Origin of the sequence: Agrobacterium vacciniicorymbosi (assembly GCF_040427045.1) — a bacterium.
Lineage (GTDB): Bacteria > Pseudomonadota > Alphaproteobacteria > Rhizobiales > Rhizobiaceae > Agrobacterium.
The window spans coordinates 1-57,178 of sequence record NZ_JBETMF010000005.1 but is presented as its reverse complement, the minus strand read 5'-3'; the positions used below and the strand labels follow the sequence as shown (position 1 = coordinate 57,178).

Here is a 57,178-nt window from a genome sequence, read left to right as displayed (position 1 = left end):
ATTTGTGGTCATCGACCACGGCGGGGCCTCTGAACGTTCTTGCCAATAGATGATAGCGCAAAAACCGGTCGAATACTGAGGACAGGGTTGCCATCAACGTTACGGAATTGCAGGCGGAAACGATGGCTTGATGGAATTCCCAATCATATCGCACCCAATCAATCGTGCGTGAGACATCGCCCGTTAGAAGTTTGCGTTCTGCGGCGCTAAGCTTGTGATGAGCGGCGACGATGCGGCCTTCCCATTCAAGGTCGCCCTCCGTAAACGCCAAGCCGATGGCGTGTGTTTCCAAGACAATGCGCAGGTCTGCCAGTTCTTCGAGTTCTTTTCGCGATACGGGACTGACTTCAAAACCGCGCTGACCCTCCGCGACAACGAGATTTTCCATGGCCAGACGGCTCAGAATCTCCCGCAGCGAGGAGATGCTGATTTGATAATGTTCCTTGGCCTGTTCCAGCTTGATCTTGGAACCGGGTGGTAAATGGCCCGAAACGATGTCCTGGCGGATTTGCCGAAAGACGATGTCACCAACGGTCTCGGCTGGGGGCTGGCTGTGTTTCAGCATAAGGTTTCCTGCTCTTTCTCGCAGCGTTTTTCAGCCGAGCTTGCCACACGCCAAGGCGTGTTCCATGCCGCCTTGAATGTGCATCGTCAGGACGTTTTTCGCGGTCTTTTCGTCGCGTGCCAATGCGGCATCCAGTAGTTGCCGGTGTTCTGCGGAAGCGACGTCCCCGCGGTAGGACTGCGTCACCATTTGATAGCGCAGATATTTGTCGAAGACGTTGGAATGGGTTTCCATTAGCAGATTGGAGCCACAGGCAGAGATCAGCGACTGGTGGAATTCCCTGTCATATCGCTTCCAATCCTCTGCACTGTCCTCGTCGTTCGAGGTCGTCACGTCTTCCATGCGCGTCAGTTTGTAATGCGCAGAGACAACCCGTGCTTCCCATTCCGTGTCGCCATCGGCAATGGATTGAGACAGGGCATGGGTTTCCAGCAGCAATCTCAGGGCTGCAATTTCCTGGAGATCGTTTGCCGATACGGGCGCGACCTCGAAACCTCGCTGACCTTCAGCCAACACAAATCCGTCGGCAGAAAGACGGTTTAGTATTTCTCTGAGTGTGCTGATGCTTGTGCCATAAGCGTCTTTGAGATTGTCCAGCTTCAATTTCTGGCCGGGATGTAATCTATCAAAGATGATGTCCGAACGTATCCGTCGATAGCTGCTCTCCGCAACGGTCTCATTCGGCAAAGTTTGGAGCATTCATGCGACTCTCTGAGATTTCGTTTAATGTCAGATATATCGATGATTGGATAACAATCAAGATGATCAGCGCGAACTGAGGCTGGCCTTTGAGCTTGTCGCTTAGTGCGCAGCATAAAGCCGCAGGACGATTATCCTGCGGCTTCTATTTGTCTGAGGTGGAGATCAAGCTCGTCAGACGGCCTTGTCCATCTTGTAGTCCGTATTCGCTGCTTCCTCGGGCTTGTGCTGGATCAGCGGACGGTTGCCCGAGAGCTTGCGCACAAGCACATAGAACACCGGCGTCATGAAGATACCGAAGATGGTCACGCCGATCATGCCGGAGAACACCGCGATACCCATGGCCGAGCGCATTTCGGCACCGGCACCGGTGGAGATTACCAGTGGCACCACGCCCATGATGAAGGCGAGCGATGTCATCAGGATTGGCCGCAGGCGAAGGCGGCTTGCCTCGATGGCGGCGGCAACGGGAGAGCGGCCTTCGAACTCCAGTTCCCTGGCGAATTCCACGATCAGGATCGCGTTCTTTGCCGATAGTCCCACAAGGACGATGAGGCCGATCTGGGTGAAGATGTTGTTGTCGCCTCCTGTCAGCCAGACACCGGTCATGGCAGCCAGAACACCCATCGGCACGATCATGATGATGGCGAGCGGCAGGGTGAGGCTTTCATATTGCGCAGCCAGCACCAGATAAACCAGCAGCAGAGCCAGCGGGAAGACGAGCAGGCCCGAGCTTCCGGCCAGGATTTGCTGATAGGTCAAATCCGTCCATTCGAAGGAGATGCCGGATGGCAGGGTTTCGGCAGCAATCCGTTCGATAGCAGCTTGCGCCTCGCCCGATGAAAAGCCCGGAGCCGGACCACCATTGATATCGGCGGCCAGGAAGCCATTGTATCGGGTCGTGCGTTCCGGTCCTGTCGTGGCATCCACCTTCAGCAGAGCCGAGAGCGGTATCATCTGGCCGTTGGACGAGCGCACTTTCAACTGACCGATATCTTCCGCATGGGCGCGGAATTTCGCATCTGCCTGCACCCGAACACTATAGGTGCGGCCAAAGGCGTTGAAGTCGTTCACGTAAAGCGAGCCGAGATAAATTTGCAGCGTTTCGAAGACGTCGGTGACCGAAACACCGAGCTGTTCCGCCTTTGCGCGATCAAGATCGGCATAGAGCTGCGGCACATTGATCTGGAAGCTGGAGAACAGCCCTGCCAGTTCCGGTGCCTGATAGGCCTTGGCAAGGAACGCCTTGGTCACTTCGTCCAGCGATTGATAGCCGAAGCCAGCGCGGTCCTCGATCTGCATCTTGAAGCCGCCCGTCGTGCCGAGGCCGTTGACCGGTGGCGGCGGGAACATCGCAATGAAGGCATCCTGAACCGCACCGAATTTCTGGTTGAGCGCCATGGCAATGGCACCGCCGGAGAGTTCAGGTGTCGTCCGCTCTTCGAAAGGGCTGAGGCCAACGAAGACGACACCGGCGTTGGAACTGTTGGTGAAGCCGTTGATGGACAGGCCCGGGAAGGCAATCGCATGCTCGACGCCCGGCTGCTTCATGGCGATCTCGCTCATACGCTTGATGACATCTTCGGTGCGATCAAGACTGGCGGCATCCGGCAATTGCGCAAAGCCGATCAGATATTGCTTGTCCTGTGCAGGCACGAAACCACCGGGCACCGCACTGAACATGCCGTAGGTCGCACCGGCGAGAACCACATAGACGAACATCACGATGCTCTTGCGGTTCAGCAACCCACCCACGCTCTTGCCATAACCATTCGAGCCTGCACCGAAGGCACGGTTGAAGCCGCGGAAGAACTTGCCGAACACCTTGTCCATACCACGCGTCAGCCAATCCTTCGGTGCGTCATGGCCTTTCAGCAGCAGCGCTGCCAATGCTGGAGACAGGGTCAGCGAGTTGATCGCCGAGATGACCGTCGAGATGGCAATCGTCAGCGCGAACTGCCGGTAGAACTGGCCCGACAGGCCGGAGATGAAGGCAAGCGGTACGAACACGGCGACCAGCACCAGCGCAATAGCGATGATCGGGCCGGACACTTCCTTCATGGCGCGGTAGGTCGCGTCACGTGGAGACAGGCCGTTCTCGATGTTTCGTTCGACGTTTTCAACCACCACGATGGCATCGTCCACGACGATACCGATGGCCAGCACAAGCCCGAAGAGACTGAGCGCATTGATCGAGAAGCCGAAAACATACATCACCGCGAACGTGCCGATGATGGATACGGGAACGGCAATGAGCGGAATGATCGAGGCACGCCATGTCTGGAGGAAGAGGATGACGACGATGACGACGAGCGCAATGGCTTCCAGCAGGGTGTCGATGACCTTGTCGATGGAGGCACGAACGAACTGCGTGGTATCGTAGACAATCTCGTATTTCACGCCGTCCGGCATTGCCTTTTGAAGGTCCTGCATGGTGGCAGCAACCTGGTCGGAAATGGTGATGGCGTTGGAGCCAGGAGCCTGGAAGACGGGAATGGCAACGGCAGACTCGCCATCCAGCAGAGAACGCAGCGCATAATCTGCCGCACCGAGTTCGACGCGAGCAACGTCACGCAGGCGGGTGATTTCGCCATTCGTGCCGCTCTTTACAATGATATTGCCGAATTCTTCCGGCGTGGAAAGACGACCCTGCGCATTGACGTTGAGCTGAAGGTCGATGCCGTTGAGGCTTGGCGAAGCACCGATGGTACCAGCGGCGGCCTGCACGTTCTGCTCGCGAATGGCGTTGCTGATATCGGCGGCAGCCAGATTGTGTTCGGCAGCCTTTTGCGGATCGATCCAGACGCGCATGGAATAGTCGCCAGCGCCGAATATCTGCACCTGCCCCACACCTTCGATACGGGCCAGACGGTCCTTGATATTGAGGACGGCGTAGTTGCGCAGATAGGTCAGGTCGTACTTGTTGCCGGGCGAGACCAGATGCACGACCATCATCAGGTCGGGCGAGCTTTTGACGGTGGAAACACCTAGGCTTCTGACTTCTGCAGGCAGACGTGGCTCGGCCTGCGAGACACGGTTCTGCACCAGCTGCTGCGCCTTGTCCGGGTCGGTCCCGAGCTTGAATGTCACCGTCAGCGTCATGACGCCATCCGATGTCGCCTGGCTGGACATGTAGAGCATGTCCTCGACGCCGTTGATCTGTTCTTCTAGCGGTGTGGCTACAGTTTCGGCGATAACCTTGGGGTTCGCGCCGGGATAGGTGGCGCGAACGACGATGGACGGTGGCACGACTTCCGGATATTCGGAAATCGGTAGGGCGCGCATGCCGATAAGGCCTGCGACGACAATAAGAACCGATAGCACGCCAGCGAAAACCGGCCGGTCCACAAAAAATCTGGAGATGTTCATAGCAAAGGCCCTCTCGCCTCCGGGTGGAATTTGGATGCAGAAAACCGCTCCGGTGACATCGGGCCACCGGCGGATCGCTTTTCTGTTGGATTATGCTGGCGGGCCTTCAGCGGCCCGCCATGAATGGTTACTGCGAGGTCGCGACCTTTTCTTCGGTCTGCGGGGCAACGACTGCGCCAGGGCGAATACGCTGAAGACCGTTGACGACGATCTTGTCTCCGGCGGCAAGGCCGCTTTCGACAACGCGCAGGCCATCAGCCGCTGGGCCGGGCTTTATCTGGCGATAATTCACCTTGTTCTCGCCATCCACCACAAAGACGAATTTCTTGTCCTGATCCGTGCCGATGGCACGGTCGGTGATGACGATGCGGTTTTCCGACTTTGGCTCGCCCATGCGGACACGCACGAACTGGCCGGGGATCAAATGTCCATCCGCATTGGCGAATACGGCCCGCACTCCGATGGTGCCGCTTGCGCTATCGACCTGATTGTCGATGAGGTGCAAGGTGCCCTTGATCGGCGTGCCTTCATCAGCCAGCGTACCGACTTCGACCGGAATCTGCTCCAGAGCCTGAAGCGCACCGTCCGAGACGGGAAGCTGCGAAAGAGCCTTTGCGACCATTTCTTCGCTGGCATTGAAGCTGGCATAGATCGGATCGACAGAGACGAGGGTGGTCAGTGCGGGCGATGAAGAGCCCGCAGCAACGAGGTTGCCAACGGTGATATCAAGTTTGCCGACGCGGCCGGAGACAGGTGCGCGCAGTTCCGTATAGCTCAGATCAAGCTGCGCGGTGGTCAGCGCTGCGCGTGCTGCCCGCAACTGTGCTTCGGCATCGGCGACATTGCTCTGGCGCTGGTCCAGATCGCTTTGCGAAATGGTGCGGTTGTCAGATAAACGACGGCCACGCTCCAGTTCGGTTCTGGCAAGGCCCACCTTGGCTTCGGCAGAGGCAACCTGCGCTTCTGCACCGGCAACGGTTGCCTGATAAGGTGCGGGGTCGATGGTGAAGAGAGCGTCGCCTGCCTTCACCAAAGCACCTTCACGAAAGTGAACGGCTTGGATTTGGCCAGCCACGCGTGAGCGAATCTGGACCCGCTCGACGGCTTCCAGACGACCGGAAAATTGTTCCCAATGGGTGACGTCACGGCTTTCGACAACGGCAACCGTCACAGGGATGGCTGGCGTTTCCGCCGGGCCGGATGCGGCTACCGCACCGGTGGTCATTGGAAATTCGAATAGGAATGCCGCCGCTGCAACGGACACAGCAAGGCCTATACCGGCGCCCGCCAGGGCCCGGCGCTTGTTCTTCAGCGTCATGGGTATCTCCTTGGCTCCATCCGGAGCCGATCAGTTACTGTAAATAAATGCTAATGCTTCAGGTCTTGAACGAAATCCGCAAACTCGGTGCAAACAGCGGAAAGCCATTTGCCACCTTCACCGCGATAAAGCCCTGTCCAGCCGGAACCGACAGGGAAAACATGCTGCCGAACCTGAACTCCCGCCTCACTCAAACGACCGGCGTAATTCACGGTCTCGTCGCGCAGAGGGTCGTCCTCGGCTGTAAATATCAGCGCCGGTGCCACGCGGTTCAGCCGCGTACAGTGGCAGGGTGCCGCGTAGGGGTGGGCAAATCCGCAGGCCTTGGCCAGGTAATGGCTCCAGCCTTCCGCCCAGCGCTGCCGCATGCCAATCTTGTCGGCGTCCCGAAAAGACGTCGTCGCCATCAGCGGGTCTATCATCGGCGAGAGCAAAATCTGCCCCGCCAGCTTTCCCGGCATCCGATCCCTTGCTTTGAGCGCAAGACCGGCCGCAACATTTCCGCCCGCCTCTTCACCCGCCACAAACAACAGCGATTTCGCGCCGCCATATTGCTTGCGATGGTTGCTCAGGCAATCCAGCGCATCGAATGCACAATCGATCACCGCTGGAAACTCGTTGCAGGACGTCGTGCTGTAATCAGCCTCAATGACCACGGCACCGTTATCGGCAAGCGCTCTAGCAACCGGTAATTCCGGACACTGACCGCCTTTTTCCAAGAACGAGCCGCCCCGCAGATAAAGCACCAGCGGCGGCGTCCGGTTTTCACCAGCACCCTTGTAAACACGAACGGACAGAGGCGGCTGTGCCGCTCCGTTGCTCTCAATCGTGTGCCACTGCGTGTTCATCTTGTTTCCTTCGGAGGCCGTTAAAGGCGGCCTCTTGCAGCAATTTCTAAAACAGATATTATTGTTCGGGAGAAAATGCACAAGCATGCAAATTTGGAAACACTATTCCAAAATAACGGATAATCGATCAAAGGGCAATGTGTCATGGACCAGCTGTCAGCAATGCGTGTTTTCGCACGCGTGGTGGAAACAGGAAATTTCAGCCGCGCGGCCAGCGCGTTGAACATGCCAAAGACCACCGTTACCAATATGGTGCAGGGCCTTGAAGCGCATTTGCGCACCACGCTTTTGAACCGCACGACCCGCCGCGTCATGGTTACGACGGATGGGGCACTCTATTATGAACGGGCCATACAAATTCTGTCTGAAATAGACGAGTTGGATGGTAGCCTCTCCAACGCCAATGTGCAGCCATCAGGCCGTTTGCGGGTGGAGATGGCGGGTGCATTTGCCGATAATATCATCATTCCCAATCTGTGCGATTTCTACCAGCGTTATCCGCTCATTCGTCTTGATCTCGGTGTCGGCGATAGATTGGTGGACTACATTGCCGAGAACGTCGATTGCGCCTTGCGTGTCGGCACGCCGCGAGACCAGTCGCTTATTGCGCGCAAGGTTTCCGAACTCGATTTCGTCACATGCGCCGCACCTTCCTATATCGAGCGCTTCGGCATGCCGCAGCAACCGGAAGATCTGGAGGGCGACCATTTCAGCGTCGGCTATCTCAACGCCACGTCAGGTCAAATCATGACCATGGCTTTTGACGACGGCACACGGTCGGTGGAGATCAATGCCCGCTACATCGTCTCCGCCAATGACAGCCGCACCTATCAGAATGCCGTTCTGGCCGGCATGGGCATCGGGCAACTCGTGCCGTTTACGATCAGGGATGAACTGGCCAAAGGGAATCTCGTTCGCATTTTGCCTGAATGGAAGCAGGAGCCGATGCCGGTTTATATCGTTTATCCGCAAACACGACACGTAACGAACAAGGTTCGTGTCTTTGTCGATTGGATCGCAAAGCTGCTGCACAAAAGCGCGTTGGGATCGCTTGACGATCCTGCGCTGTCAAGCCGTTTGCAGGCAAGTCTGGTGGAATAAAAAAGCATTGGAACGTTGGCCTGCCAATGCCGTTTCCTTGACACACAAAGGAGACGACGCATGACCAACACCGATGACGATATCAGCAAGGTATGGCAACTCGCAGACAAGATTGGCTTCTGCATGCTGACGACGCAGACTGGCAGCGATCTGCGGGCACGGCCCATGTCTGCCTATGCTGAGCAGCTGGAAAATGCCTTTTATTTTCTGACAGATGTGGCAAGCCACAAGGACGAAGAAATTTCCAAAGCGCCAAATGTCTGCCTGGCATTTGCGGATTCCAAGGGGCAGAAATACGTCTCCATTTCCGGTGCTGCTGAGGTCCAGAATGACCGCGAGAAAATTCGTGAATTGTGGGCAACGCCCGCAAAGGCCTGGTGGGATGACGCGGATGACCCATCCATTCGTATCCTCAAGGTAACGCCAAATTTCGCGGAATATTGGGATAGCCCCGGCACCGTCATCAGCTACATCAAGATGGCGGCAGCTGCTGTCAGCAAGACCCGGCCCGACATGGGTGAGAATGCCAAAGTCGATATGTAATTAAAGAAGCATGCCGCGACTGATTCTAGTTGCGGCATGCCAAATTTATTTATGTTTCAATAGTTCTGATCACATCAGATCATGATCTCGCCGCCGGTGACTGGAACGACCGCACCGGTCATGTAGCTTCCCAGTTCAGACGCAAGCAGCACATAAGCGCCAGCCAGTTCTGCCGGTTGGCCAGCGCGACCGATCAAGGTTTTCTCACCAAACTTCGCAGCTTTTTCCGCCGGCATTGTCGATGGAATGAGAGGGGTCCAGATTGGACCGGGCGCGACTGCGTTTACCCTGATGCCCTTATCTGCCACCATCTCAGCAAGTCCGGCGGTAAAGTTGGAAATCGCGCCCTTTGTCGAAGCATAGGCTAGCAGCGCCGGAGATGGCTGACGGGACTGGATCGATGTCGTGTTGATGATGGCGCTTCCGGATTTCATATGCGGCACGGCGGCTTTTGACAGGAAAAACGGCGCATAGATATTGGTGCGGAACGTCTCATCCCATTCTTCAGCGGTGATGTCCTCGATAGAGTCGTAGGTCCGCTGAAACGCCGCATTGTTGACCAGTATGTCAATTTTCCCAAGCTTCTGGACGGTTTGCGTGACGAGCGATCTGCAGTGATCTTCCGACTTGATATCGCCGGGCATCAGAATGGCCTTTCGTCCAGCCTCTTCAACCCATTTCGCCGTGTCCTTGGCATCTTCATCCTCATTGAGATAGGAAATTGCGATGTCGGCACCTTCCCGTGCAAAGGCGATGGCGACAGCTTTGCCGATACCGGAATCGGCACCGGTGATGAGCGCGACTTTGCCTGTAAGCTTGCCGTCTCCGCGGTAGGAGCGTTCACCATGATCAGGCACAGGCTGCATTTTTGCCGTCAGCCCCGGTGGCTCCTGCTGCTGTTCAGAAAAGGGCGGCATAGGACGGCTAATATCGGACATGAAACTTCCAATCGTGTGGTTGGGGGGATGACGTGCTCCCCGGTCTAACCAGCGATGGAGGGATGAGTTCCGTGCGCATCGCCTTCCGATTGCGCACGCCTCCCGTATTGCTTCAGTTGGAAGGCGCTGGAGGGTTTGTGAAAACCAGCTCCATGCGGTCGGCCAGAAAGCGGGTTACGATGCTCTGGATGGGCCTGTCTTCCAGATCGACATCAATGGCCTGACTGACGAGGACTATGCTGTCAGGCGCACAATTGAGCAGTTCCACATCGCGTGTAGACACCCGTTCAGCCGTCAGCCGTGTTTCCTTACGTCGATAATCCGCCAAGCCTTCGCGCTCCAGCGCCTTGGTGATGGAGCCACTCTCCGCATAGGCGGAAATAATGCCGGGGAAGCGTTCGGCTGAAAACAGGGAGACAGAGCGGGACATAGGCGCACCGGCAGCCACCGCCAGATGCTCGACCCGGTGCAGGGGGGCGCCTGCGCCGCACAGAAGAAGCTTTGCCTGGCCGGCATCCGCTGCGATGACTTCCGCATGGATAAGCCGTCCAGACGGTTCGAGCGACTGGCGCATCATGTTTTCGGAGAAACGCGCTCTGGTGCCAATGGGATAGACAACACGCGGTTGGACCGCGTTGACAAAGGTACCGCGCCCCCGCTCAGCGCGCAGAAGCCCCTCGGTCGAAAGAACGGCGATGGCGCGCCTTACCGTGTGTCTGTTGACACCGAATTGTGCCGCAAGTTCTGTTTCAGGTGGCAATTGCTCGCCGATCCGCCCTTCGGACACCGCGCTGCGAATGCCGTCCGCGACCCGGCGCCAGCGCGATATGCCATCATCATTTGTATTCATTTCAAGCCTAACGTCCCATTGTCATTCCTTCGTCATCATTAAGGGTGTATAAAACAAATAAGAATGGTTGTCTATACAAATAGACAAAGTTGACGAATGAAGATGGCGACCCAACGATGAGCAGTTTTGATCGAAAGCAGGCGCTGGATATTCTGGCTGGCGCACCAGCGGATGTTCTTTTGCAGTGTTATGAGCTGATGGCATCCGATATGCCCGCAGCGACCCCTGTGCGCGGACCGGAAATCGGCACGGTCATGGTTCGCGGCAAGATCGGCGGTGGCGGCGCGGCGTTCAATCTTGGCGAAGCGAGCGTCACCCGCGCAACTGTCAAGCTGGACAGCGGCGAAGTCGGTCATTCGGTTGTTCTGGGAAGGGACCAGGCCAAGGCTCGCATCGTCGCGCATCTAGACGCGTTGCGTCAGCGTCCCGACTGGGTTTCGCGCATCGATTGCGAAATCGTCCGTCCGGCTTTGGCCGTTATGGAAGACGAGCAGCGTCGCAAGGCTGAAGAGACGGAAGCGACAAGGGTCGATTTCTTCACGGTCGCGAGAGGAGAAGACTGATGAATACAGTCACGTTCGATGGCGGTTTCGCCGATCCAGTTTTTGCTTCGCAGGATGTTTTCCACGCCGTCATGCATGCCTTTTCAAGACCGGGATCGGTCGCCAATCTTGGTGAGCGGGCTTCAGGCCCTGCACCGCTCTGCGCTGCCGCATCGGCCGTTCTGCTGACCTTGGCTGACTACGATACGCCTGTCTGGATTGAAGCCTCCGAAGCTCAGCATGTTGCTACCTGGCTCACCTTCCACAGCGGCGCACCCATTGCGCGGCAGCCAGAAAAGGCGAGCTTCGTGCTTCTGTCTGAAGCAAGTGACGTGGCGCAATGGCAGAGCTTCGCGCATGGAACGATGGAATATCCGGACCGTTCCGCGACCCTCATTCTGCCGGTCCGAGCGATGGATGGCGGCGCCCTGCTTGAACTGACAGGCCCCGGCATCGAAACCTCCTCTAACATCTCGCCCGTCGGACTACCTGAGGGGTTTGTGGATGCCATGGACGCCAACGCCGCCCGCTACCCGCTGGGCTTTGACATTCTGCTTGTTTGCGGTGCCGAGGCGATTGCCTTGCCGCGCACCACGTGTATTCGGGAGGTTTGATCCATGTATGTCGCGGTAAAGGGTGGCGAAGCGGCCATCGATAAGGCGCATAAGTTGCTGGCGGATCGTCGGCGTGGTGATCGTGATGTGCCCGCATTGACGCTCGAGCAGATCGCCGGGCAATTGTCACTGGCGGTTGACCGGGTCATGGCCGAGGGATCGCTTTACGATCCGCACCTTGCAGCCATGTGCGTGCGCCAGTCGCGCGGGGACCTCATCGAGGCGATTTTTCTGCTGCGTGCCTATCGCACGACCCTGCCGCGCTTCGGATATTCGCAGCCTATCGCAACGGATACGATGCGTATCGAGCGACGCGTGTCAGCAACCTACAAGGACATTCCGGGGGGGCAACTGCTTGGCCCAACCTTCGATTACACGCACCGTCTGATCGACCCTGACATGGCCGGTGACGTGCCGGTGGATGAACCCGCCAGACGCCCACTGGATGGTGCGCCATCTTACCCACGCGTGACCGATATCCTCAACAATGAAGGCCTGATCGAGCCGGACGTTGCTTCGGACAAGGAGCCTGCCGATCTGACGCGTGATCCCACCGCTTTCCCGGTTGATCGTGATCTGCGATTGCAGGCCCTGGCGCGGGGCGATGAAGGTTTTCTCCTATCGCTCGGCTACTCCACCCAGCGCGGTTATGGCCGCACCCACCCCTTCGTCGGCGAAGTGCGCATCGGCATGGTCGATATCGAGATCGATGTGCCGGAACTTGGTTTTGCCGTCTGCCTCGGTTCCATCCGCGTCACGGAATGCCAAATGGTGTCCCAATTCAAAGGGCAGGGTGAGGATGGGCCGAAATTCACGCGCGGTTACGGCCTCGTCTTCGGCCAGTCGGAACGCAAGGCAATGGCCATGAGCCTTGTCGATCGCGCTCTCCGTGCCGACGAGTTTCAGGAGCAGCGCAACGCGCCCGCGCAGGACGAGGAATTCGTTCTTGCCCATTGCGACAATGTCGAGGCCACTGGCTTTGTCGAGCATTTGAAACTGCCGCATTACGTGGATTTCCAGGCGGAACTCGGCCTGTTGCGCATGCTTCGGCGCGAAAACGAAGAGCTGCTGGCGACCAAGGAGGCCGCAGAATGAACCTGCCAAGCTACAACTTCGCCTATCTCGATGAGCAGACCAAACGAATGATCCGTCGCGCCATTTTAAAGGCGATTGCCATTCCCGGTTATCAGGTCCCGTTCGCATCGCGTGAAATGCCGATGCCCTATGGCTGGGGAACCGGTGGCGTTCAGGTCACCGCCGCCATCCTTGGGCCGGATGATGTTCTGAAGGTCATCGATCAAGGGGCTGACGACACCACCAATGCCGTTTCCATCCGCGCCTTTTTCGCAAAGACGGCGGGCGTTGCCACGACGACGAAAACCGAAGAGGCGACGGTCATCCAGACACGTCACCGCATTCCCGAAACACCGCTTAAAGCTGGCCAGACAATCGTCTATCAGGTGCCCATTCCCGAGCCGTTGCGGTTTCTGGAGCCACGCGAAACGGAAACGCGTGTCATGCATGGGCTGGAAGAGTACGGCCTCATCCATGTGAAGCTCTACGAGGACATCGCCCAACACGGCCACATCGCCACCACTTATGCCTATCCGGTGAAGGTTGAAGGGCGTTATGTGATGGACCCCTCGCCGATCCCGAAGTTCGACAACCCGAAAATGAACAATTCTCCTGCGCTGCAATTGTTCGGTGCCGGGCGCGAGAAACGCATTTACGCCCTGCCTCCGTTCACCGAAGTGGTCAGCCTCGATTTCGAAGATCACCCCTTCGCCATTCAGCGCTTCACCGCTCCCTGTGCGCTGTGCAACGCCACCGGCGTCTATCTCGATGAAGTGGTGACCGATGATCGTGGGGGGCGGATGTTTGTCTGCTCGGACACTGACCATTGCGAAACCCGCCAGGCAGAGGGTCATCACGGCCCAGGCTTGCCCCAACTGGCGATGGGAGACCAGCCATGACAGGCCCGATCCTTTCTGTTCGAAATCTGGAGCGCCGTTACGGTGACTTCATCGGTTGCACGGATGTCTCTTTCGATGTCTGGCCGGGTGAGGTCGTTGCCATCGTCGGTGAATCCGGCTCCGGCAAAACAACGCTGCTCAACTGCATATCGGCGCGGCTCGAACGCTCCTCGGGCAGCGTTCATTACCGCATGCGGGATGGGCGGTTTCCTGATCTCGAAGAACTTTCAGAAGCGGAGCGCCGATTTCTGATGCGCACCGACTGGGGTTTCGTTCATCAAAATCCTGCCGACGGTCTGCGCATGCGGGTGTCAGCCGGTGCCAATGTCGGTGAGCGGCTGATGGCGGTTGGCGAGCGACACTATGGTGATATCCGCAAATCGGCGGGTGAGTGGCTGTCACGCGTCGAAATCGCGGTGGACCGTATCGATGACCAGCCTGTGGCTTTTTCCGGCGGTATGCGCCAGCGATTGCAGATTGCCCGCAATCTCGTCACCCATCCGCGCCTGATTTTCATGGATGAGCCGACCGGCGGACTTGATGTGTCCGTGCAGGCCCGTGTGCTCGACCTGTTGCGCAATCTCGTCAACGACCTCGGTCTTTCGGTGGTCATCGTCACGCATGATCTGGCTGTTGCCCGCCTGTTGTCGCAACGGATGATCGTCATGAAAAGCGGTCGCATCGTAGAGCAGGGGCTCACCGACCGGGTGCTGGACGATCCGCAGCATGCCTATACCCAGCTTCTTGTCGCCTCGATACCGGAGAGCTGAAATGACACTTCATCATCCCACGTCGGCGCTTGCAGAGACGATCGTTCTTTCGGTCAGCGATGTCGCCAAATCCTTCACCATGCATCTGCGTGACGGCATCCTTTTGCCGGTGGTTCGCAATGTCAGCTTCGATCTCCATCGCGGCGAATGTGTCGTGCTTGGTGGCCCATCTGGCGTCGGCAAGTCATCCATCCTGCGCATGGTCTACGGCAACTACGCCATCGACAAAGGCCATATTCTGGTTCGCGATGGTTCGAGCGACACCATGAATGATCTCGGCAGCGGCGATCCGAGACTGATCCTTGCGCTGCGACACAACAGCATCGGTTACGTCAGCCAGTTTCTGCGCGCCGTCCCGCGCGTTTCGGCGCTGGAGATCGTGGCCGAACCCTTGACAGCGCGCGGTGTCAGCAAGGAAGACGCCATTGCACGCGCAACAGTGTTGTTAACCCGGCTCAATCTGCCGGAAGCGTTGTTTGGCCTGCCGCCTGCGACGTTCTCGGGCGGCGAAAAACAGCGCGTCAACATCGCACGCGGCTTCATCACCGATCATCCCATCCTGCTGCTGGATGAGCCTACGGCCTCGCTGGATGCTGAAAACCGCGATGTCGTGGTTGACATGATCAAGGAAAAGCTCGCCCAGGGCACGGCCATCCTCGGTATTTTTCACGACCTGCCGGTTCGCAATGCCGTTGCCACGCGCATGCTTGACGTATCCGGCTTCTCCGCAAGAAAGGCCGCCGCATGACCAAGCTTTCCATTGAACCGCTGATTGATCCAACCGCGCAGGTCAAGGATTGCGTTTTTGGGCGCTATACGGAAGTGGCTGCGGGTTGCCATATCTCGGAAACCGAAATGGGTGACTATTCCTATATCGAGCGCGGCGGCCAGGTCTGGTGCGCGACGATCGGGAAGTTCGTCAACATCGCGGCCAGCGTCCGCATCAATGCCACCAACCACCCCATGGACCGTGCCAGCCTTCATCATTTCACCTATCGCGCTGGTGACTATTGGGAAGGTGCAGGAGATGAGGCGGATTTCTTCGCTGCCCGCCGCGCCAAGCGGGTGGTGATCGGTCACGATGTCTGGATCGGTCATGGGGCAACGCTTCTTCCCGGCGTTACTGTCGGCAACGGAGCCGTTATCGGGGCAGGGGCCGTCGTGTCCCGCGATGTCGCGCCTTACACCATTGTTGGCGGCGTGCCCGCCCGCGTAATCCGCGAACGGTTTACGGCTGAAATTGGCGCGCGAATGGACCAACTCGCCTGGTGGGATTGGCCGCACGACAAGCTTTTCGAAGCGCTTGCCGACTTCCGCGCTTTGGGCGCGGAAGAATTCCTCAGCCGCTATGGCGGTTGACATAAAAACTTCACCGAACCGTCACCAAGCGATCATCGAACATCACCCAATGTCTTTCTAATTGACCGACATCAGGAGCGAAAAATGACTGCGATCACCGTATCCAATCTTTCGAAAAAATACGGAAATACGCGTGCTCTCGATTGCGTGAATCTGACGCTCGAGCGGGGCGAGATGGTGGCTTTGATCGGGGCGTCCGGTTCCGGCAAAAGCACGCTCATTCGCCACATCGCTGGCCTTGAAACAGGTGACGGTCAAAATGGGCGCATCGAGATTCTGGACACGGTTTCGCAGAAGGCCGGTCGCCTGACCGGATATGTGAAGCGTGGCGCGGTGTCGGTGCTGTTCCAGCAGTTCAATCTCGTCGGTCGCCTCTCCGTGTTGACGAATGTGCTGATCGGTCTTCTTGGCCGGGTGCCGCGCTGGCGCGGAACGCTGGGGCTGTTCAACGCGGAAGAAAAAGCCGCAGCCCGCGCAGCCCTTGCCCGCGTCGGCATTCCACAGGTTGCCGTGCAGCGCTCTTCCACACTGTCTGGCGGGCAGCAGCAGCGCGCGGCAATCGCTCGCACGCTTGTGCAGGGTGCGGAAATTCTGATTGCCGACGAGCCGATTTCGGCGCTCGACCCATCATCGGCGCGCCGGGTGATGGATGTGCTCGCCGATATCAATACGCAGGACAGGATTACGGTCCTCGTCTCTCTGCATCAGGTCGAATATGCCCGTCGATATTGCAAGCGCACCATTGCCATGCGCAACGGCGCAATCGTGTTCGATGGCCCTTCGACCTCGCTGTCCAACGCATTTCTGGCCGAACTTTACGGTTCGGCATCGGAAGAACTGGTCCTGCCGGATGCCCCGGCGGAGCAATCGGCTCCCGTGACTGCCACGGAGCTGCCCAACCGTCAGCCGGCTTTTACCACCGCCTGACTTCCCCTGTTATCGGAGACCTCTCATGAACGCGATACTGAAAAGCATGGCGGCGATGTCTATCGCCTTTACAATGACGTCCGCAGCGCTTGCTCAGGACACGATCAATTTCGGCATCATCTCGACCGAGTCTCAGCAGAACCTCAAGAGCAGCTGGGATCCGCTTCTGGCCGACATGAAGAAAAAGACCGGTTTAGACGTCAAGGCCTTCTTCGCTTCCGATTACGCCGGCATTATCGAAGGCATGCGCTTCAACAAGGTGCAGATCGCCTGGTACGGCAACAAGTCTGCCATGGAAGCCGTTGACCGCGCCAATGGCGAAGTCTTCGTGCAGAGCGTTGCTGTCGGCGGTGAGCCTGGCTACTGGTCCGTTGTGATCGTTCCCAAGGATTCCCCGATCCAGACCATCGACGACGTTTTGAAGTGCGACAAGTCGCTCAACTTTGGTCTCGGCGATCCAAACTCTACTTCCGGTTACCTCGTGCCGATGACCTTCGTATTCGGCCCACGCGGTATCGACCCGAAGTCCTGCTTCAAGAACGTAACCAACGCCAACCATGAAACCAATGCCATGGCCGTTGCCAACAAGCAGGTCGATGCTGCTGCCAACAACACCGAGAACATGGCGCTGATCAAGCAGAACAAGCCGGACGCTTTCGCCAACATCCGCGAAGTCTGGCGCTCGCCGCTGATCCCGTCTGACCCAATCGTATGGCGCAAGGACCTGTCGGACGACACCAAGACAAAGATCCGCGAATTCTTCCTGACATACGGCACCGACAAGTCCACCGGAAATGTTGCCGAAGAAAAGAAGATACTGGCCGGTCTGAAGTGGGCACCGTTCCGCGCTTCCACGGACAAGCAGCTTCTGCCGATCCGCGTCATGGAGCTGTCGAAGTCGATTGCCCAGGCGAACGCCGATGCATCGCTTTCCGCTGAAGCCAAGGCTGCAAAGGTCAAGGATCTGACGGAACAGAAGAGCAAGTTCGAAGCCGAACTCGCAACGGCTTCCAAGACCTGATCTCTCCAAAATCTACTGGGCGGGTCCAAAGGCCCGCCCAGCCCTCTGGCACCGGATTGACGACAATGAGTGAAACATCCCTGCAAAACAAAGCGATGCCCATGGCGGTAGCGAAACAGCCGGGCGGCCTGCGCAATGGACTGCTCACGCTGGGGCTGGTTGCCGCGCTGGTCATCAGCTGGGGTCCTGCCGAGATGGGACGCTGGACCTATCTGTTCAGCGACAGCGGCAACATGGCCGCCTATGCCAAGGATTTCCTCAAGCCGGATTTCAGCACCTGGCAATATTACCTCGAAGAAATGATCGTCACGGTTCAGATCGCACTCTGGGGCACTTTCCTTTCCGTGCTTCTGTCGATCCCGTTCGGCATCCTCTCTGCCCACAACATGGCACCTTGGTGGATCAACCAGCCGGTGCGACGTCTGATGGACATGTTCCGTGCCATTCATGAAGTCGTCTTCGCGGTTCTTTTCGTGGTGGCGGTCGGGCTCGGTCCCTTTGCCGGTGTGATGGCCCTTTTCATCCACACAACAGGCATTCTCGCAAAGCTGTTTTCCGAAGCGGTCGAAGCCATTGATCCGCGTCCCGTCGAGGCCATCCGCACGACCGGTGCATCGCGCATTCAACAAGTCATTTTCGGCGTCATTCCACAGGTTTTGCCGCTGTGGATTTCCTTCTCGCTCTACCGGTTGGAATCGAACATTCGTTCAGCAACCGTGCTGGGCCTCATCGGCGCTGGCGGCATTGGTCAGGTTCTCTTTGAATCGATCCGTGGTTTTTATTACCCGCAGGCATCCGCCATCATCATCATCGTGGTTTTGACGGTGACACTGATGGACCTTATTTCGCAGCAACTCCGCCGTATCGTGATCTGAGCCCAGCTGCGACTATTTCGCTCTCCACAGCCGTTTCGTGACGGCACATCAACCGAATGAACATCATGCAAAAAGATATCGTCTTCACCAATTGCGCCATCGTTCTCCCGCAGGAAATCATCAACGGCACCTTGCTCGTCCGCGATGGAAAGATCGCCGATGTCACTCAGGGCAACTCATCCTCGGGCACGGATCTGGATGGTGATTTCGTGATCCCGGGTTGCGTCGAGCTGCACACGGACCACCTAGAAACCCACGTCCAGCCGCGCCCGAAAGTGCGCTGGAATCTGGATGCAGCCCTTCAGGCGCATGACGGACAGATCGCCACGGCTGGCATCACGACTGTGTTCGATGCTCTGCGGGTTGGTATGGATGGTGATACCGAACTTGGTTCGGACGATATGTCGGCCATGGCGCAGACCATTTCGGCGGCAACGGCAGCAAACCGCTTGCGCGCGGAACACTTCATCCATCTTCGCTGCGAGGTATCGATGCCTGATGCTGCGGAGCATTTCGATGAGATCAAGTCCAATGACCGCGTGAAGCTCGCGTCGCTGATGGACCACGCACCCGGCCAGCGCCAATTCGTCAGTCTCGAAGCCTATCGCATCTATTATCAGGGTAAGAAGAAGCTCTCAGACGCGGATTTCGCTGCCTTCAGCGAACGACGCATCGCGCAATCTGAAATGTATTCGGCAAAACACCGGCAGCTTATTGCGCAGCGTTGTCACGCAGCGGGCATATCCATCGCTTCCCATGATGATGCGACCGCCGAGCATGTGGCGGAAGGGATCGCCCTTGGCATTTCGCTGGCTGAATTCCCGACGACGGTCACGGCCGCACAGCTTTCGCGTGAGGCCGGTCTTCAAGTGCTGATGGGTGCGCCGAACGTTGTTCGCGGCGGTTCTCATTCCGGAAATGTCTCGGCGCTCGAGCTTCTGGAAAAGGGTGCTCTGGATATCCTCTCGTCCGACTATGTGCCCTTCAGCCTCGTGCAGGCAGCATTCACGCTTTGGGAGAAAGAGATCATCGACTTGCCCCAAGCAATCCGGTTGATCTCTGCAAACCCAGCGGAAGCGGCCAAGCTGGATGATCGCGGACGGATCGAGATCGGTCGTCGCGCTGATCTTGTCCGAGTTCGGGCCACAAAGGGACTGCCGCCCTTCATCGCGGGTGTCTGGCGTGAGGGAAATCGCGTGGCCTGATGTGCGCGCCCCTACCGTTTTCCGGTATGGGAGATGAGCCACAAAAGATATGGCCCGCCGATCAGAGCCGCAAACACGCCGACTGGCACCTGATAGGGATAGATGACGACGCGCGACAGCCAGTCGGCGCCGATCAACATGGCAGCGCCGATCAACAGCGAGGCCAAAAGCTGCTGGCGCGCGCCGGTCATCCCGATCAGGCGGGCAAGATGCGGGGCGACAAGTCCGGCAAGGCTGAGTGGACCAACGAGAAAAGAGGCGACCGCCGTCATCAGCGCTGCGAGGGTAGCGAGGGTGAGCCGTGAGGATGTGAGGCCAAGGCCAACGCCCTTCGAGACGACGGAGCCCAGTGGCAGTATCGTCAACCAGCGGCTCATGAACAGCAGTGGTGCCGCGAATAGGACGAGTGCACTTAGTGATGTCCATGCCTCGAATGCACCAGCACGATTTGTCGATCCTGCCATCCACATCAGCAGAATAAAGGCGTTCATATCGCCTTGCGCCAGCACAATGGTGACGATGGCCATGGATATCGCACTCATGGCAATGCCGGATAAAAGCAGGCGCTCTGCGGACAGTTCGCGGCTTGCGGTGATGGCGATCATGATGGAGAACACCGCAAGCGCCCCCAGTGCCATACCCATCAGCATCACAGTTGGCGATGCGGAGCCGAAAAGATAGAGCGTGGCTGCCAGTCCAGCGCCACCGCCTGCCGAAACGCCCAGCACTTCGGGGCTCGCGATGGGATTTCCCGTCACGCGCTGCATGATGAAGCCTGCGGCTCCCAAAAGTGAACCCGCACCCCCAGCAGCCAGAATGCGCGGCAGCCGGAAGGGCATGAGCTCGGATAGGCTCTGTCCAAATGCAAAGCGCAAGCCTGTAGGGGAGGGGCCGACCACAAGTGCCGCCAGCATGAGCAGAGCGATCAACACCGCCAGACAAACGATGTATAAATTAGGCCGTGCCAAGCGCAGCTCTGTGGAAGATGCGGAGGCGGTGACGGGCGAGATGGCGTGCAGCCGTGGCAAGAGAAAAAGCAGGACAGGCCCGCCCATGAGAGCGGTTGCGGCACCCGCTGGTGCCAGATCGGAAAAGCCGGGGCCCAGCAACTGGCTAATCGCATCCGTGAGAAACAGCAGGGCGGCGCCCGTAAACGGTGCTGCTATCAACACTTGCCCCGTCGTTCGCGCACCGCAAAGCCTTGCGATTGCGGGCGCGGAAAGTCCAAGAAAGCCAATGACACCCACGGTGGCAGTGACGGAAGCTGCCAGCCAGACGGCAAGCAACAGAATGGCGAGTCGCAGCCAGTCAAGCGAGAGGCCAAGGCTTTTGGCGCTTGTATCATCCAATGCCAGCACGTTGAGAGGACGAATAAGGATGGCGGCAGCGATGGCGCCGATGAAGAGCCGGGGTGCCAAAGACAGCACGCCCTGCCAATCCTGCTGGCTCAGGGAACCCGCACCCCAAATGCTGACAGAAAGCGCATATTCGCCACGCGCAAGAATGAAGGTTATGGTGAGCGAGGCGGTAATCATACTGACGATGAGACCCGAAACCGCAACCGTTACCGGATCGAATGATCGCCGCCACGACAGCGCCAATACCAGGCCGACGGCGACAAGTCCGCCAGAGAAAGCCACCAGTTCACGCGAAAATCCGGCCAGAAGCGGCGAGAAGCTGAGGCCTGCTACCAGCGCAAGCTCTGCTCCGGCGGCAATGCCAAGCGTGGACGCATCCGCGATGGGGTTGCGCAGCACCCGTTGCAACAGCGCACCGGCCAAACCAAGCGCGGCACCTGCTACAAGTGCAATGACGGTTCGCGGAAGCAGGCTGTTCCAGAGCAGAATTTGACCGAGCACATTTGCTGTGACCGGATCCCCCGGCACCGTTGGCCTTGTGGCGATGAGAAGCGCTAGCATCGCAGCACACGCGGCAAAAATCGCCACCATAGAAATCATGGCGCGACGGGAGCCAGAAGCCATCGAGGCTGCACTAGCCGTTCCGGGCATCGGTCAGACCTTTCGCAAGCTCTTCGGCGAAACGACGCGCGGCAGGCAACGCTCCGTAGGGATTGATGGAGCCCAACGTGATGACACGCTTTTCCCGAACGACGGGCAGGGCGCTCCAGAAGGCGCTGCGCTCCAGAGTCGTGATCGCATCAAGCGGGTGCGGTGGGATGAGAATGATCCAGGCATCCGGCATGGAGGCAAGCGTTTCGATGCCCATGGGCGCAGCTGCCGAATAGGCCGTCTGCCCGGTCCATGCATTCTCCAATCCCAGCCGCTTTAGCGTAGAGCCGAACATGCTGTCTGAGCCGAATACACGGTAATGCCTGGAATCGCCGAGATTGATGGGCAACACGGCACGTCGATCACGTGTCGCCAATGTTGCTCGCAGATCGACCAGCCGCTGGGCGGTACCCGCAACATAGGTTTCGGCTTTGGATGTGATGTCGAGATGCTTCCCCAAAGCCATCGTCGCCCGCTGAGCCATGACATAAGGGTCTTCGCCAGAGAGATAGATGCCAAGATTGTGTGTGGGCGCGATGCCGGACAGCAGAGGATCAGCCCAGGCGTAGAAATTGGAGTTGAAGATGATGTCAGGTTTGGCGAAGGACAGTGTTTCCAGATTGGGCAATCCCCGCAGCCCCAGATCGGCAACCGTTTCCGGCACCGCCGGCTCGACCGCCACTTCGCGAAATTGCCGAAGCTCCGGCCCTGCAACGACATTGGAGCCCAAGGCGAGAAGTGTTTCAAGCAAGGCCCAATCGAGCGTCGCTGTTCGTGGCAGCGTTTCCCCATTCGCAGAGCGCGTGATTGCTAACGATGTGGCGCCTGCGAGAAAGGCTCGACGGGAGAACAGAAAACGGGAATTCACATCTGCCTCCAACGATAATAAGGAAGGCCCTCTCGGACCTTCCCTCTAAATGCATTGTTGCGCCACTTTCGCAGAAGCATTTACCAGGTTCTGCTGAGTTTAAGACTGACGGTCCGCGCTTCACCATAACCGCAGAAGGACATGGTGTTGCAACCGGCAACATATTCCTTGTCAAAGAGGTTGGTCACATTGAGCGAAGCCTTCCAGTCATTCTTTTCGTAGCGAATTCCGGCATCAAAAACAGTTGCGTCTGGAACACGCAATGTATTGGCGTCGTCAGCCCAAGACTTGCCGCGATATCGCACGCCCGCACCAAGGCCGAGGCCTGTCAAAGGGCCTTCCGTAACGGTGTAGTCCAGCCATAGCGACGCTTGCGAATTAGGGACTAGCAAAGGAGTAAGCCCCTCCATGCTGGGATCGCCGGGATTTTTGGTGAACTCAAGATCGGTATAGGAGGCCGACGCAATTGTTTTCCAATTTTCCGTCAGGTTGAATTTCCCTTCGACCTCAACTCCACGGGAACGAACCTCACCAAACTGCCTGCTGTTAGACGTCCCCGCTATGTTGACGGTATAGTTCTTCTTGTCGATCTGGAATACGGAAGTTGTCAGGCTCCCATCAAGCCAGCTTGGCTCATATTTGACGCCAGCTTCGTACTGCTCACCCTCTTCCGGTTTTAGTGCTCCGTCTGACGATGTTCCCACGAGTGGGCTGAAGAATGTCGAAACACTGGCATAGGGGGTAATACCGTTGTCGAATTCATAGGCCAGACCCGCGCGACCGCTCCACGCGGCATCGTTTCTTGAGAAGTCGCCGGTTCCGAGACGGTCATCGACTTTACTGTCGAGATAGTCGTAGCGGCCATTCAGTGTCGCTATCCATCCTTCGCCGAATTTGATCTGGTCTTGCGCGTAAACGCCAACTTGGCGGATTGTGTAAACCTGATGCGTGAAAGGTGTAAGCGGCGGTAAAGGCAGGTTGTATGGCAGGTCATCTGGATTAATTGGAGTTGGATATGCACCCCACGGTGTGGCCAGCTGATCATTGTCGAGTCGATACGAGCGATAATCCAAACCAGCCATCAGCTTGTGGCTGGCGCCTCCGAGTTCGAATTCATTTTCAAGACGGTTATCAATATTGACGGAATATGCCTTCGACCGGACATCATCGGCATACATCATAACTTCGTCATCTGCTTGGTTGGCGAAGTCGAAGGGGTATAGCTGGCGTTCTCGCTTGTTGAGATATCCAAGCCGCATATTCTGCGTGAATTTCCACCCGTTTTCGAATTCGTTCTGGAATTCGTAGCCCGTCAGTGCCTGCGTCGCCAAGCCGATGTCGAAGTCTTTGCGTCCGAAATATGCGTCTCGGTCGATTTTGCCAAAGAATGGGTTGGCGACAACGGTGCCGGAATAGGGGAGAAGTCCGTTTGAGGTATGCGTCTGGTCCAGATGACTGATATAGGCCCAGATGTTCAGGCTGGTGGTGTCATCTGGCTGGAAGGTGATCTGGGGCATAAACGTGCCGCGAATATCTTCCTGCTTATCGGAATAACCTTTGCCGCCGGAAAGTTTGCCGGTTAAACGATAGTTTACGGACTCTGTTCCTGGCACTTTATCTGAGAAATCAAAGCCGAAGAAACCGTTTGCGTTACTATCGATCCCGATCTCAGTATAGGCGTATGGTTCGTCCGAGGGACGCTTGCGCACCATGTTGATCACGCCGCCAGCGTTGGCGCCGCCGAGCAGAACGGATGCCGGGCCTTTGAGAACCTCGACACGCTCCAGCATAGATGGATCGATCTGAAAGTTTCCGAAGGCATGGCTCGTTAGTGCCATATTGTCGAGAAAGAGCCCGGTTTGGCTGGCATTGAAGCCACGGACGTAAATCCAGTCAGTATCTGGATCTGAGCCAAAAGGCTGAGCAAATACGCCCGGCGTGTAGAGCAGGGCTTGGTCCACCTTATCGAGGACGCCCCGGTCGTTCATTTCTTGTGTGCCCACGACCGAAACAGACTGAGGAATTTCCTTCAGCGGCGTGTCGGTTTTCGATCCCGTCGTCGTTTCCTTGGCAACGTAGCCCTTCACCGGCCCGGTGCCGCCCTGTTCTTTGTTGCCCTGGACAATGATGGGGGCGAGGGTTGTCGTGTTGCCGGTGTCGCTTGCGCTTTGCGCCCAGGCTTGTCCTCCGGTGTTGAGAACAATCGTTGCTACGCCTGCCAACAGGCCCGCTTTCATTGCGGAAGATTTGATCAATGTCTTCACTCTGCGCCCCACTCATGCCGCTCTCTCAGGCGGCCTCTCGATAAGGTGAGTGGTTAACTCAGATTTAACTTATCTGCTTGTCCCTATGCACGGGAATTGAACGAATTTGGGCAAATTTCACGCTCAAGCGCATTTGCTCACTGGTTTTTATTCACATTGTGACTTTTTCCACTGGGAAGGCGTCAGCCCGGTATGCTTGCGAAACGTACGGCTGAAATGGGCGTGATCTGCAAAACCCGTTTCTGCGGCGACAGTCGTCAACATATGGCGACCGGACTTGAGCAGGTCTTTCGCGCGTTCCAACCGCGCACTCATCTGCCAATCATGCGGTGCGACGCCAGTGGCCGCCTTGAAGGAGTGGCTGAAATGCGATTGCGACAGGCCGGTGATTGCGGCCAGTTCTTCCAGCCTGATATTGCGCAGGCAATGTTCTTCGATGAAGTCTTTTGCGCGCCTCAGTTGCCAAGGGGCCAGCGCACCGCGTTTGCGGGGCTGCGCCTTGGCAAGCTTGAAGACATCGATCAATAGTGAGAGCGCCAGGCCATCGCCGTAGAGGTCGTGCAGCGGATCGGAACTGGCGATTTCGGCGGCAATCAACTGCGCCAATGTGACGATCCGGCTGTCTGCGAAGAGAAGTTTTGGTTCTCTCAGAAGCGAGGGATCGAGATCATCACCCAGACGGCGGCTGATGGCATCGACATCGAAGTGGATATCGAGGTGGCGAATGGATTGGACATCCTTGATATCCACCCAAAGGTCCATGTCCGCCGGGACGTAAGAGATCGGGCTCAGATGGGAATCCTGCGGCATTCCCGGTTCTCGCGCCGAGCGCTTGACGGCGGGGCGGCCACGGCCGCGCTGGTCGAGGAGAATGAAGAGACGTGGATCGCGGGCGATATAATGCCCGCCTGCATAGCTGGCGCATTCCACATCCCACAGATCGGCAGTGATGCCATTCCAGTATCGGCGGCGCAGCCCTCCCACAACAGAGAAGCCTTCAATCTGGTTCTGCATTCTCGGCTGAAAGGTCATTTACGGACTCGAGGGATATAAAGCGCTAAAAGTTGCGGCTCTTTATCAAGTTTTCCGGTTGTATTCAACAGGCGACCCGCAAGCGATATTGACGGCCTGCTCCAACTTGGCCAAAGATCGAGCTCCTCAATCTTCGAAATCTACCCAGCGGAATTCCAATGCCTTTGAATGCCCAGCAAGAGTCCACGCCTATCGATGCGCCACTTCTGTCTCTGTCGGACGTGTCTTTTGCGGTCGAAGGCCGAACGTTGCTTCATCCACTGACGTTGAAACTTGGTTCTGGCCGATCCATCGCACTCATTGGTCATAACGGGTCTGGCAAATCGACACTCCTCAAGTTGATCGGACGCCAACAGATGCCGACGGGTGGCTCGATTGAATTCGAGGGCAAAGCTTTGAGCGATTGGGGCAACCGGGCCTTCGCGCGCCGGCTTGCCTACATGCCGCAGCGCACGCCATCTGCACCCGGCATGCTGGTCAAGGAACTCGTCGCGCTTGGTCGTTACCCCTGGCACGGCGCGCTCGGACGTTTCGGGCAGGAAGACCGCGACAAGGTGGATGAGGCTATTGAACTGACCGGCATTAGCCAGTTTTCAGATCGCATGGTGGACAGTTTATCGGGCGGTGAGCGCCAGCGCGTCTGGCTCGCCATGCTGGTTGCGCAGGACGCGACCTGCCTTCTGCTGGATGAGCCGATCTCCGCTCTTGATATCGGCCATCAACTGGATGTTCTGGAACTGACCGCCGACCTGTGCCGCAAGAAGGGCATCAGTATCATCATGGTGCTGCATGATATCAACATGGCCGCGCGCTATTGCGACGAAATTGTTGCACTTCACTCCGGACGCTTGATCGCGCATGGAAAGCCGAAGGAGATCATGAACACCGACGAGTTGTTGCGGATTTACGATGTGCCGATGGACATCATCCGCCAGCCCTCGAGCGGCAGGTTGGTTGCAATGGCGCGGTAATCTTTACAGTCTGGCTTTCGTGGAGCGCGCAGTCGAAAGCAGCAGGCTGGTTTCGCTGCCTGTAATGCCGGGAACCAGACGAATGCGGCGCAGAACCGAGTCGAAATCCCCCAGAGTTGAAGCGCTGAGTTCCACAATTAAATCCCACCGGCCATTGGTAGAGTGGATTTCCGAAATCTCCGGAAACCCGCCAAGTGCGCGAATGACACGATCTGTAACGTGCCCTTCGATCTCGATCATCATGATGCCGCGTACCGCCTCTTCCACAGCATCGGCGCGCAATATGACCGTGTAACCGATGATCGCGCCGCTCTGCTCCAGCCGCTCGATGCGGGCGCGCACGGTTGCGCGCGATGTCTCTGTTTCCAGCCCAAGGTCGGATATGCTGCGTCGGCCATTGTGACGCAAAAGCGTGACAAGTTTTTTATCCAGATCGTCCATTGGCGCCATTATGATAAATCGAATTATCAAAATGATAAGTTATGCGGACTCTTTTGCCAATATTCATTGTTCAATCTGCCACGTTGCCGTGGTGAAATTCCCTGAACGGTATAGGGGGAAATGTCATGGAATGCAGGCTTATCGGGGTACCGCTGCAAATCGGTGCAGGCCAACTGGGTTGCGAAATGGGGCCAAGCGCGCTTCGCATTGCCGGGTTGAAAACGGCTCTGGATGAGCTGGGTCATTCTGTCGTGGATGTCGGTAATGTCGCGCCCGCTGTGTTTCGCGAGTTCAACCATCCCAACAGCGCCGTTCATCATCTCTCGGAAACGGTGGCCTGGACAGAAGCGTTGGTGGAGGTTGCCTACCGCGAAAGCGAAAATGCGATGCCGATATTTTTGGGCGGCGACCATGCCATCTCGGCGGGCAGCGTAACAGGTGTTGCGCGGCGTGCCGCAGAGCGGGGGCGGCCGCTTTTCGTTTTATGGCTGGATGCGCATACGGATTATCACACATTGCAGACCACCCGCAGCGGCAATCTGCATGGCACGCCGGTCGCTTATTATAGCGGTCGCGAAGGGTTCGAAGGTTACTTTCCGCCGGTAACCAACCCCGTCGATCCAGACAATATCTGCATGATCGGCATCCGCAGCGTCGATCCGGCGGAAAGCGCAGCGCTTGGCGAAACCGGCGTTACCATTCATGACATGCGTATGATTGATGAGCACGGCATGGGTGTGCTGTTGCGTGCGTTTCTGGAGCGTGTCGCAGCTGCGAACGGCCTGCTGCATGTCAGCCTCGACGTGGATTTCCTCGATCCTTCAATCGCTCCTGCTGTCGGAACCACCGTGCCTGGTGGCGCAACGTTCCGCGAAGCGCATCTGGTTATGGAAATGCTGTGTGACAGCGGTTTGGTCTCCAGTCTCGACCTGGTGGAGCTCAATCCCTTCCTTGATGAGCGTGGGCGTACAGCACGCTTGATGGTGGACCTGACCGCAAGCCTGATGGGCAAGCGCGTGATGGACCGCCCGACGAGAGCGGGTTGAGAGGAGCAGGATCATGACAGCAACACCCAATCTCAACATCGTCCCATTCATCAGCGTCGATAACATGATGAAGCTGGTTCTGACGGTCGGCATCGACACGTTTTTACGTGAACTCGCCGATACGATCGAAGAGGATTTTCGCCGCTGGGAGACGTTCGATAAGACGCCACGGATCGCATCTCACTCGGAAGAGGGCGTTATAGAATTGATGCCAACCAGTGACGGGAAGCTCTACGGCTTCAAATATGTCAACGGGCATCCGAAAAATACCAGACAGGGTCGACAGACGGTAACCGCTTTCGGTGTTCTCTCGGATGTTGGTAATGGTTACCCGATGCTGCTGACGGAGATGACGATCCTGACAGCGCTACGGACGGCGGCGACATCTGCAGTCGCGGCGAAATATCTCGCCCGCAAGGATGCGCGCTCAATGGCCATTATCGGCAATGGCGCGCAGAGCGAATTTCAGGCCCGCGCTTTCAAGGCTATTCTGGGCGTCGATCAGCTCCGGCTTTATGACATCGATCCTGCCGCCAGCCTCAAATGTCAGCGAAATCTGGAGGGGCAGGGCTTTTCGATGACGATATGCAAGAGCGCGGAAGAGGCGGTCGAAGGTGCCGATATCATCACGACCGTGACGGCGGATAAACAATACGCCACTATCCTGACAGACAACATGGTCGGCCCCGGGGTTCATATCAACGCGGTGGGCGGAGATTGCCCGGGGAAAACCGAATTGCACAAGGATATTCTGCTCCGCTCCGATATTTTCGTGGAGTACCCGCCACAGACCCGAATTGAAGGCGAAATTCAGCAATTGGCGCCGGACCATCCCGTGACCGAGCTCTGGCAGGTGATTACCGGCGAAACGGTTGGGCGAAAGACAGATCGGCAGATCACGCTGTTCGATAGCGTCGGCTTTGCCACTGAAGACTTTTCTGCGCTTCGCTATGTCAGATCGAAGCTTGCCGAGACGGGTCTTTACGAAGAACTGGATTTGCTGGCAGACCCCGACGAGCCGCGTGATCTCTATGGCATGCTCTTGCGCTGCGAAGCATCGACGAAAGCCGCGTCGCCAATCCAGCCTGAAGCAGTATTATAACTGCTCCAGTCGCTTTTTGCGGGCGGCCATTTGCTCCCGCCATATGGTGAAAAGGCCGGCGGCAACCACGATTACCGCGCCGACCACCATGTGCGTGCTCAACACTTCTCCGTAGAAGCTGACGCCGAGAATGGAAACCAGCACCAGTTGATAATAGGAAAAAGGCTGGACGGACGCGGCATCAGCAAGCTCGAAAGCGCGGATCAGCAGATAGTGGCCGCTCATGCCGGTTATGCAGAGCGCCAGCATCCAGCCCCAGTCATACGGCACCATATTCACCCAGTAAAACGGGCCGACCAGCGTCAAGGCAATAGCGCCGGGAACACCGGTGTAGAAGAAGCTTGTCATCGCCTTGTCGGTGCGGCTGGCGAGCCGCGTCAGCACGCCGTAGAGGCCAAGCAGGAAGGCTGCGGCAAATGTCACGATCAATATTGGGTCAAAGCCGTTTTCATCGGGTTTGAGAATGACGAGGACGCCGAGAAAGCCGACGAGAATGGCCGACCAGCGCTTCCAGCCCACCTGCTCGTTCAAAATAGGGACGGACAAAGCGGCGACGATCAATGGCGTGGAGGCGAGAATGGAGTGGGTGTGAGCCAGACCCACAGCCGCGAAGGATATGATCGAAAGAACGATCTGGACGCCGAGAATGACGCCGCGACTTGCCTGTAGCCAGAACCGGTTCGTGGCGACAGCCTGCTGGATGCCGCCTTTCGATCTCAAAGCAAGAATGGTCACGAAAACGGCGAAGGCCCAATAGCGCAGCATTGTCACGAAGATGGGCGGATAGGCGGAACCAAGATGTTTCGAGATGCCATCCTGCGCAGCAAAAATAGTGAAAGCCGCTAACGCGTAAAGATAACCTACGGACTGAGGAGGCATTGGGAACTCTGATTGGGCAGACGATGAGCGGAGAGGTCTGAACCTCTTAGACGATTACCGTTAGATGCAAAACCAGGAAAGTGAAGGATTTCGCTTTACGGACATCAATGGCACCAAGCCCAGCTGTCCAAAACCACAATACCTCAAAAACAACATGTCATACATGTTTGACAATTATTCGAATATCTGTCTAATAAGAAGCACAATAAATTGCCGTTGGCCGCCGGGCTGCATTGGGAGGACAGATGATTATTACCGACGTCGAAGTGCGGGTGTTCAAGACGACCACGCGTCGCCATTCCGATAGCGCCGGCCATGCTCATCCCGGTCCTGCGCATCAGGTGGAGCAGGCGATGCTGACGATTCGCACCGAAGACGGCAAAGAAGGCCACTCCTTTACGGCGCCGGAGATCGTGCGACCGCATGTCATCGAGAAATTCGTGAAAAAGGTGCTGATCGGCGAGGATCACCGCGACCGTGAGCGCTTGTGGCAGGATCTTGCCCACTGGCAGCGCGGCTCTGCGGCCCAGTTGACCGACCGCACCTTGGCCGTCGTAGATTGTGCGCTTTGGGATCTGGCAGGTCGCTCGCTTAATCAACCTGTATACAAGTTGATCGGTGGTTATCGCGACAAGGTGCTCGCTTATGGCTCGATCATGTGCGGTGATGAGCTTGAGGGCGGTCTTGCGACGCCGGAAGACTATGGTCGTTTCGCTGAGACGCTGGTCAAGCGCGGCTATAAGGGCATCAAGCTGCACACCTGGATGCCACCTGTCAGTTGGGCTCCTGACGTCAAGATGGATTTGAAGGCCTGCGCCGCCGTTCGCGAAGCGGTCGGTCCGGATATCAGCCTCATGATTGATGCCTTCCACTGGTATTCGCGCACGGACGCACTGGCGCTGGGTCGTGGTCTAGAGAAGCTGGATTTTGACTGGATCGAAGAGCCTATGGATGAACAATCCATGTCATCCTACAAATGGCTTGCCGATAATCTCGACATTCCCGTTGTTGGTCCGGAAAGCGCTGCTGGTAAGCACTGGCACCGCGCTGAGTGGTTGAAGGCGGGTGCCTGCGATATTCTAAGAACCGGCGTCAACGACGTCGGCGGCATCACGCCCGCGCTGAAGACGATGCATTTAGCCGAAGCCTTTGGCGTGGAATGCGAGGTCCACGGCAATACGGCGATGAACCTGCATGTGGTGGCCGCAACGAAGAACTGCCGCTGGTATGAGCGCGGATTGCTGCACCCCTTCCTCGAATATGATGATGGCTTCGATTACCTGAAGTCGCTGTCCGACCCGATGGATAAGGACGGCTTTGTGCATGTGCCGGATCGTCCCGGTCTTGGTGAGGACATAGATTTCAATTTCATCGAGAACAACCGCATAAGGTAATGTTGCGATGAAAACCATACTTGCATTTGGCGATAGCCTGACATGGGGCGCAGACCCGGAAACCGGATTGCGCCACCCGCCGCAATATCGCTGGCCGGAAGTGCTGGAGGCCGAGCTTGCAGGTGAGGCAAAGGTTCTGGCGGAAGGCCTGGGCGGGCGCACCACTTGCTATGACGACCATGCTGGCCCGGCCTGCCGTAACGGTGCAAAAGCGTTGGAAGTTGCGCTGGCCAGCCACATGCCGCTCGATCTCGTCATCATCATGCTGGGAACAAATGATCTGAAACCCGTTCACGGCGGACAGGCTGAAACGGCGGTATCAGGCATTCGACGCTTGGCCCAGATCGTGGAGACTTTTCCCTACAAGCCGCGCTCTGCGCTGCCGAAAGTGCTTATCGTCGCACCGCCGCCGTGTGTTGCCGGGCCAGCCGGTGCGCCTGCGGCAGGACGTAGAATTGCCGAATCTGAACGTCTGGCGCCGCTTTACGAGAAGCTTGCCGGTGAAACCAACTGCGCATTTTTCGATGCAGGTACGGTTGCGCGCGCGTCATCGGTCGATGGCGTTCACCTCGACGCCGAGACAACTGCAAAAATAGGGCGGGCGCTTGTTGCACCCGTTCGCGCCATTTTGTGCTGATCAGCATCGCTGCAGAGGAGTGTGGCCTGATCGTAATTTGAACGCCGTCATGAAACACGGCTCATTGGGAGGAAACATGAGACAGTTTTTTACAACAGTAGCGCTCGGTGCCTTGTTGATCGGTGCCATGCCGCTGAGTTCTCTGGCGGAAACGCCGAAGGATCAGCTGGTCGTTGCAACGACCATGAGCAACATTCTGACGCTCGACCCTGCCGCCATCACGGGTCGCGAGACCGTTCAGGTTTTGAATAACGTTTATGACACACTGGTCATTCTCTCCGAGAAAGACCGAAGCGTTCAGCCCCGCCTTGCCGAGCGCTGGGAAATCTCCGAAGATCGCAACTCAATCACGTTTCACCTGCGCAAGGATGCAAAGTTTGCATCCGGCAATCCGGTCACGGCCAATGATGTCGCCTGGAGCCTGAAGCGTGTTCTGACACGCAATCTGGCGCAGTCTTCCTTCCTCAAAACCCGCGGTTACAAGGTCGAGGATGCGGACAAGCTGTTCGTTGCCAAGGATGAGTACACATTTGTCCTGAACATGCCAAAGCCGGATGACCCGAACCTGTTGCTGATGATCCTTGGCCAGAACGGACCGGGTTCGATCATCGACAGCAAAGCCGTGCTGGAACACGAGAAAGACGGAGATCTCGGAGCCGGTTGGCTGACATTGAATTCCGCAGGTTCTGGTCCTTTCAAACTGGGGCAATGGAAATCCAACGAGTTCATCATCCTCACCCGCAATGATGATTACTGGGGTGAAAAGCCTGCGATGAAGCGGGTGTTGATGCGGCATCTGCCAGAATCGCAGTCGCAGCGCCTCATGCTGGAAAAAGGTGACATCGATGTTGCCTACTCTCTGCAGGCGCCGGACTTGAAGTCACTTGAGGCCGACAAGGAAATTGCCATCGAATCCACGCCGGGTTCGGGCTTCTATTACCTTGGCGTTTCGATGAAGGACGAGCGTTACGCCAATAAGAAAGTGCGCGAAGCCCTTCGTTATCTGATCGATTATGAAGGTCTGGATAAGGCCGTCATGCCCTATTACGGCAAGCTTCACCAGCGCCCGATCAGCACCGGCGTTCTGGGCGCTCTGCCGGACGAAGGTTTCAAGCTGGATATCGCAAAGGCAAAGGCTCTGCTTGCTGAAGCCGGATATCCAAACGGCTTCAAAACGACGCTGCGCGTGCTCTCGGAAGATCCGTTCATGAAGGCGGCTACTGCGATCCAGAACACGCTGGGCCAGGCTGGTATTCAGGCTGAACTGATCAGCGGTTCCGGCGACCAGATTTACGGCGCGATGCGCGACCGCAAGTTCGAATTGCTCGTCGGTCGTGGCGGCGGTGGTCAGCAGCCGCACCCGGATAACAATCTGCGCGCCATGGTCTATAATCCGAACAATGCCGATGAGGCAAAGCTCACCAATTATCAGGGCTGGCGCACGAGCTTCTACGATGAAAAGCTGAACAAGATGATCGAGCAGGCACTTGTCGAACGCGACCCTGCCAAGCAAGCCAAGGCGTACGAAGACATTCAGGCCTATATGGATGAGCTCGTCATTTCGATCCAGCCCTTCTCGGAAGTAGTGGATACGGCGGCTTACCGCAGCGATGTCAAAGGCATGATCGTCAGCCCCTGGTATTCGCGTTTCGAAGTCGTGACCAAGGAACGGTAATCGCTTCAAAGCGATGAAACAAAACAAAGGGCGCGTGGATTACGCGCCCTTTTTGATGTTGTTCGATGAAGCTCGATTTATGGCTGGCAGACAGTCTGATAACGCTCAACGACGGTCGACAGCACTTCATCGATAGGCCGCGCATTCCAGTTATAGGAGAATATCTCCACCTCCTGCGGGCCGGAAAAACCAGCCTTTTCGATCATGCGGCGGAAGCCCTTGAGGTCAATAACACCGTCACCCATCATGCCACGGTCATTGAGCGGGTCCGTTGTCGGCACCAGCCAGTCGCAGATGTGGTGCGCAAAAATCTGGCCATTGCGCCCGGCGCGGGCAACCTGTTCTTCCAGCTCCGGGTCCCACCAGACATGGTAGACGTCGATTGCGACGCCTGTACCGTCGCCCAGCTTGTCGCAGAGGTCGAGCGATTGCTTCAGTGTGTTGAAGCAGGCGCGATCTGCCGCGTAAAACGGGTGCAGCGGTTCGATAGCAAGCGGAATGCGGGCCTGTCTGGCATAGGGCAGAAGCTCTGCCATGCCGTCCTCCACCATCTGCCGCGCGCCTTTGATGTCTTTTGATCCGGCAGGCAAGCCACCGACCACCAGCACAAGGCAATCGGCATTCAAGGCCTGAGCCTCATCGACGGCGCGCTTGTTGTCCTCGATGGCGTTGCGGCGTCCATCCGCGTCTGGCGCGGGAAAAAATCCGCCACGGCAATGTCCGCTGAGGCGAATGCCATTCTGTGCCACGATGCGCGCCGCTTCGTCCAGACCGACGCCGTGCACCTGGTCTCGCCAGGGGGAAATGGTGGTGATGCCCTTGGCAAGGCAGGCATCCACCAGCGTGCCGAACGATCCGCCCTGCTTGATGGTGGCGAAATTGATCGAAAGACCTTCAAGGCTCATCCGGCATTCTCCTGTTCTTGAAGCGTCTGAAATGTTGCCTGCGCAGCGGCTTGCGCGACGCCAAGACCCTTGGCTGCCAGAACCGTATCCAGCGAAAGCTGGCCGTTCTGGATCGTCAAGCGCGCACGCCCCTGATGATCGCGGTAGAGATCGCCATGGGCGGAAAGCCATGCGGCATTCTCCGGGACCGATGCGCCCTGCATGCCATCGACATAATGGTGCCCGTTGCGCTCGATGTGTCCGAGGTTGAGAAGCGATGCCAGTGCCAGATCCTGCTGCACGGCGATGCCCGCCTGTGTCGTCAAATCTTCGGCCGACATGAAATAGCCACCACCCGTTTCCGCATTCCATTTCTCCACCCGCATCTTGTTAAAAAACGAGCGATAAAAACCCTTGCAGGATTTGGAGGAGACGCCGAGATAGCCCTGTTCGCGCGCTTCGAGAAACGCGTCCTTGGTGCCGTCGGATTCATCGATTTCCAGCGCCACCCGCTTGGCCAGCGTCTTGACAGGTTGAGACAGTGCCACAGTACGAATGATCGGCTGCTCCACGAAAAGTAGCGATTGCCGCAGCCTTTCGAGTGCGGGCTCTTTCTCGATGCGGTCGATCAATTCGATGACAGATGCCTCATCGGCAAATTGTTCGTTGCCATCCAGTGTGGCCTTGTAAGCCGGCAAATGGTCGAGAACAGCGGCAATATCCTTCAATCGTTCCGTATCTTCCTGCGGCCTGCCGGAAACTTTCAGTTTAAAATACTTGATGCCGTAGGTCTCGATCTCTTCGCTCAGGCACTCGGGCAAGCCATCATCGCGACGAGGCCCGCTTATCTGCTGTGGGTTCAGCGGATCGATGTAACCGACGGTGTGGCGTAGATAGAGAGTCTTCTGTGGTTTCAGTTGCTTTAGAAAACCGGCCACCTCAAACCCATTGAGATCGGGTGTAGTCGACAGGTCGATGGCGGGCAGATTGGATGTGATGACATCCACCAGAGGCAGATCATGCAGCCTGCAAAGTGCATCCAGAATGGCGCGGTCCACAAGTGCCAGACCGAACGAGGCGATCAACCCGTTGAGATTTTCCGATGCTGCCTGCGCGTGCTGCTGTGGTTCCAGCGTTGAGTGAAGACCGAAGGCTGAGGAAGCAGGAGTTTCTCTGGCAAGTGCTGCCGCCATGTGGACCGAGCGGCGTAGCTGCTGCTCATTATCCGCATTGCTGAGGGTAGGGTTTTTGTCGAACCATTTTGGCACCATCAACTCGGCGGAATAGCCAGTGGCGATCCGCCCCTGCGCATCCTCGATGTCGATGGAGAGAAAAATCTGCGCGGCTTCGGTTACTGTCGCCGCTCCGAAACGGAACGGCATGCGCATGGTCAGGCGACGCTCGAAAATCGAGGTATCCTTGACCCTTAATGTTGGCGCTCCAGCCATCTCAATGCACACCCCTGACCGAGAGAATAGCCTTCATGCGTCGCGTGGCATCATCCGGGTCAGCAAGCACATTTGCCTTGTCCGCCAGCCGGAAAAGCTCGGCGAGATGGAGGGTGGATCGCGTGCTTTCCTGCCCGCCGATCATGGTGAAATGGTCCTGCAATCCGTTGAGATAGGCCAGGAATACGACGCCGGTTTTGTAGAAGCGCGTAGGGGCTTTGAAGATGTGCCGCGATAGGGCAACGGTCGGTTCGAGGATATCGAAGAACTCGTTATTTGCCCCGCGCTTCAAGCTCGCCAACGCCTTGGACGCTGCCGGAGCAATCGCATCGAAAATGCCGAGCAGGGCATCGGAATGCCCGTGTTCGTCGCCCGCAATCAATTCCGCATAGTTGAAGTCATCGCCCGTATACATACGAACGCCCGCTGGCAGGCGGCGGCGCATGGTGATTTCCTTTTCTTTCGACAACAGCGAAATCTTGATGCCGTCGATCTTGTCGGCGTTTGCCTTGAGCATCTCAAGGCAGGTGTCCATCGCAGCCATGTGGTCGCCAGCGCCCCAATAGCCTTCAAGCGCGGGGTCGAACATTTCACCGAGCCAGTGGATGACGACTTTCTCCTTGGCCTGCGCCAGCACGCGGGCGTAGGTTTCCAGATAATCATCGGGCGATTTTGCACTTGCGGCCAGCGCGCGGCTTGCCATCAAGATCACGCGACCACCTTCGCCCTGCACGAAATCCAGCTGCTCTTGATAGGCATCGACAATCTGGTCGAGGCTGTAACCGGTGCCGGTCAGATGATCCGTGCCAACACCGCAGGCAATCAGCGCATCATTCCGGCTCGCGGCTTCTTTCAAGGCTCTGGAGATCAACTCCTGCGCCTGCGGCCATGCCAGCCCCATGCCGCGTTGGGCCGTGTCCATGGCTTCCGCCACGCCCAGACCCAAATCCCACAGCCTGTGCCGGAAGCGAAGTGTGGCGTCCCAATCGATTGCCGGTGTCAGCCAGGGGTCGTTATCGGCAAACGGGTCGGCCACCACATGGGCAGCGGCAAAGGCGATGCGATTGAAATCTGCGGCACTGCGTTTTTCCAGAGCAATGGGTGTGCCGCTCAGCGTGTAAAGCTCAATCGAGCGATCTTGTGTAGGCAGATTGAGTTGGGTCATGTGAACCTCCTCAGGCGATGGCGGGAACGTCGAGCCAGCGGCGCTCCTTCCAGGATTTCAGACCGAGTTCGGCAAGCTGAACACCCTTGACGCCTTCCATCATCCCATATGGCCATGGGTCATTATCGACCAGATGCCGCACGAACATTTCCCACTGTGCCTTGAAGCCGTTGTCGTAGACGACATTGTCCGGCACTTCCTGCCAGGTCTTGTAGAAATCGATGGTCTGCGGCTGGTCCGGGTTCCAGACGGGCTTCGGCGTGTTGGTGCGGTGCTGCGTGAAGCACTTTGTCAGGCCAGCAACGGCAGAGCCATGGGTGCCATCCACCTGAAAAGTGACGAGGTCATCACGGCGAACGCGGACGGCCCAGGATGAATTGATGTGGGCAATGACACCGCCTTCGAGTTCGAACGTCGCATAGGCGGCATCATCCGCGTCAGCGACATAAGCGTTGCCCTGTTCATCGAAACGCTGCGGAATGTGCGTTGCACCAAGGCAGCTGACGGCTTTGACTTCGCCGAACAGGTTGTCCAGCACATAGCGCCAATGGCACAGCATATCGAGAATGATGCCACCACCGTCTTTTGCGCGGTAGTTCCAGGAGGGGCGCTGGGCCGGTTGCCAGTCGCCTTCGAAAACCCAGTAGCCGAACTCTCCGCGCACGGAGAGAATTTTGCCGAAAAAGCCGCTGTCGCGCAGCATGGCCAGCTTGCGAAGGCCGGGCAGGAAAAGCTTGTCCTGCACCACGCCATGCTTGATGCCAGCACTTTCGGCTAGCTTCGCCACGGCAATTGCCTCTTCCATATTATCGGAAATGGGTTTTTCGCAATACACATTCTTGCCGGCCTTGATCGCCTTGGTCAGAAGGCTGCCGCGCATTTGAGTAGTCCCAGCGTCGAAAAACAGCGTGTCATCTGGATTGGCCAGTGCCGCATCGATATCCGTCGTCCAGCGGGCGACATTGTGCTTTTTGGCAATAGCCTCGATCTTCTCGCCATTTCGACCCACCAGAATAGGGTCAAGCATGACCTTCTCGCCGCTTTTGAGCGTTACGCCGCCCTGATCGCGGATCGCGAGAACGGAGCGAACGAGATGCTGATTATATCCCATGCGGCCAGTGATGCCGTGCATGATGACGCCGATACGTTGCATGAAACCTCCTCCAAGAGCGCCCCACTCCCGTCAGGGCGCAGTCTTCCGGTTAGAATTTGTAACCATTTGGTTATTTGTGGTCGCGAAAGGTTGTTTCTGTCAAGAGGATTTTGATGCGAAAATTGACCGGGGAAATGACACAGGAAAATCTGTCTGGTTTCGTCGCGGCTACCCTAACTTCCGATATTTCGCATGTGCGAAGATAAGAATGGTTGTTCTTGTTGGGTAATTTGGAATGACCGCTTAGATTGGCCGCAGTGCAGCAATAACTGTGTTCACGATATGCTGGCCCCAACGCTCCAGTTCGGCGGGTGCTGCAAGGTCTCGCTGAAAGATCGTAGAAAGCGTAAAGCGGTTCGAAAGATAGAAAAATCCGAGCGACGCGATCGTCAGATATACGTCAACAGGATCCAGCCCGGGCCGAAAATCGCCGGTTCCCTCGCCGCGCCGCAAAACGTCCTTCAACTCCGAAATGAAGTTGGAATGCATTTCCGGTATGAAGTCGGACTGGCGCAAGTATCTGGCCTGATTAAGGTTTTCCGTCGCCAGAATGCTGAGAAATTCCGGGTGGTCGAGAAAATAATGCCATGTGAACAGGGCAAGTTCCCGAAGGCCCTCCACCGGCGGTTTTCGGGCGAGATCAAGCCTGTGTTCTGCATTGCGTATGTGCTGATAGGCGTCTTCCAGCACCGCCAGATAGAGCGCATCCTTGTCTCCGAAGTAGTGGTAGATCATCCGTTTGTTGGTGCCTGCGCGTCTTGCCACCACATCGATGCGCGCACCTGCGAGCCCCTTGGCCGCGACCTCGCGACGGGCGGCTTCCAGAATGGCGGCACGGGTACGTTCCGGATTGCGAGATTGAGCGGCAGCTTTTTTGCGCGCCGGTGCCGCCTTTTGAACGGGCTCGTCGTCTGCTTTTTCCGAAACTGTTTTGCCGGTGTCATCCATGTTTAATGGCCGCTTGACAATGTTGCTGATCAATGATCCCATGTAACCAGATAGTTATAAAACGGCAAGCGCTGTTTACCATCATCATTCAATTTGGCAGTCAATTAGGGAGGAGTTGCCAATGTCCATGATGCTTCAAAGACGTGCTGTTCTATCAGCGGGTCTCGCGGCTTTGTCTTTGGCGACGGTGGGTGGAGGACCCGCTTTCGCACAGGCAGCCCGCCTTCGCCTGCTCTGGTGGGGCTCGCAGGAACGAGCAGACCGCACCAACAAGGCAATCGCGGCTTACAAGCAGGTAAAGCCTGACCTTGCCATTGCTGGCGAGTTTGCGGGGTGGTCGGATTATTGGCCGCGTCTGGCCACTCAGGTCGCGGGTCGCAATGCGCCGGACCTGATCCAGATGGATTATCGCTACATTTTCGAATATGCCCGCCGCGGCGCTCTCGCCCCGCTGGATGAGTATCTTGGCAAGGCTCTGAAAATCGATGATTTCGGTGCGCCGAATATCGATTCAGGCCGCGTGGATGGGAAACTTTACGGCATCAATCTCGGCGTGAACTCCAGTGCGGTCTTTTATGATGCGGCGGGCTGGGAAAAGACCGGTGTCAAGCCGCCGAGCGCCGGGCAGACATGGGAAGAATTCGTCAAAAGCGCCACGGAATTCGGCAAGAACAAACCGAAGCCCGGCTATTTCGCTACGGCGGATGCCAGCGGAGTCGAGCCGAGTTTCGAAAACTGGCTTCGCCAGCAGAACAAGGCGCTTTTCAGTGAAGAGGGCGCACTCGGTTATAACGCTAAGGATGCAGGTGACTGGTTCACCATGTGGGCCGATATGCGCAAGGCAGGCGCCTGCGTGCCAGCCGATATTCAAGCTCTCGACCAGCTGAACATCGAAAGCAACGCCCTGACCACAGGCAAGGCCGCAACAGCCTTCGCCCATTCCAACCAGTTCGTCGGTTATCAGGCGGTCAACAAGGCCAAGCTCTCGATCACCTCCTACCCCAAGGTCTCCAAGGATTCTCCGTCCGGTCATTATCTCAAGCCATCGATGCTGATGAGCGTGGCGAATGGCAGTGCCGGTATCGAGGCAGCCGTCGAGTTCATCAACTTCCTCGTGGCCGTGCCGGAAGGCGTGGATATTCTGGGCGTGGAGCGCGGCGTCCCGGCCTCGGAATCCATGCGTAACCAGCTCAGCCCCAAACTCAACGACGTCAGCAAAGCCATGGTCGAATATATTGCCGAGGTTACGCCGGGCGTCGGACCACTGCCACCAGCACCGCCTCCGGGCGCGGGTGAATTTGCTTTCGTGCTCAAGCGGACTGCCGAAGAAGTTGCTTTCGGCAGAATGACGCCGGAGCAGGGCGGAAAGCAGCTCGTTACAGAAGCGGAAACAGTTATCAAACGGAAGTAACGATCAATGGCGTTTCGATCCGATACGATAGCAAGGGAGGGCCGCTCTGCGGCTCTTCCCAAGGGTGGACTGCGAAAGATGTTCGATCGCAACGTCCACGCCTACGTCTTCCTGCTGCCCTGGCTGATCGGCTTTTTTGGATTGACGCTCGGCCCCGCTCTGGCCTCGCTCTATCTCTCCTTTACGAATTACGATCTGCTGCAGTCACCGGATTGGGTCGGCGCTTCGAACTACGTTCGGATCGCCACGGCAGACCCGAAGTTCGCAGCCGCCATGAAGGTCACCTTCACCTACGTCCTTCTCTCCGTTCCGCTGAAGCTCATCTTCGCGTTGATGGTGGCGATGGCTTTCAATCGCGGCATGAAAGGGCTGACGCTCTACCGCGCCGTCTTCTATCTACCGTCGCTCCTGGGCTCCAGTGTTGCCATTGCCGTTCTGTGGCGCCAGCTTTTCGCCTCGGATGGTCTGGTCAACATGGTGCTGTGGCAGCTGTTTGGCTATGAAGGTCCAAGCTGGATTTCCAACCCTGACTATTCCATCTACACGCTGGTCATCCTGTCGGTCTGGCAGTTTGGGTCACCGATGATCATCTTCCTCGCCGGTCTGCGACAGATTCCGCAGGATATGTATGAGGCCGCGGAGATGGATGGTGCAGGCAAGATGCGCCAGTTCTTCCGCATCACGCTGCCACTGCTGACACCCGTCATCTTCTTCAACGCGGTGATCCAGACCATCGATGCCTTCAAGGCATTCACCCCGGCCTTCATCATCTCCGAAGGGTCCGGCGGGCCGATCAACTCGACCCTGTTTTATACGCTCTATCTTTATCAGGAAGCGTTCGGCTTCTTCCGCATGGGCTATGCCTCGGCTCTGGCCTGGATACTGGTCGTCATCATCTCGCTCTTCACGGCCTTTTCCTTCCTCAGCGCGCGATATTGGGTGCATTACGATGACTGATGCCGTTACCTCCCTTCGCCCCGGTCAGGCGGTGCAACGCCCGCTTTGGAAATCAGTGCTTCTGCACACGGCGCTGATCCTTGCATCCATCGCCATGATGTACCCCATCCTGTGGATGATATCAGGCTCTTTCCGCCCACAGGACGAGCTGTTCGGATCGTCGTCGCTCATTCCCTCGGCGCTTGATCTTGGCGGATATATTCGTGGATGGACCGGACTTCAGGTGTCCTTCGGGCAATTCTTCTGGAACTCGTTCTTCATCGCCGTGCTTGCGACCATCGGCAATGTCGTCGGCTGCTCATTGGCGGCCTTCGCCTTTGCGCGCCTTCGGTTCGGTGGGCGGAATTTCTGGTTCGCGCTGATGCTGGGCACCTTGATGCTGCCCTATCATGTAGTGCTGATCCCGCAATATATCCTGTTTCTGGAAATGGGCTGGGTCAACACGTCGCTCCCGTTGATCGTCCCGAAATATCTGGCGACGGATGCCTTCTTTATTTTCCTTATGGTGCAGTTCTTCCGGGGCATTCCGCGAGAGCTGGACGAGGCCGCTGTCATGGATGGATGCAGCCCCTTCCGCATCTACTGGAAAATCATGCTGCCGCTGTCCTCACCGGTTCTGGCAACCGCAGCCATCTTCTCCTTCATCTGGACCTGGGATGATTTCTTCGGGCCGCTGATCTACCTCAATGATATCAATACCTACACTGTGCAGCTTGGCCTTCGATCCTTCGTGGATTCCACCGGCAGCTCGGATTGGACGGCGCTGTTTGCCATGTCCAACCTTTCACTGATCCCCGTTTTCCTTTTCTTCCTCTTCTTCCAGCGCCTCCTTATCGAGGGCATCGCCACCACAGGCATGAAACGCTGACACATCAAGGCATTGGACAATGAAACCCGTTCGATTTGCGACAATCGGTATCAACCACAATCACATATTCGGCCAGACGAACTGCCTGTTGAATGCAGGCGCTGAACTCGTCGGCTTCCACGCCGTCGAAGACGATCTGGCAAAGGAATATGCCGAGACGTTTTCAGGCGTGCAGCGTGTCGATGACAAGCGCAGACTGCTGGACGATCCGTCCATCGACCTCATCATCAGCGCGGCCATCCCCGATGAGCGCGCGCCTCTTGCCATCGACGCCATGCGCGCAGGCAAGGATGTGATGGTGGACAAGCCGGGGATGGTGACGCTCGCCCAATTGGATGACGTCAAAAAAGTCCAGGCAGAAACAGGCCGTATTTTTTCGGTGCTGTATTCCGAACATTTCGAAAACCGTGCCACCGTCAAGGCCGGCGAGCTGATTGCTGCCGGTGCCATCGGCAAGGTGGTCTCTACCGCCGGTTTCGGGCCGCATCGCCTGCGTGCCTCGACACGACCGGACTGGTTTTTCGAGCGGCAGCGTTATGGCGGCATTCTGGTAGATATCGCGTCGCACCAATGCGAGCAGTTCCTGTTTTTCACCAATTCGGATACTGCCGATATTCTCTCGGCCAAAGTCTCGAACCGGGCAAACCCGCAATCGCCAGGCTTGCAGGATAGCGGCGATATTCATCTTTTCACCAGGGATGCGGACGGCTTCATTCGTGTCGACTGGTTTACGCCAGACGGGTTGCCAAGCTGGGGCGATGGACGTCTGTTCATAACAGGCACGGAAGGTGCGATCGAAATTCGCAAGAATGTCGATATTGCCGGGCGCGATGGCGGTAATCACCTGTTCCTGACCGACAAGACCGGCGTTCTGCACTTTGATTGTGCGGATGTGCCATTGCCCTATGGGCCGCAGCTTCTGGACGATATTCGCAACCGCACGCAAACGGCCATGCCGCAGGCCCGCTGCTTTGCGGCGATGGAGATTGCGCTGAAAGCCCAGCAGATCGCGGAGGGTCGCCAGAATGGCTAAGCGTTATAGAGTTGGCGTCATCGGCTGTGGCATTGGTCGATCCCATATCGAGGAAGGATATGCGGCGCATCCGGATAAATACCAGGTTGCCGTCCTGTGTGACCTCGACGAAGCGCGGTTGAATGCGGTTGCCGACGAATTCAACGTGAAAGGCCGCACCCGATCGTCCGATGAATTGATGGCAATGGAAGACATCGACATCATCGATATCTGCACCCCACCGGCCATTCACACAAAGCTCATTCTTCAGGCTCTGGCCGCTGGCAAACATGTGGTGTGTGAAAAGCCGCTGACGGGTTCGTTGGCGGAACTGGATGAGGTCGTTGCAGCGGAAAAGAGTGCCAAGGGCACTCTGATGCCGATCTATCAGTATCGCTACGGCGATGGTGTGCAGCAGGCCCGCCGCATCATCGAAAGCGGTCTGGCCGGAAAGCCCTATGTCGGCACCGCCGAAACGCTTTGGAAGCGGGACGCAGCCTATTACGACAATCCCTGGCGCGGAAAATGGGCGACGGAACTGGGTGGCACCTTGATGACACATGCCATCCACCTGCACGACATGCTGACCTATCTCATGGGGCCGGTTGAGCGCGTCTTTGCCCGCACCGATACCCGCGTCAATAACATCGAGGTTGAGGATTGTGTGTCCGCAAGCCTGCTGATGAAGAACGGCGCGCTGGTGTCTCTCACCACCACACTCGGCTCCCAGGAAGAAATCAGCCGTCTACGTTTGGCTTTTGAAAATGTCACCTTCGAAAGCAATCACGCCGCCTATTCGCCGGGTGACGGCCCTTGGCGCATCCTTCCAGCCAACGAGGAGATTGGCCAGAAGATTGACGCGCTGTTGGCCGACATGCCGCCTGTGGGTCGGCGCTTTACCGGGCAAATGGAAGCTTTTTATCATGCGCTGGAAAAGGGCGAACCGGCGCCGGTTCGCACATCGGATGCGCGCGGCTCTCTGGAGCTCATCGCAGCAATCTATCACTCCAGTGATACGAATTCGGATGTCACCCTGCCCATCACCACAGGTCATCCAAAATACATAAGCTGGCGACCTTAATCGCGGGGCGGAGGAACGATATGGCAAGCAGCATTATTCTCGACAAAATCGTCAAGCGCTTCGGTGCTTTCCCCGTCATTCATGGCATTGACCTTCAGATTGAGCCCGGTGAATTCACGGTCTTCGTCGGCCCATCGGGCTGTGGCAAATCCACGCTTTTGCGCATGATTGCCGGGCTGGAGGAGATATCGGCTGGAGATCTTCTGATCGATGGTGAGCGGGTGAATGAAACCGCCGCCTCAAAGCGCGGTATTGCCATGGTCTTCCAGTCCTACGCGCTTTATCCGCATATGAGCGTCTACAAGAACCTCGCCTTCGGCCTTGAGACCGCCGGTTATAAAAAGCAGGAAATCGAGGAGCGGGTGCAAAAGGCAGCCAATGTGCTGCAGATCGGCCCGCTCTTGCAACGCAAGCCAAAAGCGCTGTCGGGCGGGCAGCGTCAGCGCGTAGCCATTGGTCGAGCCATCGTGCGTGAGCCGAAAATCTTCCTGTTCGATGAGCCGCTATCCAACCTCGATGCCGAACTGCGTGTGCAGATGCGTGTGGAAATCGCCAAGCTTCACCAGACGCTCGGCAGTACCATGATCTATGTGACGCACGATCAGGTAGAAGCCATGACCATGGCCGACAAGATCGTGGTTCTGCGCGAGGGGCGCATCATGCAGGTCGGGCGACCGCTTGATCTTTATAATCATCCCGCAAACCAGTTCGTGGCAGGCTTTATAGGCTCGCCAAAAATGAACTTCCTGTCCGCAACGCTTGTGGCCGCAGATACATCGCGCCGGACCATCGAAATCTCCGGTCAGCAAATTGTTCTGGATCGCCCGCTGGAGGCCAAGGATGGTGAGGCACTGACCTTCGGCATCCGGCCCGAACACATTCAGCCGCAGGCACAATCAGCCAGCCTGGGCGATGGCAATATCCAGCTGGTGGAGCATCTGGGCGGATCGACGGTGATCTATACCAACACCGCAGATGGACAGCCGGTCACCGTTTTGCTGGACGGGCAGAAGCCATTGCGGATCGGTGAAATGGTACCTCTGTCCTTCGATCTGGCCAACGCCCATGTTTTCGGCGCGGATGGTCGCAGGGTCTAGCTGAGGCTAGAGCGCTTCCTTGTTAAATGGAAACGTTCTGCCGGAGCAGATTTTCGTCAGGGCTAAGGCGATTGGCGAAGGGCATACCCAAAGGTACGGTCGAGCCGATCGCCTTAGTCCTGGCGGAAATATGCCCGGCCCTTTGGGTTGGTTGAAACGGGCCGTCTTCTTGCCCGGACGGCTTGGTCGTATGCTAAGGCTACGGCACGCGCCGTCCGGACAAGCAGTCGATCCCGTTTGAACCAACAGAACTGTTTCCATTTAGCAAGGAAGCGCTCTAAGGCACTCAATACAGGTTTGGCAGGCTGTCGTGCTTTCGGAAACTGGGCAGCGTGAACGCGCGCTGCTCGATAGCGGCGATCAAGGTTCTGACCGTGTTCGGCAAAGGCAGGCCCGTTGCGGTGATGACGCCCCAGTAGAACGGGATGTGGAAATCGAGCGGCAATATCTTCAGCCCTTCGATAGGCAGGCCCGCAATGGTGGTGGACTCGACAATCGCAACGCCAAGACCGGCCCTCGCCAGCGAAAGCGACACATAGGTCGCATTGCTATCGATGACGCCGCGTGGCTCGATTGCATGTTCCGTCAGTGCCTTATCGATGCGCATGCGCAGGCGGTAAGGATTCGCGGAGGCGATCAGCCTGTGTCCCCTCAAGTCGGCGGCATGCAGAATGTCTTTGGCCGCCAGTTCGCTGTTTTCCGAGACGATGGCGACGCAGGGCACTTCACCAATCCAGTGCACATCGATGCCGGGATTATCGAGCGGTAAGCTGGCGATGCCGATATCCGCTGTGCGGGCCACCACAGACTGGACGACATTCTCCGAGGCCGTGCTTTGCACATGCACATGATGCGGGAAATTTTCCTTGGGCAGATCCCCCAGCGCAAGCGGCACGATGCTGGCAGCAAGAGCCGGTATGGCAGCAATTTCTATGGGGCGTGCCTGCGCCGTGTCGATCTGCCGCGCTTTTTCGCTTATTGTGCGCAGACCGCCCAGAAACAGTTCCGCTTGAGCAAAGAAGGCAACGCCCTGTTCGGTCGGGGCGATGCGTGGACCGTTTCTGTGGAGGACGGAAAATCCAAGTTCCTGTTCCAGATCCTGGATGAGGCGGGTAATGACGGGCTGCGACTTGCCGAGCGCCTTTGCGGCCCCCGTCATGCTGCCGATGGAAATTACGGCGACAAATGCTTCGAGTTGGCGGGTATCAAGGTAATCCGGTGGCATCGAAACTCCTGAATTCGCCGCTATCGATAAAGGTTTCCAGCACATCGCGATAGGGTGTTATATCGATGCCGTTCTTCGCCAGCCAGTCGGGATTGTAATAGGTCGCTGCATAGCGGTCGCCACTGTCGCAGATCAGCGATACCAGCGAGCCCTCCTTGCCTTCCTTCATCATCGCGGCAGCAATCCAGCATAGGCCGAAGAAGTTGGTGCCAGTCGAACCGCCAACACGCCGGAAAAGCCGGTCGGAAAGAACATGCATGGCCGCAATAGAGGCGGCGTCCGGTATCTTGATCATGTGGTCGATAACGCCAGGAATGAAAGACGGCTCCACGCGAGGACGCCCCACACCTTCAATGCGCGATGGCGTCGCGCAGGTCACGTCTCTATCGCCGGTCATATAGGATGCGTAAAAGGCGGAATGTTCAACATCCACCACGCAGAGGCGGGTGGAGAGGTTGCGGTAGCGAATGTAGCGACCGATCGTCGCCGATGTGCCGCCGGTACCGGCATTCATCACCACCCATTCGGGTTCGGGATGTTCTTCGCTTCTCATCTGCTCGAAAATGGAATCGGCGATGTTGTTGTTGCCGCGCCAGTCGGTTGCGCGTTCAGCATAGGTGAACTGGTCGAGATAATGTCCACCTGTCTCGGCGGCCAGCTTTTCTGCGACGGTATAGACTTCGGAAGGTCGATCCACGAAATGGCACTTGCCGCCAAAGCGCTCGATGGCTTCCACCTTTTGCGGGCTCGTGGAATGCGGCATCACTGCGATGAAGGGCAGATCGAGCAGATGCGCGAAATAGGCTTCGCTGACCGCCGTGGAGCCGGATGATGCTTCAACCAGCGTCGTGCCCTGCGCGATCTTGCCGTTGCAGATGCCGTAGAGAAACAGGGAGCGTGCGAGCCGGTGCTTGAGGCTGCCGGTCGGGTGCGTGGACTCGTCCTTCAGATAGATCGAAATGCCGCGTAAGCCTTTGAATACGGGCTTCACAAGATGCGTATCGGCAGAACGGCGACCATCGCCCTGAAGAATGCCGATGGCGCGTCTGGCCCAGTCACGGTCTTCGCAGGCGGGCAGGGGCGTGATGGGCGGTGTGGAGAGACAATCGGACATCACGCAGCACTCCATCCGGCAGAAAAGAAGCGTTGTGTCTGGCGGGTCCGCGGTGCTCGATTGATGGTTGTCACGATGTTTCGTCTCTCCGTGAATGGTTTTGTGGAATATCTTTCCACAAATTTGTCCTATCTTGGAAAGGATCGGTCGCCAAGCGGAAATCGCCGTTGTCGGCATGAAGCACGGTAGGTGTATCGGCCGCGAAACGCGGCCAGAAACCAACCGGCGTTTGGGGTGCCTCATCACGGATGAACGAAACCCATATATCGTGGATGGCCTTGGCAAATACTGTGTCACTCGAACGCTGCCGTTCGGGTAGGCTGTTCACATCCATGCCTTGGCGATACCAGACCGCGCCGACCTCCGCACCATGCGGCGCACCAAGCTCGTCAGCCTCCAGCGTTCCATAGAGATATTTGTAAACGGGCTTGTGGCGGGAATGCAATTGCGCAAAGCGGGTTGCCGGATTTTGAAAAACCAGATCGCCCGCCACTGCACGCCAGATACCGAGCGGGCTGTGGTCTGAAAGAGCATGACGATAGCGCGAAACGATCTCTTCACCTGTCAGACCCATGGGCCGTACGCGTTCATGTAGCAGGCGGGCAGCATCAGAAAAATCCATGTTCTGCGACTGGGCGGTGGCATGGGTGACATATTCGCCCGTCGTGCAGCCGATCATCATCGGCACCTGCGCGACCTCGCCTTTTGCAGCCAGTTCCTCGGGATGACCGGGAAGTGAAACACCGTCGATGACAGGCACGAAAGGAACGCCCAACATCGCCGCTGACCCGTCGCGCTCGAAGTCATGGTCCTCATAGGACTGATTGCAGAGATCGCGCTGGGCGATCAGCAGCGTTTCGAGCGGCACATCGATCAGTTCCGCTTCCGTTACCTGAAGTCGTTCCAACAGACGACGGTTGAGTTTTTGTGCGTCCTCCATTGTCGCGATGCCGGTGCTGGCGCCGCTTTGCGGCATGGCCTTGGCAAACAGGCCTTTGGCTTTTGGCATGGCCATCACCGCTGCAACGGAAAAGCCACCCGCCGAGCGCCCGGCAAAGGTCACGCGTTCAGCATCTCCGCCGAAGGCAGCGATATTGTCGCGAACCCATTCCAGTGCAGCGATCTGATCGAGCAGCCCGCGATTATCAGGCGAACCACCATTGAGATGCAGAAAGCCAAGCGCGCCCAGACGATAATTGACCGTGACTTCCACGATCCCGCTTGCGGCAAAAGCGCCGCTTTGCAACACGGCCTCATTGGCGGAGCCCACCGCATAACCACCGCCGTGTATCCAGACCAGCACGGGCGCCGAGCCACTGAGCGAAGGCGTGCGGATGTTGACTGTCAGAAAATCCGTGCCGAATTCCAGCTTTGAGGTCGCGGCCTTGCCCACTGGCCCGTAAGTCGGAATTTGCGGGCAAACGTCACTGAGGCGTTTTGCCGGACGCACGCCGGACCACGGAGCAACCGGCTGCGGCGCCATGAAACGCCGCTCCGGCGTAATGGGCGCAGCATAGGGTACGCCCAGAAAAACGTGATATCCGTTTTCCTCGAAACCTTCGACCCGTCCGGCTTTGGTCTCGACAATCATCTTATAATGCCTTGCGCAGACCGATCAGTTTCTCGACCGCCACGACAACCGTAATTGAAATGAGAATGAGGATGACGGAGAGTGCCGCGATCTGCGGATCGGTGGAATATTCAAGGTAGTGATAGATCTCCGTGGGCAACGTCGATGCCTTGACCGAAACGATGAACAGCGAAATTGTCGCCTCATCGAATGAGATCAGAAACGCGATGACGGCACCGGCAATCAGCCCCGGTCGCACCAATGGCAGCGTGATGCGCCAGAACACCTTTGCTGGTGAAGCGCCGTGGACGAGCGCAGCTTCCTCGACACGGATATCGACCGCCATCAGGCTCATGGTGATGGTGCGTACCGTATAGGGAATGGTGATGCCGAGATGCGCGAGAACGATGCCGGGGTAGCTGTCCAGCAGACCAATCGGCGCAATGACAAGCATGATGCCGACGGCCAGCACGATATGGGGAACCAGAAACGGTGCCAGGATCAGAAAATTGACCGCGCCCTTGCCGCGAAACTTGTACCGCACCAGCGAAAAGGACAGCAGCATGCCGGACACAACGGCGGCAGAACCCACGATGACGCCGATGATCAGGCTTCGCCAGAAGGCGGAGATGAACTTCGCGTTTTCGAAGACCTTCACATAGGAGCCGAACGAGAAGCTTTCGGGCGGAAATGCAAGATATTGCCGCGTATCGAAGGAAATGATGAAGACGATGATAATCGGTGCTAGAAGGAACAGATAAAGCAGCGTAATCAGGCTGTTCCAGGTAATGCGGCCTAGGAGATTGTTGCGCATGGTCCGCCTCACGCCTCCAAAGAGCGCAACGCGCGCTGGTACATGACAATGATGCTGCTGAAAAGAAGAAGCAGCATGACGGAAAGCGCTGCCGCAAGTGGCCAGTTCAGTGTCACCGTCGCTTCGTTGAAGACTTCCGTGCCAAGAACGAAGACGCGCCCGCCACCCATCAATCGTGGGGTGACGAAGGCCGAGATGGCCAGAACGAACACCAGAAGTGCGGCAGTCAGCACGCCGGGCAAACTGAGCGGCAGAATGATGCGGGTGAAAACCTTGAGGCGATTGGCGCCGAGCATGGCTGCGGCTTCCTCCAGTTGCGCGTTCAGGCGACCGAACCCGCTCAGCATGGCGAGGATGGCGTAGGGCATCAGAATTTCCACAAGCGCGACGGTCGCGCCGAAGCTGTTATTCGTCAGCCTGATGACGCCATCGGTCAAGGATAGAGATTGCAGGGTGCTGTTGATGACGCCCTTATCGCCCAGAATAACCATCCAGCCATAAGTCCGGACAACGGATGACGTCAGCAGAGGTGCAACCGCCAGTGCCGTCAACACGCCGCGCCAGCGGCTTTCAGTGCGTGCCAGAAACAGCGCGATTGGATAGGACAGGATGACGGCAAACAGGGCCACATTGAAACCAAGTACCAACGTGTTCCACGCCACGCGCCAGTAAAACGGATCGAAAACCACAGTCGAATAGGATTGCGCGGTCCAGTCGCCGCCGCTGAATGCAGCGATGGTCGAAGACGCAAAGGAAGCACGAAACAGCCAGATCAACGGCAAGACAAAAGTGACGACAAGGGCTGCAAGCCCCGGCACCAGCAGCAGGAGAAGCACGCCGCGCGGCGCACCGGACGACTGCTTGTCGGTTGCCGCACTCATAGCGCTTCCTCACCGATAAGGGTGACATCTTCAGGCGCGACGGAAAGCGTGACTTCACTGCCCTTTTCGGGAAGAGAGCCGGCATGCGTCGGCAGATCGGCTTGCAAAAGCTTTTTGCCGCATCGCACGTTCATGGTCAGTATCTGCCCGCGATAGACAACATGCTCGACCGTGCCTTTGAAGGTGTTAGCAATCGCCGCGCCTTCGGTAAGACGAAGGCGGTGCGGGCGGATCATCAGCTTGACCCGGGCACCGACGGGCGCGGAGCCGGTGAAGCGTATCGTTTTCAGGTCATCAACGACGGCAAGCCCCGGTTCGACGGCTTCTCCCTCGAAGAATGTTCCGGCCCCGATGAAGGAAGCCACGAATTCGGTTTGTGGGCGGTCGAATATCTGGCGCGGCGTGCCGATCTGCTCCAGCCTGCCATTCGACATGACCGCAAGGCGATCCGCCATGGAGAGCGCTTCGTCCTGATCATGCGTCACGAAGATGGCGGTAACGCCGGTGCGGGCCTGGATTTCGCGAATTTCATCGCGCATCTCGTCACGCAATTTGGCGTCGAGGTTGGAAAGCGGCTCATCGAGAAGCAGCAGTTCCGGTTCGATAACCAGCGAACGGGCAATCGCCGCACGCTGCTGCTGCCCGCCGGAAAGCTGGGCGACCTTGCGTGCACCGAGCCCCGTCAGCTTCACGAGATCGAGCGCTTTATTGACGCGCTCTTCCCGTTCTGCACGGCCGACATTGCGCATTTCCAGGCCGAAGGAAATGTTTTCGGCAACCGTCATATGCGGAAACAGGGCATAGGCCTGAAACACCATGCCCATATTGCGTTTGTAGACTGGCGTGGAAGACACGTCCTTGCCATCGACCCTGATCGCGCCGGATGTCGGGTCGATGAGACCGGCGATCATTCGCAGGATCGTCGTCTTTCCGCAGCCGGAGGGCCCGAGCAGCGCCAGCATCTCGCCGCGCGGCAACGAGAAGCTGACGTGATCCACAGAGGGTTTCTGGGCGCCCGCATAGGTCTTCACGAGATTGTCGATGATGACGTGCTGTTCAGCCATAGCGTCCAGTTTTCCTTTAAAGATCAGTTGAGAGCGATGACTTCGCGGTTGATGCGCTGGATCCATGCCGAATATTTCTCGGCAACGAAGTTCCAGTCGAGTGACATTTGCGCGGCCTGAGCCTCCTTGGAGCCGTAGATGCGAGCAGCCACAGCATCCGGTAGGCTGACCTTGGTGTTAACCGGGCCATAGAAGCTCTTTTCGGCAAAGGTGGCCTGTGCCTCGGCGCTCAGCGCATAATTGACGAAAAGCTGCGCGGCTTCGGCATTCTTGGAGCCTTCGACAAGGCCGATCGTGTTGGTCTGGCCGATGGAGCCTTCCTTGGGTGCCGCGACTGCGATCTTGCCGCCCTGTGTATCATGCAGATACTGCGCGCGACCATTCCAGCAGATCGAAAGATCGACTTCGCCACTCTGGACGACCGCATAGCAATCCGGTGCCGGTTCCCATGTCGAAACATTGGGGGCGATTTCCGTCAGTTTCTCGATGCCGGGATCGATGGTCTGCTTGTAATCCGCGCCCTGCAATTTGCTGAGGATCGGTAGCAGAATGACGCCGCGTGTATCGCCCAGCTTTGCTGCGATCTTGCCCTTGTATTTCGGGTCGGTCAGATCATTCCAGCTGGTTGGCGGTTCCTTCACGGCGTCGGTGTTGTAGAGGATTGCCAGATTGTCCTGAGAAAAGGCGATGGCCTTGTCACCATCGATGCGGGCCCAGTCCGGTGCTTCGGCGATATTGGGAACCTTCGCCGCGTCAAGCTTGGCAAAGATACCCTCTTTGCTAGCCTTGATGGCAACGGAAACATCGATCAACGCGACATCAACCTTCGGGTCAGCGCGCTGAAGCGTCAACAGTGCAAGCGTTTCTGCGGAATTTTTGCTCTGCTGATAGGTGACGTCGATGCCCGGATATTTCTCCTTAAAGGCATTGATGATGAATTTCTGATAGTTATCGGCAAATACGCCGGAGAAGCCGACGATGTTGACTGTGCCCTTTGTCGACGCATCCTGTGCGGATGCCGATCCCATCAATGCCGCGAAGGCCGCAACCACTGCGCCGGCGCGGAGAAGGGTTTTGGAGATTCCACTCTGCATAGTCTTCTTCATTTCCTCTCTCCAGTTCCGTTTTTGGCGATGTGCGCCATGTGATATGTGACTGCGAATAGGTCGATTATTCATATCTGCGGTTTATGATTTTCGCCACTACAACTGTCAGGCCGTTGGTGTCCAGGCACGATCCAGAACACGCAGCCAGTTTTGGCCAAGGAGTTTCAAAACTAGTTCTTCGCTCCAGCCACGTGCCAGCATGCGCGATGTCAGGTTGGGCATATCCGTCATCCGCTCAATGCCCTTCGGCTTGTTGATCTTGACGTTGCCGAATTCTGTCAGCTTGCGGGCGGTGCCCTTGTCCTTATTGGCCCACAAAAGCCAAGGGCCGGGGCGTGGGCGGTCGAGCGAAAAGTCGGTGCCGATACCGACGTGATCTTCACCGACGAGATCGATAATGTAGGCCATGGCATCGAGATAGTCTTCGACAGTCGCGTCATTTCCAGCTGCGAGGCCCGGGGCAAAAAGGCTGACGCCGATCAGGCCTCCCTTTTCGGCGCAGGCCAAAAAAAGATCGTCCGGCTTGTTGCGCTTCACATCACGCAATGCACGCGGAAGAATATGTGAAATACACACCGGCGATTTCGATTGCGCAATGACATCCGCCGATGTCTTGTCGCCCACATGGCTGAGATCGCACAACACACCGACGCGGTTCATTTCCGACAGCACTTCCTTGCCGAAGCCTGTCAGGCCGCTATCGACCTCTTCCAAATATCCGGCACCGGAATAGTTCTGGGTATTATATGTCATCTGCATGATGCCAACGCCGAGATCCTTGAAGATTTCGACGTAATCCAGCTTGTCTTCCAGTGGCGACGTGTTCTGCCAGCCGATGATGATGCCGGTCTTACCCTCGGCCTTCGCCGCATGAATATCGGCGACGGAGCGAACGGGGCGCAGAATGTCGTCATTCTCGCGGATAAAGCGCTTCCATTCCGAGACATATGCGATGCCTTCGCGGAAATTTTCCCAGAGCAGGGAGGAGACATTGACGGCGGTCAAACCACCGGCGCGCATTTCTTCGAATATCTCGCGGCTCCACTGGCAGGTCTGCAAGCCATCAACGATGATCGCCTTGTCGTGCAATTGCGTATCGGTCATTCGGCCAGTTCCTTCAATGTTTCGTTCTTCTGCTTGATGGCTTTGAGTGCCCGGTCAACGAAATCGAGGCGGTCCTGCCCCCAGAACAATTCCTTGCCCAGCACGTAAGTCGGCGTTCCAAAAATGCCGAGCCGTTCCGCTTCCGCCAGATTGCCGTTCCATTCAGCCACGATGGCTTCAGGCTGCTCTTCAACGATGAGCTTGACGGCAGCGCATCCCAAAGTTTCCTGCCCGATCTCCTGCAGCGTGACAATATCGGCGATATCGCGGTTTTCAGCCCAGAGTGCCTGTTGCACGGCAAAGGAAAATGAAATGGCATCCAGCCCGGCATTCTGAAGCGCGATGACGGCCTGGGCGGCGAGTTCGATCGTGCGGCACGGATAGAATTTTGGTTTCAGGTTCAGCGGAATGTCTAGATATTCCCGCCAGCGCCGCAACTCGACATCATGATAGGCCTGTCGCGCATCCGGGCGTTTTCTCAGCGGAATACCGCCATTCGCCTCGATAATGCGAATGGGCCGAAGTTTGATCTTCGCACCATTGTCTCGCGCAACGGCTGCCGCCTTCTGCGCGCCAAAATAGGCCCATGGTGAAGAAATGCCGTAGAAAATCTGGAGTGTCGGCTTGGTATCATCCATTTGCACGGTTTATCTCCTGAAGCTGATCCGCATCGCTCCACTCGTCGCCAAACAGTTCCGGCGTTTCGAAATTGGTGAAGCGATCCAGATGGTAAGCGCGGTCTTCCACAAAAAGAGAGCGCGCAATGCCGGTGGAAAGGCGGGCGGCGCCATCGCTGATCGATGGAATGCCGCTGGTGATTTTTCCGTGCGATGGCACGGCGGGATAGGCAAAACAGAATATGTTGGACACTGCACGGGCGGTTTCTGCCTCCACACCGGGCTTGGCCAAAAACTCGTACGAAGGGCCGAGATAAGGCATCGAACCCATGCCCTCATGTTCCCAGCCCAGCGGCGGCGAATAGGCATCGCGCCAGAGCTGGATTGTGTCCGCAAGCATCGCAAATTCAGGACGCCTGCTAAAATCGACGGAAAAGCCGGTGGCAAAAATCACGAGGTCCGTTTCGTAACGTCCCTTCGGTGTTACGACCGATACGCTGTGTCCATTGTCCGCAAGGTCTTTGATGGGACTTGCCAGATGGAAGAAAGCGTTGGGATGTTTGGAAACGCGCAGCACACTGTGGCGGGGAGGGGGAATCTGCGCCCTTTCGCCCGCGACCATATAGGTCCATTTATCTGCATCCGGCAAGCCGACATAACCTTGCGTCATGCCCTGGCTACCGACACCAGTGAATTTGTCGATGCGGGGAATATCGGCGCGACGAATGAAGATATCCACGCGAGACGCACCAGCCTCAAGCGCTGCTGCGGCATTATCCATGGCAGAAGCACCGGCACCCACGACGGAAACGCGCTTTCCTTTGAATTCCGCGCTGTCGATCAAGTCAGCGCCATGACGAATGAAACGTGATGGCACGCGACCCGCGACCTCTGGCATGGTCGGTGCGCCTAAGCCATCAAGGCCGGTGGCCAGCACGACACGGCGGGCGAGAACGTCTTTCACCGTTTCGCCATTTCGAAACGACAGGGAAATCAACCCGTCATCACGACGCTGCATGGTCTGGAGGGCGCTATCGTTCACGACACTCAAAGACAGAACCCGCCGGTACCAGACAAGGTAGTCCATCCACATTGTGCGCGGAATAAGCCCCATATCGTGGTAGGCCTGGGCGCCATATTGGGCTTCAAACCAGGCTCTGAAGGTCAAGGACGGAATACCCAAAGCCGGGCCTGCGGCTTCCTTGCGGGTGCGCAGGGTTTCCATGCGGGCAAACGTCACCCACGGTCCTTCGCGGCCTTCCGAGGCACGGTCGAAAGCGCAGGCATTTTCGATGCCCAGTTTTTTCAGCGCCGCAAGGGTGACGAGGCCGCAGAGACCGGCGCCGATGACAGCGACATCGAGCACAGTCTGACCGTTGGAGGTAAGCGCAGGCATCCATGTTTTTGGCGGCAGGTTCAGCCACAGAAGATCGAGTTGAAGCCGCTCTTCGAGAGCTTCCAATGAGTCCGGACGCTGGTTTTCAAGGGTTGTCACCCTGAGGCCTCATTATTCGTAAATTGCATTATGATGATGGTATGATGGCTTTATTGGAATGTAAATGAAAGATTTGGTGAAGAAATATACTCGAAACGATGTTGCGTAAAAAATGCTCAAAGTAGTTTAATATGCTTCAACGCGGCCCTGAACTGAAAACCATTCCTACTTCAAAATTTAAGGCAGGGGATAATTCGTTATCTGTCTGGACGTGGACATAAAAAAAGGCGGCCCGTCATGACCGCCTTTCTGCCACTACTGTCCGGTTTAAATCTGTAGACACGGCGCACGGTGTTGATTCTACTCGTATTCAAGCGTTTGGCGACGAT

At 57.2% G+C, this 57,178-nt stretch carries 52 protein-coding genes and 1 pseudogene (1 of these 53 cut by a window edge); 25 read left to right on the top strand and 28 right to left on the bottom strand.

What is annotated here, in order from left to right:
• The 5 genes from ABUK73_RS09510 to ABUK73_RS09490 all read right to left on the bottom strand — a co-directional run.
• Positions 1–565, bottom strand: the 5' portion of a protein-coding gene (locus ABUK73_RS09510; RefSeq protein WP_353577066.1) for a GntR family transcriptional regulator. 110 nt of this gene lie to the left of the window's left edge; 565 of the gene's 675 nt are visible here — the first part of the coding sequence; it begins with the start codon at positions 563–565; its stop codon lies off the left edge, out of view.
• A gap of 30 nt (positions 566–595) precedes the next feature.
• Positions 596–1,264, bottom strand: coding sequence for a GntR family transcriptional regulator (locus ABUK73_RS09505; protein ID WP_353577065.1), 669 nt, complete (start codon positions 1,262–1,264; stop codon positions 596–598).
• Positions 1,265–1,438: 174 nt separating this feature from the next.
• Positions 1,439–4,633 carry an efflux RND transporter permease subunit gene (locus ABUK73_RS09500; RefSeq protein WP_353577064.1) on the bottom strand — a complete coding sequence of 1,065 codons (3,195 nt, stop codon included), beginning with the start codon at positions 4,631–4,633 and terminating at the stop codon, positions 1,439–1,441.
• 127 nt (positions 4,634–4,760) lie between these two features.
• Entirely contained in the window at positions 4,761–5,951 is a 1,191-nt protein-coding gene (locus ABUK73_RS09495; RefSeq protein ID WP_353577063.1) for an efflux RND transporter periplasmic adaptor subunit, read from the bottom strand.
• Between the two features lie 50 nt (positions 5,952–6,001).
• Positions 6,002–6,799 (bottom strand): alpha/beta hydrolase, encoded by a 798-nt coding sequence (locus tag ABUK73_RS09490; RefSeq protein WP_353577062.1) that lies wholly within the window; start codon positions 6,797–6,799, stop codon positions 6,002–6,004.
• Positions 6,800–6,943: 144 nt separating this feature from the next.
• Between ABUK73_RS09490 and ABUK73_RS09485 the strand changes: the two genes are divergently transcribed.
• Together ABUK73_RS09485 and ABUK73_RS09480 are read left to right on the top strand one after the other, a co-directional pair.
• Positions 6,944–7,900, top strand: coding sequence for a LysR family transcriptional regulator (locus tag ABUK73_RS09485; protein ID WP_353577061.1), 957 nt, complete (start codon positions 6,944–6,946; stop codon positions 7,898–7,900).
• A 60-nt stretch (positions 7,901–7,960) separates the two neighbouring features.
• Positions 7,961–8,443 carry a pyridoxamine 5'-phosphate oxidase family protein gene (locus ABUK73_RS09480; RefSeq protein WP_353577060.1) on the top strand — a complete coding sequence of 161 codons (483 nt, stop codon included), beginning with the start codon at positions 7,961–7,963 and terminating at the stop codon, positions 8,441–8,443.
• A gap of 74 nt (positions 8,444–8,517) precedes the next feature.
• Here ABUK73_RS09480 and ABUK73_RS09475 read toward each other — a convergent pair whose 3' ends face one another.
• Together ABUK73_RS09475 and phnF are read right to left on the bottom strand one after the other, a co-directional pair.
• The gene (locus tag ABUK73_RS09475) at positions 8,518–9,381 is read right to left on the bottom strand and encodes an SDR family oxidoreductase (RefSeq protein WP_353577059.1); all 864 of its coding nucleotides are present in this window, start codon (positions 9,379–9,381) and stop codon (positions 8,518–8,520) included.
• Between the two features lie 112 nt (positions 9,382–9,493).
• On the bottom strand, positions 9,494–10,231 hold the full coding sequence (gene phnF, locus ABUK73_RS09470; RefSeq protein WP_353577058.1) for a phosphonate metabolism transcriptional regulator PhnF: 738 nt from the start codon (positions 10,229–10,231) through the stop codon (positions 9,494–9,496).
• A gap of 116 nt (positions 10,232–10,347) precedes the next feature.
• Here phnF and phnG point away from each other — a divergent pair, with 116 nt between their 5' ends.
• The 11 genes from phnG (at position 10,348) to ABUK73_RS09415 (ending at position 19,517) form a co-directional block, all read left to right on the top strand.
• Positions 10,348–10,794 (top strand): phosphonate C-P lyase system protein PhnG, encoded by a 447-nt coding sequence (phnG, locus tag ABUK73_RS09465; protein ID WP_353577057.1) that lies wholly within the window; start codon positions 10,348–10,350, stop codon positions 10,792–10,794.
• Positions 10,794–11,387 (top strand): phosphonate C-P lyase system protein PhnH, encoded by a 594-nt coding sequence (phnH, locus tag ABUK73_RS09460; protein WP_353577056.1) that lies wholly within the window; start codon positions 10,794–10,796, stop codon positions 11,385–11,387. Before phnG ends, phnH begins: the two co-directional genes overlap by 1 nt.
• Positions 11,388–11,390: 3 nt before the next feature.
• The gene (locus tag ABUK73_RS09455; protein ID WP_353577055.1) at positions 11,391–12,482 is read left to right on the top strand and encodes a carbon-phosphorus lyase complex subunit PhnI; all 1,092 of its coding nucleotides are present in this window, start codon (positions 11,391–11,393) and stop codon (positions 12,480–12,482) included.
• Positions 12,479–13,360 carry an alpha-D-ribose 1-methylphosphonate 5-phosphate C-P-lyase PhnJ gene (locus ABUK73_RS09450; RefSeq protein ID WP_353577054.1) on the top strand — a complete coding sequence of 294 codons (882 nt, stop codon included), beginning with the start codon at positions 12,479–12,481 and terminating at the stop codon, positions 13,358–13,360. Before ABUK73_RS09455 ends, ABUK73_RS09450 begins: the two co-directional genes overlap by 4 nt.
• Positions 13,357–14,130, top strand: a complete 774-nt coding sequence (gene phnK / locus ABUK73_RS09445; protein WP_353577053.1) for a phosphonate C-P lyase system protein PhnK — start codon at positions 13,357–13,359, stop codon at positions 14,128–14,130. Before ABUK73_RS09450 ends, phnK begins: the two co-directional genes overlap by 4 nt.
• Before the next feature lies 1 nt (position 14,131).
• On the top strand, positions 14,132–14,878 hold the full coding sequence (gene phnL, locus ABUK73_RS09440; protein WP_353577052.1) for a phosphonate C-P lyase system protein PhnL: 747 nt from the start codon (positions 14,132–14,134) through the stop codon (positions 14,876–14,878).
• The gene (locus tag ABUK73_RS09435) at positions 14,875–15,489 is read left to right on the top strand and encodes a DapH/DapD/GlmU-related protein (protein ID WP_113086564.1); all 615 of its coding nucleotides are present in this window, start codon (positions 14,875–14,877) and stop codon (positions 15,487–15,489) included. The genes phnL and ABUK73_RS09435 overlap by 4 nt, the downstream gene beginning before the upstream one ends.
• Before the next feature lie 84 nt (positions 15,490–15,573).
• The gene (gene phnC / locus ABUK73_RS09430) at positions 15,574–16,416 is read left to right on the top strand and encodes a phosphonate ABC transporter ATP-binding protein (protein WP_353577051.1); all 843 of its coding nucleotides are present in this window, start codon (positions 15,574–15,576) and stop codon (positions 16,414–16,416) included.
• 25 nt (positions 16,417–16,441) lie between these two features.
• Entirely contained in the window at positions 16,442–17,437 is a 996-nt protein-coding gene (phnD, locus tag ABUK73_RS09425) for a phosphonate ABC transporter substrate-binding protein (protein ID WP_353577050.1), read from the top strand.
• A gap of 65 nt (positions 17,438–17,502) precedes the next feature.
• A complete protein-coding gene (gene phnE, locus ABUK73_RS09420; protein ID WP_113086561.1) occupies positions 17,503–18,312 on the top strand; it encodes a phosphonate ABC transporter, permease protein PhnE in 810 nt (269 codons plus the stop codon).
• A 65-nt stretch (positions 18,313–18,377) separates the two neighbouring features.
• A complete protein-coding gene (locus tag ABUK73_RS09415; RefSeq protein WP_353577049.1) occupies positions 18,378–19,517 on the top strand; it encodes an alpha-D-ribose 1-methylphosphonate 5-triphosphate diphosphatase in 1,140 nt (379 codons plus the stop codon).
• 11 nt (positions 19,518–19,528) lie between these two features.
• On the opposite strand, the gene fhuB is transcribed toward ABUK73_RS09415, so the two are convergent.
• From fhuB to ABUK73_RS09395, 4 genes are all read right to left on the bottom strand, one after another.
• Positions 19,529–21,499 (bottom strand): Fe(3+)-hydroxamate ABC transporter permease FhuB, encoded by a 1,971-nt coding sequence (fhuB, locus tag ABUK73_RS09410; RefSeq protein WP_454892349.1) that lies wholly within the window; start codon positions 21,497–21,499, stop codon positions 19,529–19,531.
• Between the two features lie 10 nt (positions 21,500–21,509).
• The gene (locus ABUK73_RS09405) at positions 21,510–22,394 is read right to left on the bottom strand and encodes an ABC transporter substrate-binding protein (RefSeq protein WP_353577048.1); all 885 of its coding nucleotides are present in this window, start codon (positions 22,392–22,394) and stop codon (positions 21,510–21,512) included.
• Between the two features lie 80 nt (positions 22,395–22,474).
• Positions 22,475–24,658 carry a TonB-dependent siderophore receptor gene (locus tag ABUK73_RS09400; RefSeq protein WP_353577047.1) on the bottom strand — a complete coding sequence of 728 codons (2,184 nt, stop codon included), beginning with the start codon at positions 24,656–24,658 and terminating at the stop codon, positions 22,475–22,477.
• A gap of 147 nt (positions 24,659–24,805) precedes the next feature.
• Positions 24,806–25,690 (bottom strand): AraC family transcriptional regulator, encoded by an 885-nt coding sequence (locus ABUK73_RS09395; protein WP_353577046.1) that lies wholly within the window; start codon positions 25,688–25,690, stop codon positions 24,806–24,808.
• A gap of 218 nt (positions 25,691–25,908) precedes the next feature.
• On the opposite strand from ABUK73_RS09395, the pseudogene ABUK73_RS09390 reads away from it, so the two are divergent.
• Positions 25,909–26,661 (top strand): annotated as a pseudogene (locus ABUK73_RS09390) (ATP-binding cassette domain-containing protein); the annotation flags it as partial.
• A gap of 3 nt (positions 26,662–26,664) precedes the next feature.
• On the opposite strand, the gene ABUK73_RS09385 reads toward ABUK73_RS09390, so the two are convergent.
• A complete protein-coding gene (locus ABUK73_RS09385) occupies positions 26,665–27,102 on the bottom strand; it encodes an Lrp/AsnC family transcriptional regulator (RefSeq protein WP_353577044.1) in 438 nt (145 codons plus the stop codon).
• Positions 27,103–27,227: 125 nt separating this feature from the next.
• Here ABUK73_RS09385 and rocF point away from each other — a divergent pair, with 125 nt between their 5' ends.
• Together rocF and ABUK73_RS09375 are read left to right on the top strand one after the other, a co-directional pair.
• The gene (gene rocF / locus ABUK73_RS09380; RefSeq protein ID WP_353577043.1) at positions 27,228–28,148 is read left to right on the top strand and encodes an arginase; all 921 of its coding nucleotides are present in this window, start codon (positions 27,228–27,230) and stop codon (positions 28,146–28,148) included.
• A 13-nt stretch (positions 28,149–28,161) separates the two neighbouring features.
• Positions 28,162–29,250: an ornithine cyclodeaminase gene (locus ABUK73_RS09375; RefSeq protein ID WP_353577042.1), complete on the top strand. Its 1,089-nt coding sequence runs from the start codon at positions 28,162–28,164 to the stop codon at positions 29,248–29,250.
• Here ABUK73_RS09375 and ABUK73_RS09370 read toward each other — a convergent pair.
• Entirely contained in the window at positions 29,245–30,129 is an 885-nt protein-coding gene (locus ABUK73_RS09370; RefSeq protein WP_353577041.1) for a DMT family transporter, read from the bottom strand. The two genes, ABUK73_RS09375 and ABUK73_RS09370, sit on opposite strands and share 6 nt — an antisense overlap.
• Before the next feature lie 245 nt (positions 30,130–30,374).
• Here ABUK73_RS09370 and ABUK73_RS09365 point away from each other — a divergent pair, with 245 nt between their 5' ends.
• The 3 genes from ABUK73_RS09365 to ABUK73_RS09355 all read left to right on the top strand — a co-directional run bounded on the left by ABUK73_RS09365 (position 30,375) and on the right by ABUK73_RS09355 (position 33,835).
• The gene (locus ABUK73_RS09365) at positions 30,375–31,523 is read left to right on the top strand and encodes a mandelate racemase family protein (protein WP_353577040.1); all 1,149 of its coding nucleotides are present in this window, start codon (positions 30,375–30,377) and stop codon (positions 31,521–31,523) included.
• Positions 31,524–31,530: 7 nt separating this feature from the next.
• Complete coding sequence (locus ABUK73_RS09360; RefSeq protein ID WP_353577039.1) at positions 31,531–32,160, top strand: SGNH/GDSL hydrolase family protein; 630 nt, start codon at positions 31,531–31,533, stop codon at positions 32,158–32,160.
• A 76-nt stretch (positions 32,161–32,236) separates the two neighbouring features.
• Complete coding sequence (locus tag ABUK73_RS09355) at positions 32,237–33,835, top strand: ABC transporter substrate-binding protein (protein ID WP_353577038.1); 1,599 nt, start codon at positions 32,237–32,239, stop codon at positions 33,833–33,835.
• A gap of 77 nt (positions 33,836–33,912) precedes the next feature.
• Here ABUK73_RS09355 and ABUK73_RS09350 read toward each other — a convergent pair whose 3' ends face one another.
• From ABUK73_RS09350 to ABUK73_RS09330, 5 genes are all read right to left on the bottom strand, one after another.
• Positions 33,913–34,740, bottom strand: coding sequence for a sugar phosphate isomerase/epimerase family protein (locus ABUK73_RS09350; protein ID WP_353577037.1), 828 nt, complete (start codon positions 34,738–34,740; stop codon positions 33,913–33,915).
• On the bottom strand, positions 34,737–36,167 hold the full coding sequence (locus tag ABUK73_RS09345; protein WP_353577036.1) for an enolase-like domain-containing protein: 1,431 nt from the start codon (positions 36,165–36,167) through the stop codon (positions 34,737–34,739). Before ABUK73_RS09345 ends, ABUK73_RS09350 begins: the two co-directional genes overlap by 4 nt.
• 1 nt (position 36,168) lies before the next feature.
• The gene (locus tag ABUK73_RS09340) at positions 36,169–37,332 is read right to left on the bottom strand and encodes a dihydrodipicolinate synthase family protein (protein WP_353577035.1); all 1,164 of its coding nucleotides are present in this window, start codon (positions 37,330–37,332) and stop codon (positions 36,169–36,171) included.
• A gap of 10 nt (positions 37,333–37,342) precedes the next feature.
• On the bottom strand, positions 37,343–38,485 hold the full coding sequence (locus tag ABUK73_RS09335; RefSeq protein ID WP_353577034.1) for a Gfo/Idh/MocA family protein: 1,143 nt from the start codon (positions 38,483–38,485) through the stop codon (positions 37,343–37,345).
• 243 nt (positions 38,486–38,728) lie between these two features.
• Positions 38,729–39,433 (bottom strand): TetR/AcrR family transcriptional regulator, encoded by a 705-nt coding sequence (locus ABUK73_RS09330; RefSeq protein WP_353577033.1) that lies wholly within the window; start codon positions 39,431–39,433, stop codon positions 38,729–38,731.
• A gap of 121 nt (positions 39,434–39,554) precedes the next feature.
• Between ABUK73_RS09330 and ABUK73_RS09325 the strand changes: the two genes are divergently transcribed.
• The 6 genes from ABUK73_RS09325 to ABUK73_RS09300 all read left to right on the top strand — a co-directional run bounded on the left by ABUK73_RS09325 (position 39,555) and on the right by ABUK73_RS09300 (position 45,859).
• Positions 39,555–40,844, top strand: a complete 1,290-nt coding sequence (locus ABUK73_RS09325) for an ABC transporter substrate-binding protein (protein WP_113086545.1) — start codon at positions 39,555–39,557, stop codon at positions 40,842–40,844.
• Positions 40,845–40,922: 78 nt separating this feature from the next.
• Complete coding sequence (locus tag ABUK73_RS09320) at positions 40,923–41,801, top strand: carbohydrate ABC transporter permease (RefSeq protein WP_454892355.1); 879 nt, start codon at positions 40,923–40,925, stop codon at positions 41,799–41,801.
• Positions 41,794–42,669 (top strand): carbohydrate ABC transporter permease, encoded by an 876-nt coding sequence (locus ABUK73_RS09315; protein ID WP_353577031.1) that lies wholly within the window; start codon positions 41,794–41,796, stop codon positions 42,667–42,669. The genes ABUK73_RS09320 and ABUK73_RS09315 overlap by 8 nt, the downstream gene beginning before the upstream one ends.
• 19 nt (positions 42,670–42,688) lie before the next feature.
• A complete protein-coding gene (locus ABUK73_RS09310) occupies positions 42,689–43,702 on the top strand; it encodes a Gfo/Idh/MocA family protein (protein ID WP_353577030.1) in 1,014 nt (337 codons plus the stop codon).
• Entirely contained in the window at positions 43,695–44,762 is a 1,068-nt protein-coding gene (locus tag ABUK73_RS09305; protein ID WP_353577029.1) for a Gfo/Idh/MocA family protein, read from the top strand. The genes ABUK73_RS09310 and ABUK73_RS09305 overlap by 8 nt, the downstream gene beginning before the upstream one ends.
• 20 nt (positions 44,763–44,782) lie before the next feature.
• Entirely contained in the window at positions 44,783–45,859 is a 1,077-nt protein-coding gene (locus ABUK73_RS09300; protein WP_353577028.1) for an ABC transporter ATP-binding protein, read from the top strand.
• A 286-nt stretch (positions 45,860–46,145) separates the two neighbouring features.
• On the opposite strand, the gene ABUK73_RS09295 is transcribed toward ABUK73_RS09300, so the two are convergent.
• The 10 genes from ABUK73_RS09295 to ABUK73_RS09250 all read right to left on the bottom strand — a co-directional run bounded on the left by ABUK73_RS09295 (position 46,146) and on the right by ABUK73_RS09250 (position 56,849).
• A complete protein-coding gene (locus tag ABUK73_RS09295) occupies positions 46,146–47,084 on the bottom strand; it encodes a LysR family transcriptional regulator (RefSeq protein ID WP_353577027.1) in 939 nt (312 codons plus the stop codon).
• The gene (locus ABUK73_RS09290; RefSeq protein WP_353577026.1) at positions 47,065–48,198 is read right to left on the bottom strand and encodes a PLP-dependent cysteine synthase family protein; all 1,134 of its coding nucleotides are present in this window, start codon (positions 48,196–48,198) and stop codon (positions 47,065–47,067) included. The genes ABUK73_RS09295 and ABUK73_RS09290 overlap by 20 nt, the downstream gene beginning before the upstream one ends.
• Before the next feature lie 70 nt (positions 48,199–48,268).
• Complete coding sequence (locus tag ABUK73_RS09285; protein WP_353577025.1) at positions 48,269–49,789, bottom strand: carboxylesterase/lipase family protein; 1,521 nt, start codon at positions 49,787–49,789, stop codon at positions 48,269–48,271.
• Position 49,790: 1 nt separating this feature from the next.
• Positions 49,791–50,582, bottom strand: coding sequence for an ABC transporter permease (locus ABUK73_RS09280; protein ID WP_113086537.1), 792 nt, complete (start codon positions 50,580–50,582; stop codon positions 49,791–49,793).
• 8 nt (positions 50,583–50,590) lie between these two features.
• On the bottom strand, positions 50,591–51,463 hold the full coding sequence (locus ABUK73_RS09275) for an ABC transporter permease (RefSeq protein WP_353577024.1): 873 nt from the start codon (positions 51,461–51,463) through the stop codon (positions 50,591–50,593).
• Complete coding sequence (locus ABUK73_RS09270; RefSeq protein WP_353577023.1) at positions 51,460–52,527, bottom strand: ABC transporter ATP-binding protein; 1,068 nt, start codon at positions 52,525–52,527, stop codon at positions 51,460–51,462. Before ABUK73_RS09270 ends, ABUK73_RS09275 begins: the two co-directional genes overlap by 4 nt.
• 23 nt (positions 52,528–52,550) lie before the next feature.
• Complete coding sequence (locus ABUK73_RS09265) at positions 52,551–53,633, bottom strand: ABC transporter substrate-binding protein (RefSeq protein WP_353577022.1); 1,083 nt, start codon at positions 53,631–53,633, stop codon at positions 52,551–52,553.
• 105 nt (positions 53,634–53,738) lie between these two features.
• Positions 53,739–54,737, bottom strand: a complete 999-nt coding sequence (locus tag ABUK73_RS09260; protein ID WP_353577021.1) for a dipeptidase — start codon at positions 54,735–54,737, stop codon at positions 53,739–53,741.
• Entirely contained in the window at positions 54,734–55,375 is a 642-nt protein-coding gene (locus ABUK73_RS09255; protein WP_353577020.1) for a 2-hydroxychromene-2-carboxylate isomerase, read from the bottom strand. The genes ABUK73_RS09260 and ABUK73_RS09255 overlap by 4 nt, the downstream gene beginning before the upstream one ends.
• On the bottom strand, positions 55,368–56,849 hold the full coding sequence (locus ABUK73_RS09250) for an NAD(P)/FAD-dependent oxidoreductase (protein WP_353577019.1): 1,482 nt from the start codon (positions 56,847–56,849) through the stop codon (positions 55,368–55,370). The genes ABUK73_RS09255 and ABUK73_RS09250 overlap by 8 nt, the downstream gene beginning before the upstream one ends.
• Between the last annotated feature and the right edge of the window lie 329 nt (positions 56,850–57,178).

Excerpts from the sequence above, each read along its gene's own strand:
- ABUK73_RS09505 (WP_353577065.1), bottom strand. The coding sequence starts at position 1,264 with ATGCTCCAAACTTTGCCGAATGAGACCGTTGCGGAGAGCAGCTATCGA.
- ABUK73_RS09500 (WP_353577064.1), bottom strand. The coding sequence starts at position 4,633 with ATGAACATCTCCAGATTTTTTGTGGACCGGCCGGTTTTCGCTGGCGTG.
- ABUK73_RS09495 (WP_353577063.1), bottom strand. The coding sequence starts at position 5,951 with ATGACGCTGAAGAACAAGCGCCGGGCCCTGGCGGGCGCCGGTATAGGC.
- ABUK73_RS09490 (WP_353577062.1), bottom strand. The coding sequence starts at position 6,799 with ATGAACACGCAGTGGCACACGATTGAGAGCAACGGAGCGGCACAGCCG.
- ABUK73_RS09485 (WP_353577061.1), top strand. The coding sequence starts at position 6,944 with ATGGACCAGCTGTCAGCAATGCGTGTTTTCGCACGCGTGGTGGAAACA.
- ABUK73_RS09480 (WP_353577060.1), top strand. The coding sequence starts at position 7,961 with ATGACCAACACCGATGACGATATCAGCAAGGTATGGCAACTCGCAGAC.
- ABUK73_RS09475 (WP_353577059.1), bottom strand. The coding sequence starts at position 9,381 with ATGTCCGATATTAGCCGTCCTATGCCGCCCTTTTCTGAACAGCAGCAG.
- phnF (WP_353577058.1), bottom strand. The coding sequence starts at position 10,231 with ATGAATACAAATGATGATGGCATATCGCGCTGGCGCCGGGTCGCGGAC.
- phnG (WP_353577057.1), top strand. The coding sequence starts at position 10,348 with ATGAGCAGTTTTGATCGAAAGCAGGCGCTGGATATTCTGGCTGGCGCA.
- phnH (WP_353577056.1), top strand. The coding sequence starts at position 10,794 with ATGAATACAGTCACGTTCGATGGCGGTTTCGCCGATCCAGTTTTTGCT.
- ABUK73_RS09455 (WP_353577055.1), top strand. The coding sequence starts at position 11,391 with ATGTATGTCGCGGTAAAGGGTGGCGAAGCGGCCATCGATAAGGCGCAT.
- ABUK73_RS09450 (WP_353577054.1), top strand. The coding sequence starts at position 12,479 with ATGAACCTGCCAAGCTACAACTTCGCCTATCTCGATGAGCAGACCAAA.
- phnK (WP_353577053.1), top strand. The coding sequence starts at position 13,357 with ATGACAGGCCCGATCCTTTCTGTTCGAAATCTGGAGCGCCGTTACGGT.
- phnL (WP_353577052.1), top strand. The coding sequence starts at position 14,132 with ATGACACTTCATCATCCCACGTCGGCGCTTGCAGAGACGATCGTTCTT.
- ABUK73_RS09435 (WP_113086564.1), top strand. The coding sequence starts at position 14,875 with ATGACCAAGCTTTCCATTGAACCGCTGATTGATCCAACCGCGCAGGTC.
- phnC (WP_353577051.1), top strand. The coding sequence starts at position 15,574 with ATGACTGCGATCACCGTATCCAATCTTTCGAAAAAATACGGAAATACG.
- phnD (WP_353577050.1), top strand. The coding sequence starts at position 16,442 with ATGAACGCGATACTGAAAAGCATGGCGGCGATGTCTATCGCCTTTACA.
- phnE (WP_113086561.1), top strand. The coding sequence starts at position 17,503 with ATGAGTGAAACATCCCTGCAAAACAAAGCGATGCCCATGGCGGTAGCG.
- ABUK73_RS09415 (WP_353577049.1), top strand. The coding sequence starts at position 18,378 with ATGCAAAAAGATATCGTCTTCACCAATTGCGCCATCGTTCTCCCGCAG.
- fhuB (WP_454892349.1), bottom strand. The coding sequence starts at position 21,499 with ATGGCTTCTGGCTCCCGTCGCGCCATGATTTCTATGGTGGCGATTTTT.
- ABUK73_RS09395 (WP_353577046.1), bottom strand. The coding sequence starts at position 25,690 with ATGACCTTTCAGCCGAGAATGCAGAACCAGATTGAAGGCTTCTCTGTT.
- ABUK73_RS09385 (WP_353577044.1), bottom strand. The coding sequence starts at position 27,102 with ATGGACGATCTGGATAAAAAACTTGTCACGCTTTTGCGTCACAATGGC.
- rocF (WP_353577043.1), top strand. The coding sequence starts at position 27,228 with ATGGAATGCAGGCTTATCGGGGTACCGCTGCAAATCGGTGCAGGCCAA.
- ABUK73_RS09375 (WP_353577042.1), top strand. The coding sequence starts at position 28,162 with ATGACAGCAACACCCAATCTCAACATCGTCCCATTCATCAGCGTCGAT.
- ABUK73_RS09370 (WP_353577041.1), bottom strand. The coding sequence starts at position 30,129 with ATGCCTCCTCAGTCCGTAGGTTATCTTTACGCGTTAGCGGCTTTCACT.
- ABUK73_RS09365 (WP_353577040.1), top strand. The coding sequence starts at position 30,375 with ATGATTATTACCGACGTCGAAGTGCGGGTGTTCAAGACGACCACGCGT.
- ABUK73_RS09360 (WP_353577039.1), top strand. The coding sequence starts at position 31,531 with ATGAAAACCATACTTGCATTTGGCGATAGCCTGACATGGGGCGCAGAC.
- ABUK73_RS09355 (WP_353577038.1), top strand. The coding sequence starts at position 32,237 with ATGAGACAGTTTTTTACAACAGTAGCGCTCGGTGCCTTGTTGATCGGT.
- ABUK73_RS09350 (WP_353577037.1), bottom strand. The coding sequence starts at position 34,740 with ATGAGCCTTGAAGGTCTTTCGATCAATTTCGCCACCATCAAGCAGGGC.
- ABUK73_RS09345 (WP_353577036.1), bottom strand. The coding sequence starts at position 36,167 with ATGGCTGGAGCGCCAACATTAAGGGTCAAGGATACCTCGATTTTCGAG.
- ABUK73_RS09340 (WP_353577035.1), bottom strand. The coding sequence starts at position 37,332 with ATGACCCAACTCAATCTGCCTACACAAGATCGCTCGATTGAGCTTTAC.
- ABUK73_RS09335 (WP_353577034.1), bottom strand. The coding sequence starts at position 38,485 with ATGCAACGTATCGGCGTCATCATGCACGGCATCACTGGCCGCATGGGA.
- ABUK73_RS09330 (WP_353577033.1), bottom strand. The coding sequence starts at position 39,433 with ATGGATGACACCGGCAAAACAGTTTCGGAAAAAGCAGACGACGAGCCC.
- ABUK73_RS09325 (WP_113086545.1), top strand. The coding sequence starts at position 39,555 with ATGTCCATGATGCTTCAAAGACGTGCTGTTCTATCAGCGGGTCTCGCG.
- ABUK73_RS09320 (WP_454892355.1), top strand. The coding sequence starts at position 40,923 with ATGTTCGATCGCAACGTCCACGCCTACGTCTTCCTGCTGCCCTGGCTG.
- ABUK73_RS09315 (WP_353577031.1), top strand. The coding sequence starts at position 41,794 with ATGACTGATGCCGTTACCTCCCTTCGCCCCGGTCAGGCGGTGCAACGC.
- ABUK73_RS09310 (WP_353577030.1), top strand. The coding sequence starts at position 42,689 with ATGAAACCCGTTCGATTTGCGACAATCGGTATCAACCACAATCACATA.
- ABUK73_RS09305 (WP_353577029.1), top strand. The coding sequence starts at position 43,695 with ATGGCTAAGCGTTATAGAGTTGGCGTCATCGGCTGTGGCATTGGTCGA.
- ABUK73_RS09300 (WP_353577028.1), top strand. The coding sequence starts at position 44,783 with ATGGCAAGCAGCATTATTCTCGACAAAATCGTCAAGCGCTTCGGTGCT.
- ABUK73_RS09295 (WP_353577027.1), bottom strand. The coding sequence starts at position 47,084 with ATGCCACCGGATTACCTTGATACCCGCCAACTCGAAGCATTTGTCGCC.
- ABUK73_RS09290 (WP_353577026.1), bottom strand. The coding sequence starts at position 48,198 with ATGTCCGATTGTCTCTCCACACCGCCCATCACGCCCCTGCCCGCCTGC.
- ABUK73_RS09285 (WP_353577025.1), bottom strand. The coding sequence starts at position 49,789 with ATGATTGTCGAGACCAAAGCCGGACGGGTCGAAGGTTTCGAGGAAAAC.
- ABUK73_RS09280 (WP_113086537.1), bottom strand. The coding sequence starts at position 50,582 with ATGCGCAACAATCTCCTAGGCCGCATTACCTGGAACAGCCTGATTACG.
- ABUK73_RS09275 (WP_353577024.1), bottom strand. The coding sequence starts at position 51,463 with ATGAGTGCGGCAACCGACAAGCAGTCGTCCGGTGCGCCGCGCGGCGTG.
- ABUK73_RS09270 (WP_353577023.1), bottom strand. The coding sequence starts at position 52,527 with ATGGCTGAACAGCACGTCATCATCGACAATCTCGTGAAGACCTATGCG.
- ABUK73_RS09265 (WP_353577022.1), bottom strand. The coding sequence starts at position 53,633 with ATGAAGAAGACTATGCAGAGTGGAATCTCCAAAACCCTTCTCCGCGCC.
- ABUK73_RS09260 (WP_353577021.1), bottom strand. The coding sequence starts at position 54,737 with ATGACCGATACGCAATTGCACGACAAGGCGATCATCGTTGATGGCTTG.
- ABUK73_RS09255 (WP_353577020.1), bottom strand. The coding sequence starts at position 55,375 with ATGGATGATACCAAGCCGACACTCCAGATTTTCTACGGCATTTCTTCA.